Annotated in this window: 34 protein-coding genes (2 of these 34 only partly in view); 9 read left to right on the plus strand and 25 right to left on the minus strand. The window is 40.4% G+C overall.

The genetic code is table 11. From position 1 onward, the window contains the following. Positions 1-461 carry the 3' portion of a sugar phosphate isomerase/epimerase family protein gene (locus H4O18_RS06650; protein ID WP_187582673.1) on the plus strand. It extends 412 nt beyond the left edge of the window, so the window shows 461 of its 873 coding nt (coding positions 413-873); its start codon lies beyond the left edge, outside the window; it ends in the stop codon at positions 459-461. A gap of 176 nt (positions 462-637) precedes the next feature. Here the strand turns inward: H4O18_RS06650 and H4O18_RS06655 are convergent, their stop codons facing one another. The 25 genes from H4O18_RS06655 to H4O18_RS06770 form a co-directional block, all read right to left on the minus strand. Then, a complete protein-coding gene (locus tag H4O18_RS06655) occupies positions 638-1,525 on the minus strand; it encodes a carbohydrate kinase family protein (protein WP_187582675.1) in 888 nt (295 codons plus the stop codon). Between the two features lie 78 nt (positions 1,526-1,603). Continuing rightward, a complete protein-coding gene (locus H4O18_RS06660; protein ID WP_187582677.1) occupies positions 1,604-3,346 on the minus strand; it encodes a RagB/SusD family nutrient uptake outer membrane protein in 1,743 nt (580 codons plus the stop codon). Between the two features lie 12 nt (positions 3,347-3,358). Continuing rightward, the gene (locus tag H4O18_RS06665) at positions 3,359-6,511 is read right to left on the minus strand and encodes a SusC/RagA family TonB-linked outer membrane protein (protein ID WP_187582679.1); all 3,153 of its coding nucleotides are present in this window, start codon (positions 6,509-6,511) and stop codon (positions 3,359-3,361) included. Positions 6,512-6,524: 13 nt separating this feature from the next. After that, on the minus strand, positions 6,525-8,150 hold the full coding sequence (locus H4O18_RS06670; protein ID WP_187582681.1) for a glycoside hydrolase family 32 protein: 1,626 nt from the start codon (positions 8,148-8,150) through the stop codon (positions 6,525-6,527). Positions 8,151-8,179: 29 nt separating this feature from the next. Continuing rightward, positions 8,180-9,541 (minus strand): sugar porter family MFS transporter, encoded by a 1,362-nt coding sequence (locus tag H4O18_RS06675; RefSeq protein WP_187582683.1) that lies wholly within the window; start codon positions 9,539-9,541, stop codon positions 8,180-8,182. A gap of 231 nt (positions 9,542-9,772) precedes the next feature. Beyond that, entirely contained in the window at positions 9,773-12,517 is a 2,745-nt protein-coding gene (locus H4O18_RS06680) for a substrate-binding domain-containing protein (RefSeq protein WP_187582685.1), read from the minus strand. Positions 12,518-12,562: 45 nt separating this feature from the next. Then, positions 12,563-12,688, minus strand: coding sequence for a hypothetical protein (locus H4O18_RS22350; protein ID WP_281387284.1), 126 nt, complete (start codon positions 12,686-12,688; stop codon positions 12,563-12,565). Positions 12,689-12,726: 38 nt separating this feature from the next. Further along, complete coding sequence (locus H4O18_RS06685) at positions 12,727-14,799, minus strand: sulfatase-like hydrolase/transferase (RefSeq protein WP_187582687.1); 2,073 nt, start codon at positions 14,797-14,799, stop codon at positions 12,727-12,729. Positions 14,800-14,871: 72 nt separating this feature from the next. After that, entirely contained in the window at positions 14,872-16,788 is a 1,917-nt protein-coding gene (locus H4O18_RS06690; protein WP_246474065.1) for a right-handed parallel beta-helix repeat-containing protein, read from the minus strand. A gap of 211 nt (positions 16,789-16,999) precedes the next feature. Next, positions 17,000-18,466 (minus strand): sulfatase family protein, encoded by a 1,467-nt coding sequence (locus H4O18_RS06695; RefSeq protein WP_187582689.1) that lies wholly within the window; start codon positions 18,464-18,466, stop codon positions 17,000-17,002. Positions 18,467-18,637: 171 nt separating this feature from the next. Next, positions 18,638-20,164, minus strand: a complete 1,527-nt coding sequence (locus tag H4O18_RS06700) for a sulfatase family protein (protein WP_187582691.1) — start codon at positions 20,162-20,164, stop codon at positions 18,638-18,640. 48 nt (positions 20,165-20,212) lie between these two features. Continuing rightward, entirely contained in the window at positions 20,213-21,775 is a 1,563-nt protein-coding gene (locus H4O18_RS06705; protein WP_187582693.1) for a sulfatase family protein, read from the minus strand. A 102-nt stretch (positions 21,776-21,877) separates the two neighbouring features. Next, the gene (locus H4O18_RS06710) at positions 21,878-24,403 is read right to left on the minus strand and encodes an alkaline phosphatase D family protein (RefSeq protein WP_187582695.1); all 2,526 of its coding nucleotides are present in this window, start codon (positions 24,401-24,403) and stop codon (positions 21,878-21,880) included. Positions 24,404-24,416: 13 nt separating this feature from the next. Then, the gene (locus H4O18_RS06715) at positions 24,417-26,087 is read right to left on the minus strand and encodes a RagB/SusD family nutrient uptake outer membrane protein (protein WP_187582697.1); all 1,671 of its coding nucleotides are present in this window, start codon (positions 26,085-26,087) and stop codon (positions 24,417-24,419) included. A gap of 4 nt (positions 26,088-26,091) precedes the next feature. Continuing rightward, entirely contained in the window at positions 26,092-29,421 is a 3,330-nt protein-coding gene (locus H4O18_RS06720; RefSeq protein ID WP_187582707.1) for a TonB-dependent receptor, read from the minus strand. 205 nt (positions 29,422-29,626) lie between these two features. Next, positions 29,627-30,760: a FecR family protein gene (locus tag H4O18_RS06725; protein ID WP_187582709.1), complete on the minus strand. Its 1,134-nt coding sequence runs from the start codon at positions 30,758-30,760 to the stop codon at positions 29,627-29,629. Between the two features lie 73 nt (positions 30,761-30,833). After that, positions 30,834-31,439 (minus strand): RNA polymerase sigma-70 factor, encoded by a 606-nt coding sequence (locus H4O18_RS06730; RefSeq protein WP_187582711.1) that lies wholly within the window; start codon positions 31,437-31,439, stop codon positions 30,834-30,836. A 165-nt stretch (positions 31,440-31,604) separates the two neighbouring features. Further along, entirely contained in the window at positions 31,605-33,131 is a 1,527-nt protein-coding gene (locus tag H4O18_RS06735) for a sulfatase family protein (RefSeq protein WP_187582713.1), read from the minus strand. Between the two features lie 18 nt (positions 33,132-33,149). Then, positions 33,150-34,298, minus strand: a complete 1,149-nt coding sequence (locus tag H4O18_RS06740) for a lactonase family protein (protein ID WP_187582714.1) — start codon at positions 34,296-34,298, stop codon at positions 33,150-33,152. Positions 34,299-34,340: 42 nt separating this feature from the next. After that, positions 34,341-34,982, minus strand: a complete 642-nt coding sequence (locus H4O18_RS06745; RefSeq protein ID WP_187582716.1) for a bifunctional 4-hydroxy-2-oxoglutarate aldolase/2-dehydro-3-deoxy-phosphogluconate aldolase — start codon at positions 34,980-34,982, stop codon at positions 34,341-34,343. Then, positions 34,972-35,925 carry a 2-dehydro-3-deoxygalactonokinase gene (locus tag H4O18_RS06750; protein ID WP_187582718.1) on the minus strand — a complete coding sequence of 318 codons (954 nt, stop codon included), beginning with the start codon at positions 35,923-35,925 and terminating at the stop codon, positions 34,972-34,974. The genes H4O18_RS06745 and H4O18_RS06750 overlap by 11 nt, the downstream gene beginning before the upstream one ends. A gap of 452 nt (positions 35,926-36,377) precedes the next feature. Next, positions 36,378-37,784 (minus strand): purine-cytosine permease family protein, encoded by a 1,407-nt coding sequence (locus H4O18_RS06755; protein ID WP_187582721.1) that lies wholly within the window; start codon positions 37,782-37,784, stop codon positions 36,378-36,380. A 115-nt stretch (positions 37,785-37,899) separates the two neighbouring features. Next, on the minus strand, positions 37,900-39,273 hold the full coding sequence (locus tag H4O18_RS06760; protein WP_187582723.1) for an FGGY-family carbohydrate kinase: 1,374 nt from the start codon (positions 39,271-39,273) through the stop codon (positions 37,900-37,902). A 9-nt stretch (positions 39,274-39,282) separates the two neighbouring features. Continuing rightward, positions 39,283-40,563 carry a sugar isomerase gene (locus H4O18_RS06765; protein ID WP_187582725.1) on the minus strand — a complete coding sequence of 427 codons (1,281 nt, stop codon included), beginning with the start codon at positions 40,561-40,563 and terminating at the stop codon, positions 39,283-39,285. Between the two features lie 88 nt (positions 40,564-40,651). Further along, complete coding sequence (locus H4O18_RS06770; protein WP_187582727.1) at positions 40,652-42,757, minus strand: bifunctional aldolase/short-chain dehydrogenase; 2,106 nt, start codon at positions 42,755-42,757, stop codon at positions 40,652-40,654. Between the two features lie 226 nt (positions 42,758-42,983). On the opposite strand from H4O18_RS06770, the gene H4O18_RS06775 reads away from it, so the two are divergent. The 8 genes from H4O18_RS06775 to H4O18_RS06810 all read left to right on the plus strand — a co-directional run. After that, positions 42,984-44,024, plus strand: a complete 1,041-nt coding sequence (locus H4O18_RS06775; RefSeq protein ID WP_187582729.1) for a GntR family transcriptional regulator — start codon at positions 42,984-42,986, stop codon at positions 44,022-44,024. A 306-nt stretch (positions 44,025-44,330) separates the two neighbouring features. Further along, a complete protein-coding gene (locus H4O18_RS06780) occupies positions 44,331-46,031 on the plus strand; it encodes a sulfatase (protein ID WP_222942352.1) in 1,701 nt (566 codons plus the stop codon). 858 nt (positions 46,032-46,889) lie between these two features. Beyond that, positions 46,890-49,985 carry a SusC/RagA family TonB-linked outer membrane protein gene (locus tag H4O18_RS06785; protein WP_187582731.1) on the plus strand — a complete coding sequence of 1,032 codons (3,096 nt, stop codon included), beginning with the start codon at positions 46,890-46,892 and terminating at the stop codon, positions 49,983-49,985. Positions 49,986-50,043: 58 nt separating this feature from the next. After that, positions 50,044-51,537 (plus strand): RagB/SusD family nutrient uptake outer membrane protein, encoded by a 1,494-nt coding sequence (locus tag H4O18_RS06790; protein ID WP_187582733.1) that lies wholly within the window; start codon positions 50,044-50,046, stop codon positions 51,535-51,537. A 33-nt stretch (positions 51,538-51,570) separates the two neighbouring features. Beyond that, positions 51,571-54,252, plus strand: coding sequence for a c-type cytochrome (locus H4O18_RS06795; RefSeq protein WP_187582735.1), 2,682 nt, complete (start codon positions 51,571-51,573; stop codon positions 54,250-54,252). Positions 54,253-54,254: 2 nt separating this feature from the next. Next, positions 54,255-55,484, plus strand: a complete 1,230-nt coding sequence (locus H4O18_RS06800; RefSeq protein ID WP_222942353.1) for an FG-GAP repeat domain-containing protein — start codon at positions 54,255-54,257, stop codon at positions 55,482-55,484. A gap of 3 nt (positions 55,485-55,487) precedes the next feature. Next, entirely contained in the window at positions 55,488-56,291 is an 804-nt protein-coding gene (locus H4O18_RS06805) for a 3-keto-disaccharide hydrolase (RefSeq protein WP_187582737.1), read from the plus strand. A gap of 402 nt (positions 56,292-56,693) precedes the next feature. Continuing rightward, positions 56,694-57,671: the start of a sulfatase-like hydrolase/transferase gene (locus H4O18_RS06810; protein ID WP_187582739.1), read on the plus strand. Its footprint extends 2,544 nt past the window's final position; the window shows 978 of its 3,522 coding nt (coding positions 1-978); the start codon lies at positions 56,694-56,696; its stop codon lies off the right edge, out of view.

The raw sequence follows: 57,671 nt of genomic DNA on the forward strand, positions 1-57,671 counted from the left end.
TATTGGCTTTCTTTCACAATGGAGACCTTAAGAATGATATAAAAGGTACAAAAGAAACTATCCGCAGGTTAAAAAAAGTAAGCAAAAAAGCCGAAGACAATGGGATTATTCTAGGTATAGAATCTTGGTTGAGCGCCGAAGAACATTTGGAAATCATAAATGCCGTTGGTTCGCCAAACGTACAAGTGTATTACGACGTGGCCAATTCGAACAAAATGGGTTACAATATTTATGACGAAATCCGGTGGCTGGGTAAAAAGCATATCTGTGAATTCCACGCCAAGGAGAACGGGTATTTATTAGGGCAAGGCAGAATAGATTTTGAAGAGGTAAAAAAAGCGATAAATGATATAGACTATGAAGGATGGATACAGATAGAAGGTGCTGTTCCCGAAAATGCGGAAATGTTCGACAGTTATGTTCTGAACAATAAATATATTCGGTCCGTTTTTAAAACATAGACTTTTATTCTAAGATTATATTAAAATCAACTTTTTACTATTCCGAATATAGCGTCCAAAACACCTACCTGCTATGGCACTATAGACAAAGAAATAGTAGCAGTGCTGAGAATCAAATAATGATATTGTCAGTTAGATTTTTCCAGTGACCCTTTATTTGGGAGAAAACAAAAACTTTAAGGATTCATAAACTTGTTTATTCTTTGCTTGGTAAAAATTGGGTTGGCGCCTTCACTTTTCGCTACCATAGCTCCTACGGCGCAACCAAAATCGATAGCCGCTTGTGGTCCTTCCCCATTAAACAATTTATAAATTACGGAAGCCAAAAATGAATCTCCCGAGCCCACCGTATCAAGAACCTTAATCCTATAGCCACTATTATAATAAAAGATATTTTGGTGATACAATACAGCACCATAAGCCCCTTTGGTGACACAAATGGTTTCTGTTTGGGTCTGTTGGGCTACAAATACTATAGTCTGCTCCATAGAGTTGTATTTGGAACCTAGGTATTCCGCTACCTCGTACAATTCGTCATCATTGAATTTCACAAAATTAGCGTGCTGCATTAATTCCAGGATCAATTTCTTGGTATAATGCGGTGCTCTTAAATTAACGTCAAACACCTTGTATTTAGCAATTTCCAATAATTGTTTCAAGGTGGTACTAGATGTATTATCCCTACAGGCAAGACTACCATATATAAAAATATCCGTTTCTTTAAGCTGATTTTCGTAGATATTTATCGGCAAAATTTTATCCCAAGCAACTGGATAGGCAATATCGTAGGATGCCACTCCCTTATCGTTTAAGACAACGTTTACCTGCCCAGTCCCATAATTGGAACTCACTTGTATCCCATCGGTATTGACGCCGCAACTATTTAGATATTTAATTATTTTTTTTCCATCCACATCATCGCCAACACTACTAATCGTACTAACGTCTACACCATAAGACTGTAGGCGCAAAGAAACATTCAAGGGAGCTCCCCCAATCTTTGAGTGTGTTGGGAAATTATCGAATAAAACCTCTCCGAAACAAATCACTTTTAATTTTTTCATAATCAAACTTTAAATAAAAGGCACGAAGAAACCACTCTCCGTGCCTAAAAAACTAACTCAAACTAACGCGGTCTTAAATTAATATCCAGGGTTTTGCTTATAAAGTCCTCCTGTAAAATCTATTTCACGTTGTGGAATTGGATAGTACTCATCCCTTCCTGCCGTAAAAACTGCACTGGATAAGAAATCCCTTTTTGTTTTTTCCTCGGTCAAATAGGCGTTCAACACTTCTGCTGCCTCACCCCATCTTACCAAATCAAAGAATCGAGGACCTTCCATCCCAAATTCCAATCTCCTCTCGAATTTTAAAGCTTTCCACGCGTAGTCTTTATCAGTAAAGGTCGTGTACTCCTGAATATTGTAAATATCGATTGCACCTGCATCAATCTGACGTTGTGTGCTAACGGCAGCACGAGCCCTAACCTGATTGATCAGCGGTAAAGCTTCATCCCAACGATCCAATTGTATCAAGGCCTCTGCCTTGAACAGCAAAATATCCGCGTACCTTATAAAATCAACATTCTTTGAAGTACCGACAAACGGTCCTTCCTTTACATAACAAGAGCAATCCGGCGCTTGTTGTTCCTTCATATTTCCGAAATAACCATAAACCCCTGGATCTCTGGCCCAACTAAAGTTATAAACCATATCACCCGTAGCATTAACTGTATTCCTATATTTAAAAGGTCTTCCTGGAACTCCCACGGTATGATCCAACCTAGGATCCACCGTTAATCCCACAGCTGGTGTTACGGTTCCATCTTCATTGACCGTAGTGAATATATCCGTATCATTAAAACTATCCAATAAAGGCAATCCAGCTGCATCGGTCTTAAATGCGTTGACCATATTTTGACTGGCCAAATGAAACCCACAACACCCGTATAGTGCAGATCCATGAGGAGAATTAAGTCCCGTTACAAAACTTACCCTACTTACCTTGGTACCATCGTTAATAGAAAATTGGGCAGCCCAAATTGATTCAGGACCGTTATCGAAACCGTCCAAAAAGTTGTTTCCGTAATCCCCTTCCAAACTAGCAGTTACCTCGTCAGCGTAATCAATAACCTCTTGAAGTCGGGCCGGATTGATAGCAGTGACCTGATGCTGGTCATTCTGTTCGTACGCCTGGAAGAGCCTAAGTTTGGCCATATAGGCCGCAGCTGCATTTCTATCTGCCCTGCCAACCTCATCTTGTGATTGGGGAAGATTGTTGTAAGCAAAAATAAAATCCTCCGCAATTGTATTCCACAATTCATCGTTGGGCACATCATTTGTGACAGCAGCAGTTTCCTCTTGGGTCAGCCCTTCTTTGATGTAAGGAATTTTTTTAAACAAAAGTTTCATCATAAAGTGGGAATGTGCCCTCAAAAATCTAAGTTCCGCCTGTCTCAAAGTCTTATTTGGATATTCCGCGTCAGGTATGTCGTTAATTACGGTCAACGCAAAATTAGCTCTAGAAATGGCCTTGTAATAATTGGTCCAAGTTCTCGGGGCCATCCAATCCCCAAAATCTGGAATTGTTAGATTGTATTGCTCATAGCGGTCAATTACATCCACATCGCCACGGCCTCCACCACCTTTATAAGCATCATCCGAACGTACACTGCCATACACCCATTGATGGGTCAAGGGTCCGATCATTTCATCATTGGCAATCCCCGCGTAGGCAGCTACTACCAAGGCTTCGGCATTATCAGCCGTCGCCACATTATCATTGGACAGAACTCCCTCCGGTTCATAATCCAAAAAGTCCTTGTCACAGGAGGCTAGGAAAAACGAAACCAGCACTCCCATTATAAATATTATATTTCTTTTCATGATTTTCATTTTTTAAAAGTTCAAATTAAGTCCCAATGATAGCACTGTAGGAACGGGAATATTGGCAACAGTTGTACGCTCCGGATCCGATCCGATATAATCTTTTGGAGTAAACCAAAATAGATTCTCACCTTGAAAATAGACCCTTAATCCAGTCATTCCCCAAAATTTACTGATCATCTCCTCAGGTAAAGAATACCCTATTTGTAGATTTCTAATTTTGAAATAAGAATTCTTCCTAAATAAATAATCTGAAGTTCTTAGATCATTGAAAGCCAAAGACAAGGATGGAATATCGGTATTGGTATTGGTTGGAGTCCAGGCATTAAGAACACCTAGTCCGGCATTCTCTCTTCCTTGCGTAAAATTGTTCCATAATATGTAAGGATCCTGACCAATTCTTCCAGCTACTCCAGATCCAAAAACGGAAAAATCAAAGTTCTTATACCCAAGATCAACTCGGATACCATACTCTAGGTCTGGCAATGTATTCCCTATAAAATCACGGTCATCGGAATCTATTACATTATCCCCGTTAAGATCCTGGAATTTTATCCCTCCGGACCTTGAACCAACTTGAGTTGGACTAGCATCGATATCTGCCTGACTTTGGAACAAGCCATCAGTTTTATAGCCAAAAATTGAAAATTGAGACTGACCTAAAATGGAATTGGCAGCGGTTCCAGGAAAGCCTGCCCTAACCTCTTCCGGAAGAAAGGTAATCTCATCCTTAAATGCTCCAAAATTTGTAGATATCCCCATCGTAAAACCACTATCCCAAGTTTTGGAATAGGCTACGGATAGTTCCCATCCTTTGGTCTGTGTCGTAGCTCCATTCAATACCCGTTGTTGCCCTTCACCAATAACCGAGGCAATAGGCGGTGTGATCAAGATATCACTGGTTTTTCTGGTAAAGTAATCGAACGTACCTACTACAGCATTATTAAAAAGACCAAAATCCACACCATAATTAAATTCTTTGGTTGTTTCCCACTTCAATGCCGGGTTTGCCGCTTGAATGGAAACAAAACCTGATGGTAAGGTTCCCCCATTATTGCCACCTAGATCATAAGCTGTTCCAACATTGTAATATTGGTTGAAAAAATCAGGAATAAATTGATCTTGGTTTGGACCATATCTGGATTCGTATAGGCCAAATCTTGCGAGGTCACCGATAGACTGGTTACCCACTTCGCCATATCCTGCCCGAAATTTTAAATCTGACACTACACCTTCATCATTGAAAAAATCCTCCCTACTAATTCTCCAACCCAAAGTTGCCGCAGGAAAAACACCATACCTATTTTCATCACCAAATCGTGACGAGCCATCCCTACGTACTGTAACGGAAGCCAAATACCTATCTGCAAATGCGTAGTTTAATTTTCCAAATTGGGACAATAGGCTACTTCCACTGGAGCGCCCAGTATTGGTTCTAGCTCCGGTTGAGGCATCCAAAACGAAATACGATTCTGTTTCTACCGCAAAACCATCGGCAATAGCGGTAACTGAATCAAAATCATTTTTAATGGATTCTGCTCCCAACAAGAGACCAAAGCGATGATCTCCCAGTTCCTTAGTATAATTCAATGTATTGGTAAAGACAACGCTGGTAAATTTATTTGTGTCCAAAATCAACCTATTGTTGCTTCTGTTAACAAATCCATTGGTTACCTTGGGCTCAATATCCTTACGTTTGTAGTCACCATAATCGAGACCAATACTAGTCCTGAAGGTTAAATTGTCCATGATTTGAAGTTCGGCAAATACATTTCCAAAAATATTGGTCCTTTCCGTATTGTCCCACCTATTTAAATATTGCATCAAAACAGGATTGTTACGATCAGAATAACCAGCACCCAATGGCCCACCATAATTACCGTTATTATCGAATAAAGGTATGGTCGGCGCCATACTTATTGCTAATCCGGGAGTTGGGGCACTACCAATATCGGTAGAGGCCAAAGTTTCATCCGAGGTAGTAAAAGCGGTATTTACACCAATCTTCAATTTGTCATTGAATAATTTAAAATTGGAATTTAATTTCCCAGAAAATCTTTCGTAACCTGTATGTTTTAAAATACCAGTATTCTTAAGATGTCCTAAATTAATGAGATGAAAGGACTTGTCCGTTCCTCCAGAAATAGAAACTTCGTTATTGTAAACATAACCAGTTTCATAGGATTCTTCCTGCCAATCAGTATCGCCAGCCGGCACATTGGTATCACCGCCAACATAAGGCTGAAGCGTTACACCGTTGAGCACAGGATTATTAAAATCACCGTTCCAATCAAAATTATAGATTTCACCATAACCTCCTGTTGGATCTGCGCCATCATTAACGGAAGCCCTCCACAAAGCCTCTCCGCGTTGTATGGAGTTCAACATATCATACCGTTGTTTTTTCTCTGACTGTACGGATAGGTTGGAATTGACACTAACCCTATATTTTTCATCCCCTCCTGCTTTGGTGCTGTTCTTCGTGGTAACTATAATGACACCATTACCTGCCCTAGAACCGTAAATGGAAGAGGCGGATGCATCTTTCAATACTTGAACAGATTCTATTGAACTTGGGTTAAGGCCTGAAAAGACTTCTTGCCGAACTGTTGGTACCCCGTCAATTACATATAGTGGATCATTATTTCCCAATGTTGTTACCCCTCGAATTAAAATTCGGCTACTGGTACCGTTCGGGTTTCCTGATTTTTCAACAAAGAGTCCTGGGACCCTTCCTTGCAAAGCCTGCATGGCATTACCTGAACTTAAACTTTGACCTTCAACAGGACCAAGTTCCACAACGGTAATAGCTCCAGTTAAATCGGCCTTTCTTTCCGTGGTATACCCGGTTAAAACTACCTCGTCCAACATTTGCGCATCTGGCTGTAATACAATGGTGAAGGTTGTCTGTCCATTTACCGGAATCTCCATTGTTAAAAAACCAACATAACTTACCGAAAGTGTCGCATCAGTAGGCACATCACCAAGTGTAAAATTACCGTCAAAATCTGTCGTTGTACCATTGGTAGTACCCGCCACTACAACTGAGGCACCTGGCAATGGCATCCCATCATCCTGGGAGGTCACCGTACCTTGTATTTGTTCTTGGGCCATTAGCCCCAAGGGAACAAACATCATTAGTAATAAAAAAAGTTTTAGTTTCATAATTGAGTTGTATTTAGTTAATATTAAGTTCATTTACTTCTAATAAATCAAGATTAAAGTCTTGATTGACCGTCTCTATTGAAAGCGTCTCGAACGGTGCATTGGGAAAGAAGATTTCCGTCATTACCGTAGACCCTTCATCAAAAAATAATTCTATGGATGTCTTATCCAAAAGGATAGTCCCGGACAGCATCGTACTGCCGGAGATTCGTTTCGCAATACTATTCTTATTCGAGAACGTATCGGAAAATCCTGTTTTACCTGATTTATTGCGATCGATGAAAAAAGTATCATCGATGCCGTTGTATCCAAAGGACAATTCGTCCCCTTGCTTGTTGGAAAGCTTAAAAGTGAAACTATCTTTTTTTATATCTGAAATATTGAAGTTAATGGCTGCCCGAGAAAAATTTATCTTTTCTGAATTGATGAGTGCCAATTCCCCATTCACTGCAATATTTTCTTTCTTATACTTTACACCTTTATAGGCGTCAATTTCATCAACTGGCTTAAAAGCCAACCTATAGGAATCTGCATCCTTAAGCAATTTTATTTCCCTTGCTACGGTCATGGCACTACGCCAGGTTTCGGTAGGTACTTCGTTGGCATATTCCCAATTCGACATCCAACCCATATAAAATTTCCCGCCGTTCTTGGAGGTGACATTGGAAAAAGTAACCCCGGCATAATTGTCCTTCCCAAAATCGATCCAAAAGTTCTGACCCTTGTTTAGGACTGTTTCAAAATCCCTATCCATGGTAAATTTTGTCCCATCAAAGTCCCCAATAAAATATTGTGTAGCACTACCCCCATTTGGACCCCCAGGATTTACACTTACATAGAGGACCCATTTGGTTTCATCAGTACCCTCTACAGGAATAGGAAAAAGATCTGGACATTCCCAAACACCACCATGTGTTCCAATCTCCCTATTCAAATCCATACCGAAATCCGACAACAGCTCCCAGCTTTTAAGATCCTTTGAACCATAGAACATCACTTTGTCCTGGGCAGCCAGGACCATAACCCATTTCTTATGCTCCTCGTTCCAGGATACTTTAGGATCCCTAAAGTCCCTTATTCCTGGATTTTTTATGACCGGGTTTCCTGAATATTTGGTCCAAGTAAGCCCTTCATCCAAGGAATATGCAATGGCCTGTGACTCAACATCGATTCCCTTGGCCTTTTCAATTTCCATATTATGATATGTAAACATGGCAATTATCGGCACTTGTCCCCCTGTCCCAAAGCCAGATGTATTTTGCAGATCCACCACTGCACTTCCAGAAAAAATATATCCCAGATCATCCGGATATAATGCAATGGGCTGCTCCTTCCATTCTACCATATCGGTGCTTATAGCATGCCCCCAATGCATGGGACCCCATTTATTACCGTCTGGATAATGTTGAAAATACAAATGATAATATCCGTTGTAATGGAACATCCCATTGGGATCGTTCATCCATCCAACCTTAGGTGTAAAATGGTAATTTGGACGATACAATTCCTCTTCGGCATCCACAGAACTTTCCTGCTGGACAATAATGTCCGTGTTCTCTTTCTGCCCTTGTTCCTTGCATGCGTAAACTATGCACAGACCTGCAATGACAACAACTAATTTTAATCTATGTTTTTTCATACTTTCAAAAAATTGGGTTTAAATTTTATCTATTTATTCTTTTTAACTACCTCTACCTTCTTAGTATTTCCGCCATTGGACTTACTCAAGGATTTACTTAAAGCTTCCAAGGAAACCCCCTTCGTTTCTGGCATAATGAAAGCCACAAAGAGCAATTGTAAAAACATCATAAAAGCAAAGAAGGCAAATACTGTTCCTGCTCCAATAGAGGAAAACAAGACCGGAATCAAGGAAGGGATTACTGCCGCCAAGACCCAGTGGACCGAACTTCCAAAGGATTGTCCCGAACCTCTTAAATGATTTGGGAAAATTTCAGATATAAACACCCAGATTACGGTACCCTGGCCTACGGCATGCGCGGCAATGAACAGGAACAGGAATATTGCTACAGACATTCCTTCCCATTCAAGAAAAAAAGCACAGGACACCAAGGTCAGTGATACGATATACCCGATGGACCCTAGGTACATTAATTGTTTTCGACCAAGCCTATCGATCAGAAAAATACCCAAGAGGGTAAAAAGCAGGTTAGTGACCCCAATTCCAATACTGCTCAATAAGGCAGTACTTTCTCCCAGACCGGCCTCTTCCAAAATTCTAGGGGCATAGTATAGAAAGGCATTAATACCGGAAGCCTGATTAAAAAAGGCCATACAAAAGGCAAGAATTAATGGGAAGCGGTACTTCTTTATAAAAATATTTTCACCTGGTACCTTGTTTTCATTTTCCTGATTTATTTCCAACATCAATTTTTCTACATCCTGACCTGGATTTATTACTTTTAGTACATTTAGCGCTTCTTCGGTACGAAGCTTGGTCAGAAGCCACCTTGGACTCTGTGGAACAGTCATGACAAACAGGGTATATATTACTGCGGGAATGGCCTCTACCCCAACCATCCATCGCCAGGCATTTTCACCTATACCACTTAACAGGTAATTGGAAAAAAAGGCTACCAATATTCCAAAGACGATATTAAATTGGTACAAGCCTACTAATTTACCCCTATCCTTGGCCGGGGCTATTTCAGAAATATATGCAGGAGCTGCTATAGTGGATGCGCCCACTCCCAATCCACCTAAAAATCTAAAGAAGGCAAAAGTAATAGGGTCGTTTGAGAATGCAGAACCCAATGCGGATACGGTATAAAAAATCCCAATCCAGAACAGCGTTTTCTTTCTCCCCAACCTATTGGTAGGTATTCCGCCCAATAATGCTCCAACAACTGTTCCCCACAAAGCCATGGCCATTACTATAGTACCATGGAATACATCGGAAGAACCCCATAGCAACTGTAATTTTTTGTCCGCTCCGGAAATCACCACCGTGTCAAAACCAAATAGAAATCCCGCCAAAGCTGCAGTAATAGACCAAACCAATATTTTCTTCATATCGCAATTATTAAATATGAAGACTATATTATTACAATTTATTTGGCAATTATTTAGTCAATGTTACAATCTATTGTGATTTCGTTAACATTTTTTAAAATAAACACAAAACTCTGATAACCAATATGTTAACAAATTTATTTTAACAAAGAAGGATTGAACTAGTTATACTGATGTAACACAAAAGTTTAAAATTGATACATGGAATTAAGGTAATAAGCTTAAATTACCTTAAAGTGATTTTTTATAGGCCCCTGGAGTAACACCGTATTTACTTTTAAAGGCTGTAGAAAAGTAATTTGGGGAGGAAAATCCTGTACTATACCCTATTTCCGACATGGAAAGATCTGTGTTTTCTAGCATAGTTTTTGCATTTTCCAATCTATAATTGGAAATATAATCGCTGACGCTTATTCCCAACATTGCCTTTACCTTTCTATACAATTGAACCCTAGAAATATTCAACCCATCGGCTAAATTTTCAACGGAAAAATTAGCATTATCCAGGTTCACCTTTATTTGTTGGTTTAGTTCCCGTACAAATAATTGTTCAGGGCTCCCAAACGCTTGCCCCTGTTCAATTTTATGAATGTTATTGGTATAATAATACCTTAACTTTTCCCTATTGTAAAGGAGCGACTTTATAGATTGCGTTAAGATGGAATAGCTAAATGGCTTTGTCAAATAAAGATCGGCTCCGCTTTTAAGGCCTTGTAGAAAAGAATCCCTATTGCCCAGTGCTGTTAATATTATAACTGGAATATGCGATGTTCGCAAATCGTTCTTCAAGATTTCACAAATTTCAAATCCATTTTTATCGGGCAAGTTTATATCACATATGATAACATCAGGAATATTCTCAAATGCCAATTCTATACCATCGGTACCATCGGATAATATCATATCATACTCGACACCTAGTTTATTCTTTAGGAAAAAACTTAAATCCCGATTGTCCTCTATTAAAAGAATGGAATAGCTATCATCCCTAATTTTGGTATCCAGTTCCAAAAAGTTATCATCCGAGGTAATATCCCCGGAAAAATCACTGAGCGTTGTATCCGCCAAATCTGGGTCAATTACAATTTGATCTTCATTAAAATGGGTATTTCCTTTAAATAGGGTGATAATAAATTCTGTTCCGTGATAGGATTTAACTTCAATTTTACCAAGATGAAGTTCCACAAATTGTTTACTAAGATGTAAACCTACCCCTGAACTATTTTTCCTATTATTGGAACCCTTAAAAAATGGAGTGAATACATTTTTTAATTCGTTTTCCGGAATTCCTATTCCGTTGTCCTTAAAGTGAATATCAACAGTACTTTCGTCTAAATTATCGTTAATTTCAATATCGATTCTTCCATTATCAGGAGTAAATTTAAAGGCATTGGACAATAGGTTAAAATAGACTTTATCCATTAAATTTCGGTCGATAAACAAGTCCAAATCTTCATTATTTGTGGTAATATTGAATTTGATTCCCCTCTTTTTTGCCTCCCCTATAAATTCTTTAAATATATTGTTGGAGAACCTAAAAATATTTGTTTCTGAAGCCCTAACATTGAAATTTTGGTCCTCCACTTTTCTAAAATCCAATAAATTATTGATCAGCCTAAGTAAGCGATTGGAGTTGTTCTGAATCAATTCCACCTCAAATCCAGTTTTATAGCCCTTTTGTTTGTCCCATTCCCGTAGCGATTCTATAGAACTCATAATTAGCGTGATAGGAGTTTTAAACTCATGGGATAACCCTGTAAAAAAGTTCAATTTGGCCTCATTACTTTCCTTTACTTCATTGGCTATTTTCTCGATTTGATTTCTTTGTACAGTAATCTTTTTATTGATCAACTCCAGCTGTCTATTTTTCTTGGATATAGCTATTTTGGAATATATGCTATAAACAGCTAGGCCAAATATTATTACCGAAAATATAATAATGATTTTCAGAATATTATTTTGTGAATAGTAGAGTTGTTCTTGTCTTTTAATGGCGGAAATCTGAGATTCAATGAGACCTTGCTGCTCATTTATTTTACTGAATTGATTCTGCATTATATCAGCATTAAACTGATCAATAACAGTGGTACTCAGAATATTATTTGTAGGCACCACCTCAGCGTTTAAAATTTTCAAGGCGATCTTAATTGCTTCAGCACCACCTGTAGGATACAATATCGTCGCATTTAGAACCCCATCTTTTACTAATTGTATGCCTCCGTTAGGTCCATTAAGTCCGTCAACACCAATGATTTTTATTTGGCCTTCCATGCCCAAATTCCTAGCTATTTCCCAGGCACCCTTGGCCATTCTGTCGTTATGGGCAAAAATATAATCTACCGGTCCGGTTCTTGACAATAATTCTCGTAAACTTTCCGTGATGGATTCCTTCTCCCAATCCCCTTCTATGGTTCCAGCAAATTTTATTTTGGGAAATTTATCCAAAATCTGATGAAAGCCTAGGCTCCTTTCGTCAGCAGGGGAAGATCCAGCTAGACCCCTTATTTCAATAACCCTTAATGAATCCTGAACATTGGAAACAATGATTTTTGCAGCATTACGGCCAACTTCAATATTGTCTGCACCTACATATGCCGTGTATTTTTGATTGTCCGTTTTCCTATCCACTACCAGTACCGGAATCCCGGCATTCATTGCCTCTTCCACAATGGGAGTAATGGGTTTGGATTGAATAGGGGAAACAATAATAATATCAACAGTGTCCGATATGAATTCCTTTAACTGTGCTATTTGCTGTTGAACATTGTAGTTTGCGTTAGAAATGCTCAAAGTAACATTGGAATACAAAGAGGCTTGTACTTCCATGGCATTATTCATAGATTGCCTCCATTCGTCATTTAACATGGCCTGCGAGAAACCTATCCGAACTTCCTCTTTTTCAGTTTGTTTTGCACACGAGAAAAAAAGAAAAATCAGAAATAACAACAATAAAAAGTTGATTCTTTTGGGACTCATAAAAATTGAGTTTATCACGTAAACTTAGGAAGTTATAAAACTCCATTAGCAACTTACGAAAAATACCCATTCAATTCCCTGAAATTCACGCCAAATAATATTAGGCCGATATTGCACAACCAAGGAAAAGGCAAACAACAATAGGGCGAACAACACTAATCTATTTTTCATAGGTAATGACTTTTTGGTTGTTTATTGCCTATCTTATTTTACTTGGTGAAAAAAGCATTTTCCGGGACTTTGGTTCTCGAAAAAGATGGACCTTCCCAGCTTAATTCCAATGAGCTGGCACTCTTAGGGTTTCTGCCACAGTAAATCTTAATGGGGTGATAACCTGCTTCAAGGGTAATGCTCCCTTCTCTTATTGTGCCAGCTTCATATCCATAATCGGCATCAATAACACTTGCCCCATGAATTTTTAAAAAGCTCTTAGTTTCGGACTTCATAGAGAAAGTATATTCCCCATCCACTGGAATATTAATATATCCCTCAAAAAGTAACAACTCACCTTTATTCAACTTTATTCCTCCTGGATCAAGGGAAGTAACCTTACCCATTGCAGTAGCCGGCAACAAATTTAATTGCGGTAACCAAGGAGCCGAATTTTGATAGGCCGTCCAACTAAGGCCGTTGATTAGCCCGTCCACGGAACTTGCGGTAATGGCCGCATTGTCATATGGTCTTTGGGCGGCAGCATCAGGCATACGCACCTGCAGTACCCGTTCTTTAAAAGTTTGTTGCAACTCCTTCATATAATCATTACCCGCCAAATTATTAGCCTGTTGGGTATCGCTAATAACATTGTATATTTCAAAATCATCATCGGCATTTTTAATATCATATCGGAGTCCGACCAGGTCCCCAATCCGCATCATCTGCATTTCCTTCCTCAATCTACCGCGATTATTCGGTGCAAATTCGTCATAATTTGGAGTGTGCTGACCTTGGGTATATTCCACATAAATAAGACTCTGTTGTTGGTCACCTTGTCCGGTCAATGATGGCAACAAGGAAACCCCGTCGGAATTTACGGGAGCTGGAGTACCCGCAGCAGCAGTGAACGTTGGCAACCAGTCATAGGATATAGAAGGCGATTTAACCACGTGTCCAGCCTTAATTTGTGCCGGCCATTTGGCAATAGTAGGCAACCGCTCTCCCCCTTCCAAGACATCCCTTTTAATTCCATCAAACGGACCAAAACTGTTGAAGAAATTTGCTTCATAGGGCTCATTGTCCAGGTATGATTCAATGGAGGGCCCATTGTCAGAACTAAATACGACCAAAGTGTTTTGATCGATATTAAGATCGGATAATAGCTTTAAAATATCACCTACCTGATCATCGATTCTTCGAGTAGTCGTGGCATATCGCTTATAGACATTAGGCCAGGCCACTTCGGGCGTAGTTTCATTGTTATCATGATCATAGGTAGCGTCGCTATAATCTGGATGTACCCAGGAATCTATGGTTCCCGAAGCAGTGTTTATCATTTGACCAGGCTTCCCTGTCCATTGTAAGCCACCATTTAAACCTCCCCCATCGGGATAGGCCTGGGTGGGCAATTCCAAAACGGCATGTGGAGTATCAAAGGCCAAATACATAAAGAAGGGTTGTTTTCCCCCTTTACCTTTTGTTTGTTCTACAATCCATTTTTTGGCCACGGCGGTCCATAGGTCACCAGTATAACACTTGTCCAGATCCTTACTTACTTCTGTTTTATTTTCATAGACTTCCTTTGCTCCCCTATAAAGGCCTTCCTTGGGATAATGCTCGTGGCCGTCCCTGTGCCACATATAGCCGTAATAGTAGTCGAACCCACGATCAATGGGGTGAGCAGGCCAACTATCTCCACCCTCGGACCATTTATTGGAACCCATTAGTCCCCATTTTCCAATGGCGGCAGTGGTATAGCCCAATTTCTGAAGTACGTTGCCCATAGTGTGGTTATCCGCCAAGGCCTTGTCGAACTGATTATTCCTAACATTGGCGTGTCCTTGACTTAAACCGGACAATAAGGAAGCCCTCGAAGGTGCACAAACCGGTGCAGCGGCATAGTGATGGGGCAACAAAGCGCCCTCAGAGGCCATTTTATCCAGATTGGGTGTCAAGACCCAAGGTTCACTACGGTCGTTGATCTTCTGTCTTTGATTTTGAAAAAATACCCCCACATCGCCATATCCCAAATCATCGGTAAGGACAAATATAATGTTTGGTTTTTGATCATTGCCCATAGTCCCTGCCTCTTGGGCATAAGCTATTTTTACGCCTAATCCCATTATCATTAAAACAACAATTGGTAACAAGTAGCGATTTCCTATTTTAAAGTATGACATTGTCTATAAATTATTTGGTTGTTATTTAAATTTAAGGCTGGGAAGCAATTCGTCTTTCATTAGTATTTGTTTTGCCTTGCCCATATATTTGTTTTTCTTGAACACGATATTTTTTGATGCATTTACCGTAATGGCGGGATTATCGGGGTACAGTATAGGGAAGCTGCCAGAATTGGTTATCGTATTCCCTTGAAACAACAATCCATCAACATTTGAAATCTCCAAAATAAGATTGTCGAATTGATGAAACTTATTATTAGTTATTTCAATATTTTTAAAGGCAATATTGTGGTTTTCATCATCCGTAACAAACCGAATTACCCCCCTATTAAATCCGCTATGCTGATTATCCTGAAAAGTATTGTTTCTAATTATTAAGTTAGCCGCATTACCAGATTCAAACCAATGACTGCTTTCCACAGGAATAAGAATAGCTTCCATTTCCGTACTAAAATAATTATTTTCAATAATTGTTTTCTTTGGATTGGAAATTAGAAGTCCCCTAGCCCGATTACGGCTAATATTACAATTTTGCACCAATAGTTCTGGATAGCCCTCTACATTTTCAATTAAATCGCCAACCTTTAGCCCCGCTGGTAGGTCTTCGTTAAAGCTTATTATCTGGTACCTACCGTTTATATATTCTGTACTTTTTAGGGTAAGATAATCATACGGAAAAAAGGAAGTCGCCAATCTCACCAGTCCAATAGTATCGTTGGCACGCCCTATAGTAAATCCTTGTTGCTGGGCATGTCCCATACGGACACCGATGCTTTTTTTGCCAATAATGTCCATCACTTCCTGATAAGTACCATGAACATTTGTTGCATCGTCCAACTGATTGTTAAACGTGCAATTTTTTAGTACCACTTTGCCCCTACAACCAACAAAATGGGTTGCATCGGCTGTGGTAGAGACCATTCTTCCCTGGGAAGGAGTAACATTAAAGCTGTCCAAAATGAGGTCTGATGAATTCTCTGCAATCAATCCCATTCCTCCTGCATGATGAACATTCACATTTTTTGCATTAAAGCCTTCTGTTCCTGTAATCCGAAAGGCAGGTGCCAGACGGTTTAGACTCTGATCGCCCTTGCAGACCAAAACCATTCCTACGGGGGGCAATTTCTGTTTGTGGTTAAAGACACGTACCGTACCCGGCTTAACTTCCTCGACCTTTAAATTATCCTCTTTTCCACGTACTTTCTCCACCTTGGAACGGGGGTCGGTCTTATACTTATACTTTATTTTATCAAGATTGTGCTGAAAAGTAGAGTTCCGTGTGGCGGTAATTGGAGTATAAACTTCGGCATTAAAGGCGATGGCATTCCGGGTGGGATCAAAAAGAATAGACTGTCCCAAGTTATGCTCGTAATACTCCTTGACAAAAATTAACTGTCCATTCCTAATCTCATAAGGATACTCCTTTGAAAGCTCCATGTCAAAAGAATTGTTCTTCTCGTCATTGGCCACTATTAATCCCTCACTATGGAAAGGCTCTGCCCAGTCGACAATAACATTCGTAATGGTAATATTTTTTGAATCCTCAATTAGAAAAGGAATCATTCTCCCGTGAAAGATAAAAGTAGAACCTTGGCCATTAATGGTCAAGTCCGCCATCCCAAATATTGGCATGGCAGTCTTCGCCAACACATCGTCATGATTGGAAATACGGGTAAATTTTTCGAATGCCTTGTCCGGATAGAAATGATAGGTTCCCTTTTCAAATTTAATTTCAGAGATAGGATATTTCTTTGCCTGACGAATTCTGGCCAAAACAGCTGGGGTAGCGTCCTCGGCTATTTCAGTTGTAAACACTACATTTTCCGAAAGTAGCCCCTCCGATTGTGAAAAACCAGACCCACACAAAAGGGAAATGACAAGTAGCATCACAATTTTATAATTTTTTGGACTTCTATTTAATAGTTGAAATTTTCTCATTTCCTTAAAACCTTTGTTTCTCCTTAATTTCTGTTTCTTTTATAATGCACTATTCAGTAATGTTCCCTAAGGCTTAACTAACAATCTAATTATTGCCTTTGTGCTCAGGTTAAATAGTCATAAGCCTTTGCCAGTGCACTTCTAGGAAAAAGATTAAGACTACATGTGAGAAGCTTATAGTTATTAATTGCGATTTGAACTTATTGTTACTCTATAAATTTACCCCTGTGCCCTGGAGAGAGTTATCATGATCCCAAGTAATTAGCCAGGGATCACGGGTTTTAATTTGAAAGGCTTTCATTTTTTTTATCATTTCATCCATTACTTCCTTATAATTGGGGTCGTTGGCCAGGTTCACTATTTCATCGGGATCTTTTTCCAAATTGAATAATTCAAATTCAGGGCGAAACAGGTAATCTTGTACCTTTCTTTTACCGAAATACTCTTTTTTGTTTCTATATACCTCCTGCCATGTAGAAGCCGCCCATAAGTCCGATGCAAAGGGATATTCCGACCGCCATGCTATGTTCCTTATAAGCTTGTAATTTTTGTCTCGCACCACGCGCATGGGGTAATACATGGTGATTTCATGAAAGGTGTGGGAGGCGTATATTTCATCCCAGCCTTCAGGTTCCTTAGCATTCAATACATCTTGAAAAGAACGCCCATGAAACGAGTATCCTTTTGTTTCCACTTGCGCCATGTCCAAAATGGTAGGCGTAAGGTCTACCCAAGAAATCATAGCATCCGAAGTGGTATTCTTTAATTTAGAAAAAGGGTCCTTAATAATACAGGGCAGTTTCATCCCTGGCTCATATAAGGTGGTTTTGGCACCAGGAAATGCCATGCCATTATCAGATATATAAATAACTATAGTGTTGTCTGCCTTGCCCGACTCCTGAAGCATCTGCATCAACCTACCAAAACCCTGATCTATTCTGGAAACACTTTGGTAGTATTGGGCAATTTCTTCCCTACTTTCATTAGTATCCGGCAAAAAATCCGGAACCACAACCTCAGTCGGATCGTAAACAATAGTCTCTACCCCTGGATAGCCTTCCAACTTGTTCCCAAAACTGTTTGGGGCATCCCATTGTTCGGGATCTGTAGAATTTGCCCTATGCGGATCATCCGTACAGAAATACAAAAAAAATGGTTTGTCGGATGTCAAAACATCTTTGCATTCTTCTGCCATGGCCACGGTACTTCTAGGGTCGGCCTTCAACTCTTGTTCAAAATGGTACACGGATTCCGGAGCCACGTGATATTTTCCTATCCTAGCCGTGGTATACCCTTCTTTTTCAAGCAGCACGGGCAGAGATTTTACGATGTCATAGGTGCTAAAATGATGATAGTCGTGTACATGACCATAAGAACCGGTGGCATGGCCATAGAGCCCGGTAAGAATTACCGATCTACTGGCAGCACAACTAGCAGTGGTACAATAGGCGTTATTGAAACGTACACCTTCAGAGGCCAATTTATCCAGATTCGGGGTTTTTATCACCTTATTCCCGTATGCCCCGAGGGCATCCGTTCCATGGTCATCAGCAACAAAGAGTATTATATTGGGCCTCTCTACCTGCTTCTGTAAAGCTATCTGTGTTTCCTTTTTTTCACTACAGCCTGTCAACATTAAACCCAAATAAGCGGAAATAATAATTAGCCTATAATTCATAAATTATCGTTTTAAATAGAATAAACAAGAGTCATAATTTCTTCCGCTCGCTATCCGGTTGTAAATCAAAACCACATTGGGTTCTTGCAATAGTAGGTTCTGACCTAATTCAGGGAGAACCAGCAGTATTGGTGCGAATAGGGACAAAACAATATCTTTCAATGTGCTAAATTATTCATCCTGCTTCACATAATTCAAAGGAGATATACGCTCCCCTGTTTTATAATCCAACCGCTTTCCGTAGTAGATATAATTATCAAAAATATCGCCATTGCCTAAGGTTCGTGGGTCTCCCTGAGCCATAAGCTCTGTTTCCATTTGAGTGCGAAGTGTTTTTATTTGCACAGCATATTCGGGAAGATCGGCTAAATTATTGATACAATGTGGATCTTCTTGAATGTTATAGAGCTCATGCTCCGGCCTTTTATCAAAATTCATTTCAAAAAAGAAGTATTCCTTATCCCCTGGTTTTAAATCTGTAAGATAAGTTTTGGTTGGGGATCCATCGCAGTTTAAAAACCCGTATTCAGGATTTCCAACAGGCCATCTTTTTGGTTTTATATTATGAACGTAGAGTAACGAATCATTCCGAATGGCACGGACCGGGTAGGACAAATCTGTCCCGTCCTGATCGGAACGACCAACATCATGACGTTCCTTGCCCAATAATACATGGTCACGGGCTTGGTCTATTTGCCCAGATTTTGGAGAGAACAACTGTTTTATAAGACTTCCTCCTGTCATTTGCCGATGTGGTTTAGCCCCCACTACCGCCATAAATGTTGGTGCCAAATCGGAAAAACTCACAAAATCGTTCACGGTACGACCAGGGTAGATTTTACCCTTCCAATAAACGATCAATGGAATATGAAAGCCTTCCTCATATATTTGTCCTTTTACCCTAGGGAATGGCATCCCATGATCTGAGGTAACCACTATCATTGTATTTTCCAACAAACCTTTTTCCCTCAATATTTGTATGGCCTTACCCACTTGGGTATCGTACCATTCCACCTCATTGGCATAATCCAATAGGTCTCCACGAACTATGTCGTTATCCGGATAAAAGGGGGGCACAACTGCTTCTTTCAATTCGCGCCCTGCCTTTTTCCAAGAATCCAGTTCATAGGCCCTATGGGGCTCCTTGGCCCCCAACCAAAAACAGAAAGGTTTTTCCTCTCCCTTTTCGTTCAAAAATGCACCAAAGTTGGCGGCATAATCTATATTACTTATACTCTCATACGGGGGTGTTATTTTTATACTGTTGTATTCCGGTCCGGCCGGATTATCGGCAGTATCATACACCCCGGGACCCCATCCTTTACCAGAAAAACCTACATTATACCCCTCATTTGCCAATAATTCCGGATAGGTCTTAAACTCTGAAGGAAAACGGCCATTGTGATCCGCCGCCTCCTTGAGTTGCCAACTGTATTTTCCTGTAAGAATACAGGCCCGTGCCGGGGAACATTTTGGATTGCCGTTATACGCATTATTAAAAACAACCCCTTCTTTAGCCAGGCCGTCAATAGTTGGAGTGTTCACAAAAGTATCCCCATATGCTCCAAAACTCTTCATGGATGCATCATCTGCAATGCAAAACAGGATATTGGGCCTTTCCTTACTTTTTTGAGCGTTCGCTATTAGAGTTAGAAACAAGCATCCGATTAACAAGGTATGTAAGGCAGATTTTTTCATATATCAAGATTCAATTCTCTCTTCTTGGTTATGTGTAATTAACACACCTTATTTGAGTTCCAAGTCTTGGATTCCGTCATTTGAATTGCCTCTAATTTTCTCAAAGTCAGCAATTAATTCCTGAAGTTTTTCAGGATTGGATTTAGCCAGATTTTCCTTTTGACTAGGATCGTTTTCCAGATTATATAATTGATACTCTTCTGCATTACCCAACTCAATTTTCACCATTTTGTTTATCGCTGGTCCTTTATATGGAGGAATCATAGCCCAATTACCTTTTCTAAAGGCTGTTCTGGAGGTTGCTTCCAATACCAACTCTTCCCTTCCGTCCTTTGATTTACCCATAAATGCATCCAAAAGATTCTCACTATCCTCACCTGTCTTATCACTTCCCACCAAGGCGGCCATAGAAGTAAGCAAGTCTAACTGGCATACTAAGGCATCAGATTTACCTGGTGCAATTGTACCTTTCCAATAGGTAATAAATGGAACTCTTGTACCTGCATCGAACAAACTATATTTACCTCCTCTTAAAATTCCTGCAGGGGTATGATTGCCCAATTTTTCTTCGGAGTCGTCATAATAACCATCGTTGACTACTGGGCCGTTATCACTTGAAAAGACAATTAATGTATTCTCAAGGATTCCCTCATTCTCCAAGGTTTTCATGAACTCCCCTATCATCCAATCGGCCTCCAAAATAACATCCCCTCTTGGACCCATTCCAGATTTTCCGGCAAAACGCGGGTGCGGTGTACGTGGTACATGTGGCTGTTGCAAGGCATAGTACAAAAAGAAAGGTTTGTTTTTATGCTCTTTTACATACTGTTGGGCTTTGGCCAGAAAATGGTCCGCCATATCAACATCGCTCCATTTAGCAGACTCCCCACCCTTCATAAAGCCAATTCTTGGAACTCCATTCACTATACTGTTGTTATGACCGTGATGCCATTTCATAGTAGTCAGTTCGGGATTGTCCAATCCCGTGGGTTCCCCTTCAAAATTTTTCTCGTAGCTCACTTCAATGGGGTCATTGGGATCCAATCCGTCTACGTGACCGTCGGCAATATACACCGTTGGCACCCTATCCTGGGTTGCAGCAAGAATATAGGAATAATCAAAACCAACTTCATTGGGGCCAGGTGACACCCTTTCATTCCAATTCACATTTCCGCTACCAAGTCCCAAATGCCATTTACCCACAATACCGGTGGCATAACCTTCTCCCTGCAACATTTTGGGCACTGTCATTTGTGCCGTATCAATTATCAAAGGAGCTGTTCCTGGTAATATTTTGGCATCTTTGTTGCGCCATGGATACCTACCTGTTAATATGGCATACCTACTTGGCGTACAAGTAGCTGAGGAGGCATAACCATTGGTAAATTGTACACCGCCCGTTGCCAATGCATCCATATTAGGGGTACTGATCTCCGTTGCCCCATAGGCACTCATATCGCCATACCCAAGATCATCCATATAAATAAATACAATATTGGGCTTTTTCGCACTTTCATCAGTAGCGACTACTTTCTCTTCCTTGGATTTACATCCTGCCAAAAGCAACACAATAATGGCAGTCTGGAACAAATTCCTTTTAATAATTTTCATTTTTCTATTTAGTTAATTTTAATGATTTTGGCTTTAGAAGCTAGTAAGGTACAACCCATATATTTTTGATATGCACCTTTCCTCATATTTTATTCAATTGCCCTAGACCTCCATAACCTCCTTTGGGTCGGTACTTATTGCAACCGATTTAATGACTTTTTCATTTTGTCCTTCCCCTATGATCAAGGTATATTTGGCCAAAGAGTATACTTCTGGCACTAATTCCTTTCCTTTGATCCTCAACGATTTTACCATTTCATTGGTCTCTTCATTAATAATCTTAACAACTTGGTTAGATTCCTTAAAATGCAATCTAGGCAGGTAGCCCAAGGCCCTTCTGCCATCGTTGTCATCTTGGGCTATGGTCAATGGCCATCCCGGGTAGGTATTGTCTTCGGAATCCACATCAAGGTCTGCCAAAAATCGAATTGCTTCCATTTTTATAGTCCTAGCCGAGGTATCAAAAGTAACTATCCCAAAACCGGATGCCTTTTTCTGTGCTTTCAAATATCTGTTTTTCTCTAGGTCAAAATCATCGGTCGGATTCCCAACGGCATAGATATAATTAGTGTTCCCAAATCCATCTCGATAGCTACCTGTATTAGGCAGCCCATGTGCTGGTCTATCCGTAAAAGGTACATTGACAGAATCTGGTTGTCCCCATCTTGGGTAACCCGTTGAAATTGCCGGGGTACAGAAGGTCCAGCCCCCATCCCTTACTTCATCAACACTATATTGTACCATAAAAGGCAAATGTTGATCTCCGTTGATATGAAAAACAGAAGCTTTTCTAATGGTCCGTATTACCTCATCCCTTTTGGATTTGGGCCAACCTCCCGAGTCCAAATCGCCAAATAAGAATTGCTTTTTGGGACCATGATGGGTACCTACATTGGAAAATAAAGTCTGACTTAACAGCACCTTCATATCCGCTCCTTGCCAATCACCGACCCAGCCATTCAAAAACTCCATTTGACGATTTCCAAAGAAATCCAGGTCATTTGAATCAAGTTCTTCCGGTTTGGCCGGGGCGGTAAGATGATCTATCCTACCTTCCCCACTCCTAAGCATCTCTGGACCGGATTTAAATAATCTATCACTCACAATAGCGAAACTAACCTTCCCGTAAACCATTTGGGTAAACCAATTTGTAATGCCTGATGGTAAAGGTGATGGGTCATATGGATCTGGAAGGTGACCACATTGGGTGCGAAAAACCACATTGACCATATTGGGTGTCTGCACAAGTCCGCCATGGGCATCCCTTACCTTTTCCCAAGCTTCAAAAGAAATGCCTTCACCTCCTTCTCCCCAAAGATTACCTTGATAAACATCGTGGTCATCGGGCGTGCAGATTGTAGGCCGGTCGCGCATAATATTTCCAAAAGCCCAACCGAACATATACCATTTTCCCAAATAGTTTAGAATTGCACTGTCTTCTGGCTGTCTTTTTATAGGATACCCTCCATTGCCCTCGTACAACTGATCCCCCGAAAAATAAAGCATATCCGGGTTGGATTTTTCAAGATTCTCCACCAAGGGACGATATGGATATCCTGCCCATTCCTGACAGGTTAAACCACCAAATCGCAATGGCCGGTCATTTGGCTCTTGTCTTATAGCGCCTTTATAATAATGCTTTTCCTTGTCAATGGAATAGACCAAACGATAAGGTGTATCTTGGGCTGAATCCCAATTTTCTATTGAAAAAATAGTACTATATGATACAGGATCAATTTCGCCCTTTTCTTCCTTGACCCATTTACCCTTCTTAAAAAATTGAAGCTCCACCTTTTGTGAATCTCTGTTGCCTACCGGAGGTAGTTGTGCCGTTAATTTAAGTTTCCCTTTTGAAAGTGTGTACATGGCCCAAAGGATAGGCCCAAAACTGTTATCGGGAACATATTCAACCTTAGTACCATCAAGGGCAATTGACCGAGACCAAAAGGTACTCCCCTCCTTTTCGTTCATGTTCTGTTCCAAAGCCACCAGGCCTTCGATTTCTCCGGTGTGGCGATATGACAATTCCGCTTTACGATCATCCTTGTCCACAACGATCAAGGTACATTCGTAATCGCCATTTTTTGATGACACCCCCAATTCCAGAGTAAAATCGCTAAAATCAAAATTTTCCGGAAGCTTAGCTTCTTTGTCGGCTACAAATAATTTGCCTTCCAAGGAAATGCCTGTAGACAATCCTTCACCAAAATAACAGGCCGCTTTTACACTCTTTGGGTCGGTAGCATCCTTTATTCCGATAGAAAAACCAACGCTCCCTTTGTCATTGTTATTTTTTAACAGCCCAATTCTACTTTTAATGCACAAATCTCCCTTATCCTTTTTAAGCACATAAGTCAATAGATGAAGACGGGCATTCCGCATAGTCCCTTTAAACTCCAGTCTATTATTTCCAATTTCCCAATCTTCCATGGGAATACTCCAAAAATCCTTTCCAATCCAAACCCTCTCATTTAAATTTTCAAAATTAAAGGCAATGGATTTTCCAGAACTACTATTTAGCTCATTATCCAACACACCACTTTGGGAGAATATATTGGAGAAAGGGTTGGCAATTATTGGAATTGCCAACCCTACTTTTTGAATAAAATTTCTTCTCTTTAAAACCATTTTAGCAATAGGATTAATTTCCCAACTTTGGATTTACATTGATCTCCGATTCTGGAATCGGCCATACATCGTCTACACCTTCCCGGAAATTCTTGGTGGTAACATACCACCTAGACTCTGGATCAATTTTTTTGGATGTGGTTGGATATAAGGTGGAGTTTGGGAATGGTGCACCCCAGAAATCTCCCACTAACACCTCATCACCAATTCCCCATCTAAAGATATCCCACAAACGTTGCCCTTCCAAAGCCAACTCAATTCTTCGCTCGTTTCTTAATAATGGTCTAAGAGCATCCGCATTGGTTTCCGTAATAGCCGGCAACCCTACAGACTCCCTACCCCTAACGGCATTGATGGTTTCATCCAACAATTGCTGTGTAATGGCATTACCCGCTTCGAGTTCGGCCTCCAAATAACTCAACAATACTTCGGCATATCTGATAATAGGGATATTGCCACCATAATCGGACCTTAGATTACCGCTAAAGGATTCATCAAAGAATTTTCTTAAACCATATCCTGTTCTGGTAGCCTGCTTGGAATAGGTCAATTGATCTACCGATCCAGTTGAATCCGGATTACAATCATAGGTCCGGCCAGCAAACGTAGCACCATCCCATATAAAATTATACCTGAATCTAGGATCTCTGTTTGCCCCCATATCGCTATAGTCAAATCTCGGGTCATCATAGGACAAAGGAGTACCGTCATCAAAGCCATAAGCATCCGCCAAGCTGCCCAATGGGTTTACAATATGCCAACCTGAGGCAACTGCAGGATAGGCGTGCTGGGGCAACGCATTACCTGCCTGACCCCCGAAATATTGGGAACTAAAAATGTTTTCACTGCTATTTTCATTGGAAGGAATAAAAAGTGAGCTATAATCTGGATCAATAATATTATCGCCCATATCTATAATCTGTTTGTATGCTACAGAAGCTTCAGGAAATCTCTTCTCCCCGAGATACAATCTCCCTAAAAAAGCCAATGCTGCTTGTTTACTGGCCCTACCAGCCTCCCCTGCTTTCAATTCGCCAAATGCCGGAAGTGCAGCTGCAGCAGCCTTAAGCTCATTCTCTACAAAGGTCACCAATTCCGTTTTCGAGGCCTTATCCACGTTATTGGCCTCATCAGGTGTTAAGGTAGCCGTAACTAATGGAGCACTGCCCCAAAACTGTGATAGATAAAAATACTGTGTAGCCCTTAGAAACTGTACTTCGGCCTTCATTCTATCAATTTTAGCCTGTTCCATATCTACTTTTTCAATATTTTCCAGAAAATCATTGCAAATGGCGATACGCTTATAAGACCCTTGCCAATATCCATTAACAACGTTGTTATTTGGTAGCAAAGTACCATTTGTCAATCGGTTCTGGGTGGAATTATCACCTCTTCGATCATAGGCGTTATCCGTAGCAAATTCCATAAACACAATGCCACAATAGGTCCACCAATCCGAAGGCACAACCTGTGTACTATATTCCACGGCCCCTCTATATGCTCCCGTCAGCGCAATGTTGGCATTGGACTCCGAAGTCCAGAAATTATCGGCTGCAAAGGCGTTACTGGGAAATTGTTCCAATTCCTTATCGCAGGAAATTACTGTTCCCAAGGAGACAATTCCTAATAGAAGTAATCCCAGAACCCTTGATTTAGATGAATGTTTGTTATATATTTTGATCATGATCTTAAAATTTTAGGTTTATACCAAAAGTGTAGGTAGTTAATATGGGATAATATGCTCCGCCCCCGGTTATTTCTGGGTCCCATCCCTTTCTATAGGAATTAAAAGAATGCAAATTCTCTGCGCCCAAATAACATCTTAAATTATCTATCCCTAGAATTTCATTGACCGCATCAGGAAAATTATATCCAAGCTGAATATTCTTGATACGCAAATACCCAGAATTGATGACCCAAAAGTCCGAGTCTTCCGTGTTGGCCGATCCGCTGTTGGTCAATACTTCGAGCCTAGGATAATCAGGATAACGAACAGGGTTGTTGGGATCGAACCTACCATCCATTTGCCAAGTTTGAATATTCCCTAGATTAAAGAAAGCATAACCGGCATAACCATCCAATTGACCCTTTACCTCTGCGGTTCCTTGTAATAAAACCGATAGGTCGAAGTTCTTATAGTTAAAACCTAGATTGGCGCCAAAAGTATATTTAGGTATCCGGCTTCCCAAATAGGTCCGGTCATAAGTAGGATCTACCTTACCGTCTGGAACACCGTCTGGTCCACTAATATCCTTATATCTAAAATCACCTGCCTGTGCAGTAGGATTCACTGCAGTCATATCTGGCCAGCTATCTACCTCACCATCATTTAAAAACACTCCATCGGCTTTATAGCCGTAGTACATTTGCATGGGATAGCCTATGAACAAGTCGGAACCATTTCCTACAAAACCATTGGGCTGCTCAACATTACCAAGTCCCAAGGTAACAACCTCATTATTGATGATCGAAAAGTTAGCGTTTATGGAATATCCAAAATCTCCAGCTTTTCCACGATGACCCAAGTCAAATTCCCATCCCGTATTTTTTACCTCTCCGGTATTGGTCTCACTTATACCAACTCCTAAGACAGAGGATACACTTGCGGAAGGCTTAAATAGTACATCTGTTGTGTTTCTATTGAAATAGGTAGCGTTAAAAGTTAGCTGTCCGTCAAAAAAGCCGGATTCGATTCCTATATCAATAGTTTCAGTAGATTCCCATTTAATATTGGCATCCTTGTAATTGGCATATGCTGCCCCAGTTGCAAGTCCGCCCCCCAAGGAATAATCCCTTCCTGAGGCCAAAACTGTTTGATAAGGATAATTACCTATATTTTGGTTTCCTAATATACCCCATGAAGCCTTTGCTTTTAAATTGGACATCCAAGATACCCCTTGCATAAAGTCTTCTTGGGAAATACGCCATCCCACAGCAGCAGAAGGGAAAAATGCATACTTATTATTCTCCGGAAAACGCGATGATCCATCATACCGCATAGTAGCCTCAAAAAGATATTTTTGGTCTATACTGTATTTAAGACGAGAGAAAAAGGATTGTAAGGCCCATTCCGCGTCAAAGCCCCCAGATTGCTGATTTTCAGCACTTCCAAGATCCATTACGGTATAGTCATTGCTTGCAAAATCCTGACGGTAACCATTGAAAAGGGATAGCTCTTCATTTTCAAAAGAATATCCAGCCAATAAGCTAAAATCGTGCGACCCAAATTCCTTGGAATACTCCCCGGTAAACTGCATGGTCTTAAAAATAGTTTTGTTGCTCTGTTGATTCAAATACGATTGACCTAAAAACACATCCTCATTAAGTCTTTGGGAACCCAGATAGGAGCGCTCCTCATAAAGTGTAAAATTATAACCTCCAATAGCGGAAAAGACTAAATCATCATTAGGCTTCCAGTCCAATTTTACATTAACCCCGACCCTGGTTGTAGGATTGGTCAAATAGGATTTGGAATCTAACCACGCAACTGGAGTTCCACCACTTTCAGGTCCTATACCGTAATTGCCCTGGGAATCCCGGCCCAAGAAAGTCGCTGGATAACGCACCGCATTCTGAACAAGTTGATCTAAAAATCCGCCTCCTTTATTTGCTGTGGCCTGGGGTTCTTTTCGCTCTTCCAATGCTCCAAAAAACCTCGAGTTCAATTCAAATTTTTCGCCCAACTTATTACTGAGATTCATACGAAAGTTGTAGCGGTTAAAGCTATTCTTAGGTACTATCCCCTGTTGATCCAAAATACCTGCAGATACATAGTACTTATTGTTTTCGTCACCACCATTTACGGTAAGGGTGTGGGAGGTCTGTATTCCATTTCTAGAAAACAGATCTTCCAAGAATCTTGTATTCGGATAATTGTCAGGATCGTTTTGTGCCCTGTATCTTTCAATGTCATCGGCAGTAAAACTAGTGCTCCCTGAAGCTATATTGTACATTTCCGCATACTCCCAAGAGTTGGCAAATTCAGGAAGTTCAGTGGCCTCATTAACACCAATATAGCTATTATAGCTAACTGAAAATTTCTTGTTACTGCCGCTTTTAGTGGTAATTAAAATTACCCCATTGGCAGATCTGGCCCCATAGATAGCTGCCGAAGAAGCGTCCTTAAGAACGGAGATGGAAGCAATGTCGTCTGGATTAATATCATTCATGGTACCTGCTATACCATCTATCAAAACAAGGGCATTGGCGTCAGCTCCAAATGAACCAACTCCCCTAACGCGGATCTCCCCTCCACTTTGTCCGGGTCTTCCCGATCTTTGAATTATAGTAACCCCGGGCATCTGTCCCGTTATTGCTTGGGACGCCTGTGTTACAGGTCTATTTTCAATGTCCTTGGAAGATACTTGTGATATGGAGCCAATTACGTTGATTTTCTTCTGGGTTCCATAACCCACCACGACAACCTCATCCAATCCTGCCGCACTTTCTTGAAGGGTAATACTAAGGCTGGTTTGCCCATCCAAAGGTACTTCAATAGTGGAAAAACCAATATAGGAAACTACCAGAATGGCGTTGACATCTGCTACCTCAATAGAAAAATTACCGTCAAAATCGGCTGTTACCCCATTCGTGGTTCCTTTTTCCACAATATTTGCCCCTGGCAATGGCGTCCCGGTATCGTCCACAACAGTACCTGAAATGGTAGGTTGCTGCAATCCCATTTCCTGCGTGCTACTTTGGTCAACATTATCTTCTTTGACTCCAGGCTTTAACGCTATTTGTTTGTCCAAAACCTTATAAACAATATTGGTTCCTTTAAACACTTTCTCCAATATCTTGGAAATCGTTTCCCTTTTCACTTTTATGGAAACCATTCTTTCCAAATCAACTTCTTTGGTGTCCACAAAGAACTTAAATTCCGTCTGGGATTCAATTTCATTGAGAACATCAAACACCTTAACATTGTTAAGATTCAAGTCTATTTTTGTACTTTGGGAATAAGTACTTGCATTAACTTGAAAAAGTGCAACTAATAAAAATAGGGTTGTTAATTTCATTTTTAAATCGAATCGCCATGGACAACCATTACGATTCCGTGGTTTGTTAAATTTTTTCATAATTTAGTAATACGTTTGGTGGTTAATAAAAATTTTTAATCACTTTAATCTGCCAGAAAATGTCGCAAGCATTTTCTGGTTTTTTTTATAAAGTAGATTGTGTCCTAGCCTCTAGAAATTCACTTCATATTTAATTATTTTAAGTTTAATTAATTACTATTTCATTTTGATCAATGATGTACTCAATAGAATAAATCTCATTTAAAGTTCGCAACACCTGCTCTATACTTTCAACATCGAAAACCGCATTATAGGTCTTCTCTTCCAAAATTTCATTATTGTTTTTAATGGAGATATTATAGTGCCTTTCCAGTTTTTTTCTAATGATTTTAAATGGAGTATTTCGGAAGATCAATCTTCCTTCCACCCAGCTGGTGTACATTTTGGTATCCACCTGTGTTATGAATGTTTCTTTTGAGTGTTGATTCCATTCCCCTTTATATCCAGGCTCCAATAAAACGGTATTTGCAGAATTAAAGTCGCTGTCTTCCCCATGCAGGGCCACAGATCCCTCAACAAGGACGGTGTTGACATTTTCCTCCTCGGGATAGGAAGAAACATTGAATTTTGTTCCCAAAACCCTAACATTTAAATCATTTACATTTACTACAAAAGGATGGTTTGCGTCTTTGGTGACATCAAAAAACGCTTCCCCGTTAAGGAATACTTCCCTTTTTGTACCTTCAATAAATTTTACGGGATATTTTATGGAACTACCGGCATTTAAATGAACTGTTGTGCCATCGGAAAGAATCAACTTAAAAGTTTTTCCATGGGGTATGTTCAATTCGTTATAAATAGGTGCTTTAGAAACAACCTGATTGGCAACGTCTTGATAGGATAAAACGCCTCCCTGTTGCTTTCCTACCACCTTTCCGTTCTTGTCTAGTATTGCACTTTCCTCTTTCTCGGTTATAACCTGAATATTTCCGTTGCCCAATTCCAAGGTAATGGCGTTCTTATCAATGACCGGCAGATCAGAATTTGATTTTTGTTGGATAAAGTAAGACCCTATGCCCACAAGAAGTACTAAGATAGCGGCATACTTTATGAATCCTGAAAATCTAGATTTCGGCTTATTGTTGTCCAGTTTTGATTCCAGTTCCTGCCAAGCCATTTCGCAATCTTCATCGCTCTTTGCTTTTAAGGCCCAGGTTTTTTTGAATTTTATAAAAGCCTTTTTATTCGCGGGGGAATCATCTATCCATTGAAAGATCGATGAGACCTCCTCTTCCGTGGCATTTCCTGAAAGGTACTTCGAAATTAAATCGTAATCCATTAACTGGAATTTTGTGTTCCAATTAAGTACACCTTAGAAGTACTTTACCCTACATTGATTTTTGATTTTTTTATCAAAAATGCAAAAAAGCATAGAAAAATGTAATGATTACGTAGTTTGCAATTCTCAATTTAAGGAATTTCGTAGCCCGTGTTATGTTGGCTTCAACGGCTTTGATAGTAATACCCAATTCTTGAGCAATCTCTTTATTCTTCTTATTTTCAAATCGCTTTTTTAAAAATACCTGTTTGCATTTGTCAGGTAATTCCTCAATTGACTTTTCAATAAGATTTTCCAATTCCGAAAAGGTAACAGAATCAAAATTCAAGGAGTTCAAAATTTCAGTGTGCAAGTTGCTCTCCCTTTCCTGCAATTGCCGAGAGTTGTACTTCCGTACAACCTTATGGTGCCTAATTAGGTTTAAACAATCCGTTTTTACAGACCGGTACAAAAAGGATGGGATTCCATTAATTTTTTGCACTTTTTCCCGGTTCTCCCATAGCTTGATAAAAGCGTCCTGCGCAACGCTTCTTGCTTTGTCCTTATCCCCTATAAACTGAGTTCCAAACCCAACAATACTATTGTAATATTCTTTAAAATAATATTCGAAAGCACGGCGATCTCCTTCCCTAAATTGTAGGAAGCGAAAATCTGTCAAACTTAAATGCTCTTTCTCCATTATGAATTAAGAATTACATAAACTTAAACATGTTTAATTACCAATATAGCAGCTAAATATACAAAATTTTATTAAATGTAAAATTTACATGTAAAATTTATTTTAAACGCAAGGTTTATGGATTAGGAGATGCTGACATATTTAATTGCCGATTATAGCATTAATTCATTCCTTTTTATTGGGCTGAGCTGTTTCCAAAATAATTTTTTCCATTTCCTTTTTGGAAGGGCGTGGACGTCGCCTAAATGAATTTGATTTACCTGTTTCCCTATCAAATTCATCCGGAGTCCTAAAAGCTGGCAAACTATCGTGGGTGAGTAATCTAATTTCTTTCATTTCTGAACGCATTGCCTCCAAACTTTCCTGATAATCGGCGTTTCCAGCCAAATTATTGAGTTCGTATGGATCCTTGACCATATCATACAACTCTTCGCTTGGACGTGGAATAATAAAGCAGGCCAATTGTGCTTCAGTGAGCTCTCCATTTTCCTTCATTTTTAGCATATCGGTAAATGTGCCGCTGACAAAGGCATCAGCCGAAGGTGTATTTGGAAGGTCAGTATAAAAATTACGTATGTATTTTAACTTTTTTGTTCTTATGGCCCTTGTGTAATCCTCATAGTCATGCCAATGATCTTCAGCATAGACCATATCCCTTATTTTTGCTTCCGGATTGGTCAACAAATCAGAAAAATCATGTCCTTCAAAGGAGGGAAGGCTTTCCAGCCCAGCCAACTGTAGAAATGTAGGGGCAATATCCACAGCACTTACCAGGTTATCACAGACCGACTTAGGTTTTACTTTTTTGGGCCATTTTACTATCCATGGCGTTTTTATACCACCGTCGTAAAGGGTTGTCTTGTCTCTTGGAAAAGGCCTCCCATTATCGCTAATAAAAAGAATCAAGGTATTTTCGGAAATTCCTTGTCTATCCAACTCCTCCACTACTTTACCGACATAGTCATCCAACCTTAAAATTTCATTGTAATAGTACACAAAGTCTCTTCGCACATTTTCTGTATCCGGCATATATGGAGGTACAATTACATCTTCAATGGTCTGTGGGTTCTTTACAATACTATCAGTATAGGGTCGGTGTGGATCAACAGCGGCTAACCAAAGAAAAAATGGCTTATCCTTTGGCCGTGCCTGCAGCACGGGAACCCAATTTTCACAACCACTGCCGTCACCTTTTTGTTTGGCCTTAGTACCATCAGGTGCCAATTGAAAGCCAGAGGTACCTACATCATAAACCTCATCAAATCGATCCTTAATGGCGTCCCCCATATGCCACTTGCCGGCCTGGGCTGTCCAGTAGCCAGAGGCTTTGAGCTTTTCCACGAAAGTTATCTTATCCGGGGTCAGGGGCCAATGTAATTGTTCTGCATTGGTATTATGGGGATAAAGCCCGGTAATGATACTTGTCCTACTGGGACTGCATGAATTGGCCGTAAGATAGGCCTGATCAAAACGCATTCCATCCTCAGCGAGTTTATCGATATTTGGGGTACGTATATTTGGATGCCCATAGGCCCCGCTATCGTCCCAGGCCATATCGTCAGCAATGATAAATACAATATTTGGGCGCTCACCTTCTTCATTTTTGGTTTCTTTTTTTGAGGAGCAGGATAATGTAAATATTGATAATAGAAGGATAAAAAAGTTGGTCGCTTTTGGTTTGTGGTTGGTCATAATGGGTGGATTATTTCTCTAGAACTTTAAACATACAGGTTGTGAAATGGATATTTCATTTCCCGTAAATTCAAGGAGACCTGTTTGCCCATCTACTTTAAAAACAGTTATGTTATTCGATTTTTGATTGGCCACCAATAAAAATTTCCCATCTGGAGATAGGGTGAAATTTCGCGGCCAATCCCCTTGCACAGGTTCGATGGTCAGAAGTTTTAAATCTCCGCTGTCAGATATCGAATAAACAGCTATACTATTATGCCCCCTGTTGGAAGCATATAGGAATCTCCCATTGTTGCTAATATGTATATCGGCACAGGCATTAGGTTCTTGGTAATCATCCGGGAGTGTACTCTTTTTATCGATATTTGTAAAAATTCCAGTCTCTTCATCCACGGTGGCCGACACAACAGTACTGGACAGTTCATTGATAATAAACACCTTGTTTTCCGTTGGGTGGAAAATAAGATGTCTGGGACCATCCCCGGGATCCATGTGTAGCCCGACTTCCGCCTTACCCAATTTCCTTTCCGAATTTATTGGATAGGTCAAAATCTGATCTATCCCCAGATCTACGGCATATAAAAATTTTCCGTTTTGGGAAAATTGTACACAGTGTGCATGGGCCGAATTTTGGTTGAGATGCGGACCACTTCCTAAATGTTGTATCTCTTGTGGAGCATCTACCATATCTCCCTTTTCATCCAAGGGGTACAGAACAATACCTCCCGAACTATAATTGGCTGCAGCAAGAAGATTTTCATCGGGACTTACCCCAACATAACAGGCTCCATCCCCTTTACTAGGGTGGTTGGCCACTCTAGCCAGGGCAGTTTTATTTTTGTTCCATTTGAATGCCGATACGCTCCCCGGTTTTGTTCCGTTTGAAGAATAGACTCTCTCCCCATCTTTCGAGAGGTATAAATAGCCTGGCTTGTTCTCTTTGGCTACATGTTGACTGTTGGTAAGCTCCCCCGTTTCCGTATTAAAATCGAGTTGATAAATGCCTTGATCATTCCCCTCGGCAAAAGTACCGACCAAGAGTTTTAGACCTTCTTTCTGAATTTGTTGTGGTCCGCTCGCCAAATTGGCTTTTTTGGGCTGATCTTTACACCCGACCACTAGCACCAATAGAATAATAAACATTAAATAATTTGAAGGTCGTTTCATGATAAAAATGGAATTGATTTTGTTAAATATATTTATTTGAATTTAAAAGCCTTTTACTTCCGCTTTTACTTTGGCAAAATGATCCGAAAGGCCTTCAAAATTTCCCTCCTTTATCAACTTTTTGTTGAAGAGCGAACTGCCCATACCTACACCAACGGCACCAGCCTCAAAAAAGGATCTGATATTCTCCAAAGAAACTCCGCCCGTCGGCAAAAGTTTGATGTTGTTAAGCGGGGCCGAGATGTCCTTTATAAATTGGACCCCAAGCTGCGTGGCAGGAAAAATCTTTACCGCAGATGCCCCTAAGCTCCAAGCTTTATAGATTTCGGTTGGCGAATAGGCCCCAGGAAAAATCGGTATCCCTTGGGCTACAGCAGTCTTGATTACTGTTTCATCCAAGATCGGAGTCACAATAAACTGGGCACCTGCCGCTACGGCCCTTTCGTAATCTTCCATATTACAGACCGTACCCGCACCCACATTGAGGTCATTGAATTCGCTCCTTAGTTTGGAAATTATTTCGGTGGCCCCGGCGGTATTCATGGTTATTTCAATGGTGTGCAGACCCGCCTTGAGATATGCATTGGCAATATCACGCATAACACCCATGGATACTCCTCTTACAATACCCACAATGGGTGCCCTATTGTAAAGTTTCCAGGAAAATGATTTTTTATTTGACATGTTGTTCTAAAATTTTTAGCTGTCCGACCAACAGGGCCGTTTCTATAAATTGTGGATCAAAACAAACGATGCGGTCCATGGGCAGAAAGGATTTCAAAGCCAATTGGTACAATTCGTTCTGTATTCCGGTAACTGCAAGGTACACGGTTTCGCTCTTTTCTTTCAAATGGCCCAGCTCCGCCCCTATTAACAATCCCGATAAATAATAATAGTTTTCCTTAGCGGAGGTTTTATGTATCAGACTATTTGCCCTAATGGAAAAAAGCGATGCCATCTGTTGGTTCGCAACACCTTTTTTAACACCTTCCACAAAAATATCCTCATAGGAAGGGTTCCATCCTGCTTCTTCCACTGAAGCCGACAAAATAGTGTGCTTACTTATAACCTCAAATAATTCACCCGTCATATAGGTGGTGAAATCTATAAATCTCCCGGTATCAAAATAGATATGTTTACTGTGGGTCCCTGGCAACAATAGAACCCCTTTTTCCTTCTTGGGCAGGTAATCCGAAAGTCCAATGGCCTGGATCTCCTCCCCCCGCATTACATCCTTATTTGTTCTAGCCCCGGAAATTAAAAGAAGGTCCAATTTGCCATCAAGGGAAAGCCAATTACTAATTAGGTCTTCGCCACTAAAGGCAATGGGCAATTGGCAGTACTCCAATTCCTGCATCCCTATGGAAGAGGACAGCATTCCAGAAGCCACTAAAAGGTAGTTTTCGACTCCGTTTAAATCCAAGTTTTCCAGCTGCGCCAACAAATAATCTGCAAAATAGGATTCTTGGGACCGTTCACTTTGCTGTTTATATAACTGATAGCACTTTTTGATCCCCAGATCGGTCCTGATTTCGGAAAGCACCTTTAAGGAATGGGAATCCACCAAACGGAGTCTAAAATTGGAGGTCCCCCAATCGCAGCTAATAAATTTATCCGGTAGCCCCATATTTTCTAAAACGCTTTAGTTACTCTTTTTATATTGGGATAATTCTCAAGTGCACAGGTTGAACGAACCATTCCAATTCCAATACTTTTTATTGGACCATCGGGAAGGCAAATATCAAATTTAAATCCGTACTGGACCATTTTGCCAAATTCCAATTTTTCCGAAAAATACGCTAATTTTTTTTTTCATCCTTGGAATATAAATAAGAAGCAAATCTAACATTGGTATTGTTGGCCAAACCAGTGAAAAGCAAAAATTATGAAGTAGTCTAAAGTTATGTAAAAATAAAATTGAGCCTTAAATCAGCAATTGGAGAGAACAAACAAGGCTTTCAAGAAATTGAAAGCCTTGTTTGTTTTGTTATATGTTTGAAAAATGCCTAAGCTCTACCTTACCATCCGACATATCTAGTCTACGATCGCCTAGTTTATGGGAATGCTAATAGGGTTAATTCAACTCTTTTGAATCCATTTGCTAAAGACCAGGAATAAGACGCCACAGAGTAACCAAGCCGGTAAGGTGACAAAGGACAGGAATACATCATATTGAATGGATATAAAATAGAACAGTCCAAAGCTGATCGCCCAAGCGAAAAATACGGCCCTATTGAATTTTAGGTTGGCCACTTCGGCATAATTCTTAACGATTCCCGCCTGCTTATGGAAAAAATGTTCGAAAACGATAACGGCACCGAAAGGCGCTAAGATAAACCCGTACAGGGCAACAAATCCCAACAATTTCATAGCGAAGGCTGGAAAAAGACCGGCTATGGTGGCCAATGTACCGGCAATTATGGTAACCCAAAAAGTAGACAACTTGGGTACAATAGCCTGAAAGGCCAATCCCGCCCTATAAATAGTAGGATTCGCGGTAGTCCAACCAGCTAAAACCACAGCAATAATTCCAAAAATACCGATGGCATTATAGGCCAAGGGTCCAGGAGCTACCGTGGGTGCCTCTCCATTAGCAAGGAGTCCCTGAGCCTCTGGTGATTTTAAATAAACGGCATACAGTAAAGCTGCCGCTATCCAAGCCATATAATGTCCTACGTACATTCCGGCCGCCGTGGTCCATCCACTACTTGCCTTTTTTGCAAAACGGAATACCGATAGATCGGACATCCCCACGTGCATGGCCGCATTGGCGAACCAGGACCAAATAACAACATGCCAGAAGGTATATTTGATCTGCCCTGGAAAAGGTTCAGAACCTTCGCCCCATATATTCCAAAATTCCGATAGACTGCCTACCCCTAATTGATTTAAAGCTACAATACCACAAGCCAGAAAGGCCAATACTATCACAGGGGACATCCAGTTTGCGGCTTTGGATACCGTTTCGTAACCTTTGGAGGCAACCAATGAGATAACCGCACCAAGAACTAAAACAATAATGACCCACGTCATGCCATTGGGCATAGTATCAGTGAGTTTGGGCATTTCCATATTAAAGGGAATCCCCACCGCTGTGGCCGAAACTGTTATCATGGAACCTGCCAGGAAACAGAAAAGCACCCCGTTGGCCAAATTATAGCCAGTAACCAGATTTTTGCCACAAATCTTTTCTAGTTGGTAGTACAAGGTCAATCTATATTTCACGGCAATTTCGGCAGTCAGGAAACGCCAGCTGAGCACAGCCAATAGATTCCCTAAAAGAAGTCCAATAATAAGATCAAAGGCACTTACCCCCGTTGTCAGGAACAAAGGCCCAATTACAAATTCAGTTCCTGCTGCATGTTCCCCTGCATACATTCCAAGAAAACTCTTCCAACTTTTCAGTTTGGAGGTGGGTACTGGAACGCGCTCAAATTCTCCGCCCGCGATATCCTCTATTTCTTCTTCTATGTTAAATTGGCTCATATTGGTTGGTTATTATTTTTGGTTAAAGTGTCCGGTTAATGTTCATTTTCCACTTCTCTTCTTAAGGTCTAAAACTCATTAGGTTCATAATTGTTTGAATTACTTAGTTTTCCGACTATTGTATTATAACTGGCACATGTTTCTTTAATGCATAATTCTTTCTAAGGAATTTGGAGTTCAACCTTACGTCGGATATGCACAGTGCTGCACCCAGAGCCGATCCCAAGGACGAATCTGTAGTGCTTAGCTTCATATTTCTAAGGTAGTGCGATATAAGCTGAATGTACACTTCATTATCCGAAAACCCGCCATCTATATATAACTTCTCAATATTATCCTTCCCACTTACTGTTTTAATACTTTCAACCTGTAACAACACGAGCTCCACCATTAATTGGTGATAGGCATGTTCAAATTGGTCGTAAGGAATTCTTGTTAATTTCGGCATCCTATCATCACTAAAACTTATCCATCGGTACATATATTCGAAATCCTTTACAATCTCTAAATAGATATCATGGTCAAAACGGATAGTTTTATGGTACTCAGGAGGGACTTGAAAATGATCGGTTAATTTTTTTACCTGTTCCTTATATTCATTGCCAAGGAACAAACTTGAGGCTTTAACAGCCTTTCCATTGATCCTCATATAATTGATACAGCTTGATTCTATGTCCGAAGCCTTCAAAGCTTCTTCCGAAAATGGATTCATGGCTATACTCCAAGTACCTGTGGAAACAAGTATAAACTTTTTTCTCACACTGCGAATGTAAGGCAGTAGTGCGGCAGAGCTGTCATGTATCCCTACACCTATCTTAATACGTTTGCCATTATAATTCATATTGATACTGGTCTCGGTAGAAACGATCTTGGGCAATATTTTGTTTATTCCCTCTTTATAAACCCAATCGTGATAATCTTTATTGGTATAATCCCACAGCGCTGTATGGCAACCAATGCTGGTATGTTCACTTACAGGGATACCAGTGAAAATAAAACTTATATATTGGGGCAAGTGCAACGAATATTTAATTCTTTTAAAGATTTCGGGTTTTGTATGCTTTAGCCAATAAAGTTGAATTCCCGAATTCAGCAGTCCGGAAACCGGCGAACCTGTGGTTACCGCAAAATCCAGTTCCGGACCATATTTCTCATTAAATGAATCGATAACATCTTTTGAAATCTCCTTGGTATAATTATAAAGAGGGGTCAGAACCTCATCATTTTCATCTAAATGCACTAAGCTGGCACCATAGGTTGAAAAGTTGATGGACGTAATATTGTATTTCTTGGCATCCAAAATCCTATCAAAAACCTCTTTCAGCCATATTTTTAGTCGCTCCAAATCCTCAGTAGGGTATCCATCCTCATCATTAATATTCTCAAAACGCGTATATTCCCTATACACTTCCTGAAAATTCTTATCGAATAGAAAGAATTTTTTATTGGTCTTTCCAATGTCGAATACTGCCGTTACTTTCTCTCTCATTGGGTTGTATTATAATCCTGAAGCTATGCTGTTTTTGCCCCTTGCATTGATCAAATTTTCCCTCACCTTAAGTGAGCGATAGGCATTTAAGGGAGAAAGTGCACCACCACTCTTCCGCCTAGCTTCTTGCAATAAAGGTCTTACATCTGTACGGTAGGCATTCTGAAGTATCTCCTGACAGCGAACTACATCGTTTTCCATTTGTGCCGTTCTCAATTGTTCTTGATCTATCAAAAGCGCCTTGGCATATGCTTCCTGAATAGCTTCCAAAGATTGGATCAAATCCTCCAATGGGTCTTTTATATTATGGCTGGCATCGATCATCCATGCAGGGTATGGATTTTGGGGATTATTGTTCATCCCGTAGACCAATTCATTAAAAATTAAAAAGAGGGCATATGGTTTAATACTCCCTACGGTAATATCATCATCCCCGTATTTACTATCATTAAAGTGAAAACCACCCAATTTGCCCTTCATCATCAAAGTGGCAACAATCTGCTCAATATTGGTATTGGGTAAATGATGTCCCAGATCGACCAAGGTATATGCCTTATCGCCACATTCGTTGGCCAACATAAATGAAGTTCCCCAATCCTGGATTACCGTACTGTAAAAATTTGGCTCATAGGGCTTGTATTCAATGAACAACTTCCAATCCTCCGGTAAGGCCCTGTAGATATCCTTAAGACTGTCCTGGGTATTTTGCAAAGTGTTTTGAAAATTGTTCTGTCCGGGAAAATTAGACCCATCGGCCAACCATACCGTTAAACTTTTTGAACCCAATTTGTTGCCTATATCAATAACATCTAAATTGTGCTGAACCGCCTGATCCCTTATCGCTTTTTCCCTATTGCTCAATGAGCCGAACTTATAGCTTTCTTTTGCGTTTTTTTGATCTTGAAAGGTATTGGAGTTTACTGCATCAAAAACAATGTTGTGCGAAGTTGCCAACTGTTTTATGGCTTCATAATCTTGTGGTATGTCCCAAGGAATATGCAGGGAAATGGCCCCGGCGGTTTGGGTGAGGGCATGTAAAATACCCACGTCATCTATTTTTTGTTCCAATGTGGACGGTTCCCCTTGAAAAGAGAATCTACCAAATCTGGTTCCACCTGCACCTAATGCCCAACTGGGAATTGCTACTTGAAATTCGGCTAATTTATTAATAATATCAAGGACATTACAACCATCCTTTACTAGGGTGTTCGACAAAAAATCGAATTTTTCCTGGTGCGATTTTATATCCTTTTGGTTCTTTTCCTGTATTTTTTCTTTATCTATTCTCATTATATTCCCAATTAGAATTAGACCTGTCAGGAACTGGTACTCTACCCTGACAGGTCCTAAAAAAAACTAACTCAAACTAACTCACTATCTATCTTACAAATGCATTGGCCATACCGCCATCCACATTTATAATATTGCCCGTAGTCTTATCCAGGATGGCAACACAGGCAAAAACACCGTTGGCAATATCCTCTGGATAAATAATCTCGTTCAATAAATTTCTCTTGGCGTAATGTGCCGGCAATTCGTCCACGGTAATTCCGTAGGCTTTGGCACGACCTTCGGCCCAATCGCCTTCCCAAATCTTACTGCCCACGATGACCCCATCTGGATTCACTGTGTTGACACGAATTTTATCTCCGCCCAATTCAGCTGCCAATAAGCGGGCCATATGTTGTTGTGCTGCCTTGGCTGTCCCATAGCCCACATTGTTTGGACCAGAAACAAGGCCATTTTTACTGGCTATACTTATGAAATCGCCACCAAGAGCTTGCTTACGCAATATGGCAACTGCCTGTTTGGCAAGTTCAAACTGTCCTTTCACCAAAACATTCTGTAAAATGTCCCAATCCTTTTCGGTGGTCTCTTCCAATGGCTTGGAAATGGCCAGTCCTGCGCTATGCACCACAATATCCACACCACCAAACTCCAAACATGCTTTTTTATAAGCCTCTGCAATAGATTCACTTTTAGTAACATCACAAACCGCATAACTTGCTGTATCCGGCTTAAAGGTACCCACAGCCTCCTTCAATCGATCTTCGGCTATATCTGTTAATACTACGTTGGCTCCTTCCTTTGCCAATTTATCAGCAATAGCCTTTCCTATACCGCCACCTGCTCCGGTTACTAACGCTACTTTTCTGGAAAGGGGCTGCTCTTTCGGCATACGTTGCAATTTGGCCTCTTCAAGTAACCAATATTCAATATCAAAAGCTTCTTGTCTTGGCAAAGAGGTGTATTCCGTTATGGCCTCCGCACCCCTCATTACATTAATGGCATTGATGTAAAATTCACTGGCCACCCTGGTGGTCTGCTTGTTCTTTGCAAAACTGAACATTCCAATACCTGGATAGATAATGATTACCGGGTTCGGGTCGCGCACCGCTGGGCTATTGTCCTTCTTACAGGTCTCATAGTAGTCTTTGTACCCTTGTCTATAAGCTTCAAAGGCCGGTTCCAATTTTTTCAGTATGGCTTTAGAATCGCTTAGATCCTCATTGGCACTAAGATCTAGTACCAAGGGCTGTATTTTGGTCCTAAGAAAATGATCCGGACAGGAGGTACCCATCGGAGCAAGACGTGAAAGGTCATTACTATTTATAAATTCCATTACCACATCACTATCCGTGAAATGCCCTATCATCCTATTTTCCGAAGAACAAAGTCCCCTTAGCAAGGGTATCAGTTGGGAAGCCTTGTCCAAACGCTCCTCTTTAAATAGCGATTGCACCTTTTGACCTCCAAAAACACTACCCTTTTCCTCTATTTTTTCAGCAATATACGCGGAAGCCATTTCTATAACCTCCAAGCTGTTCATATAACATTCGTAAGAGGTGTCTCCCCAGGTGAAAAGTCCGTGGCTTCCTAAAACGATTCCCCTTATACCAGGGTTGTCGTTCAAACATTTTTCCAATTGCAGCCCTAGATCAAAACCTGGCCTTTGCCATGGCACCCAGCCCATGGTATCTCCCCAAATCTCTTTGGTAACTTTTTCGCTATCCTTGGCCGCAGCTACCGCTATCAAGGCATCTGGATGCAAATGGTCTATATGTTTAAAAGGGAGCAGACCGTGCAAGGGTGTATCTATTGATGGAGCCTTACTTTCAAGATCATAGATACAATGGTTAAAAAGACCTACCATCCGATCTTCATCCGCAAGACCACCATAAACGTTTTTTAAGTTTCTTAATCTTTCGGTATATAGTCCGGCGATACCGGCCTTGTTTAAAGTACCTATATCCCCTCCGGAACCCTTAATCCACATAACCTCCACGTCTTCATTGGTCAAAGGATCTTTTTCAATGGTCTTACAACTGGTATTACCTCCACCATAATTGGTGATTCTAAGATCGGCCCCCAAAATATTGGACCTATAAAGAAATAGCTCTACCTGGTCGTCACCCAGCGCCTCCGCCTTACTCTCTTCCCAGAGATAATTAACATACTTAAAATTCTTTACGGAATGATTCATATTCAATAGCTTGATAATTTTTATATTCGCAAAGTTATGTTAGTGTTCCGCTGATTCCATCCTGCACTGTACTGCAATAAGTACTTTTTTTTTAATTTTTGTGATAGTGTACTTACTGAAGGACATCAAGTTGACCAATAAAATTCACTATATATATGATCTAAAATTATTTAAGTTGAATTAAAAACGGTAAACTCATTAATCTAATTTACTCATTATTATAGCCATGTACCAATATCTCAAAATCGATGAAAATTCAAGGATCCCTAAATATAGGCAGATAGTAGATTCCGTAATCAATAATATTTCCAATGGGAATCTAAAGATCGATGACAAAATCCCTTCTATCAATAGCTTTAGCGAAGAATACAACCTCTCGCGCGATACTGTTGAAAAGGCTTATCAGATTTTAAAGGAACGAAATGTAATTACATCCATTAGGGGAAAAGGATATTACATAACCCGAACAAAACTCATATCCAAAGTCAACATTCTTTTCCTTATCAATAAGTTAAGCGCGTATAAAATGCGCATTTATAATTCGTTTATAAATACCATAGGAGGCAACTCCCATACGGATCTTCATATTTACCACTGTGACAACTCACTTTTTTTAAATATTCTTGAGAAGAATATCAATGCATATGATTATTACATCATTATGCCGCATTTCAAGACAGATGACCTTAAACATATAAGCTATACCGATGAAGCTATTAAAGCCATCAATAGAATCCCTAAGAATAAACTTCTTTTGATGGACAATAATAATCTTGAAATTGAAGGGAATATTATTGAAATCTATCAAGATTTCGAAAATGATATCTATAACGCCCTTAAGGAAGGATTGGCAAAGATATCGAGATATGGAAAATTGATTTTGGTCTATCCCGAAAAAGCGGTTTACCCCTATCCTAAAAGAATTTTACATGGCTTTCGTAAATTTTGCGTTGAGCACAAAATAGAGTTCGAGTTCATAGACGAGATTTACGATGACATCATCCTTAAAAAGGGCGATCTTTTTATCACCATTGAAGAAACCGACTTGGTAAGTTTGGTGAATCAGATCCGGGACAAGGAGTTTATATTGGGTGTCGAAATAGGAGTTATATCCTATAACGACACGCCCTTAAAAGAACTGCTCGGAATTACTGTTATCTCAACAGATTTCAAGGTTATGGGCGAAACTGCTTCCCGCATGATTCTAAATAAGGAGAAGGGCAAGATTAAGAATCCCTTTAATTTTATAGATAGAAATTCCATTTAAGACCTTAAAGGAAACTCCCTTATCAAAATCAACAACTAAACTTTCCAATGGACACCAATTGTCTTGAACCACAATTGGCCCACCTATGCTATGCAGTTATTTCCTATTGCCTTTTTAACAGTATACAACAGGATAGTTCCTTAAAATAACCAACGTAAGTTTAACCTTTAATTAGAACTGACCAACAAAGAGTACGTTTCTTATGGGTATTCAGTTTTTTTTTGACGGGTCCGGTAAGGCTGGCCATAGTAAGGCAAAAAGTAAACGTAGTATATATATTTTTAAAACTATTCCAAATCAACCAATATGACATATTTCAAAAACTTGGTCATTTGCTTTTTAATGATTCTTATAACGGGATGCAAATCCAAAATGGAAGAAAAGTCTAAGCTAAAAGCGACTTCTACGAGACCCAACATAATTTTAATATTGGCCGATGATTATGGCATTATGGACAATCAGGCCTACGCCCATAAATTTTCTGGAGAAGACACCTCCAAAATGTATTATGAAACACCCAACATTGACCGATTGGTCCAAGAAGGCACCGCCTTTTCCCAGGCCTATGCCAACCAGTTATGTTCTCCGACCCGGGCAAGTATCATGACGGGGAAATACGCAGGTAGACTTGGTTTTACAACCGCCATGCCCCCGCGTGAAACCTATTACAATCAAAATTTACCGGTCCCTGCCGGATATTACGCCCATGATGTATTGGAACATAAAGATAATATTTTAATAGAGCAGGCATTGGACAATGGCACCTCCAACTCCGCTGTACCTACCGGAAATTCTTATGATAAAGGTAAGGACGAACTTTCAATAGCAGAGGCATTAAAGGACTATCACTCTGCCTTTATTGGCAAATGGCACATAGGTGGTTTCGGCGCACAGGGATACCAGCCTTCGGACCAAGGGTTTGAACCCTTGGCCTGGTTTGACGCCGGTGGTTCGGTATATTATGATTGGAAAAAAAGCTGGGATAATAAGGAAAAGACCCGTTTTCCAAAAATGCCACAGGAACATTCGGAAATAGGCGATTCCGGTCAGGAGACCAATGAAGATTACCTTACGGACGACTTGACGGTTCAGGCCTTGAATTACATAGACAAAAGATCAAAACTTAAAGAACAGCCTTTTTTCCTTTATTTTTCACATTTTGCTATCCACTCCCCCTATCAGGGGAAAGAAAACGAAATTGCTTATTTTGAGAACAAATCCACCAAAGGATGGAACGGCCATAAAGATCCGGTCTACGCTTCCATGATAAAGAGTTTAGATCGATCAGTAGGTGAAATTTTAAAAAAACTTGAAGAAACCGGTCTTGACGAAAATACTTTGGTCATATTCATGTCGGATAACGGAGGTATAGATTCCAAAATCACCCCAAAAGGTGAAGGCACCGACAACAGTCCGTTTTTAGGGGGAAAGGCCTGCGTAACCGAAGGTGGTATCCGGGTGCCCCTTGTCTTTAGATGGAAAGGAAAGATCAAAAAAGGGCAATGGGTAGATGTACCAGTAGATTGCACAGATATTTATCCCACAATTTTAGAAGCTACAGGCTATGATGCCAAAACTATTGCCACAACCAACAAGCTTGACGGAGAAAGTGTCTTGCCCCTACTTTCAGACCCTGAAAACAATAAGAAAAGTTATAGCAAGGAAACACATTACTGGCACTACCCATTTAATGTAATTTACAATAGCCCTTATGAACCTTTTGCTTTAACACCACATTCTGCTATTCGGGATGGAGATTATAAATTAATATTTGATTGGTATGGACGATTTCACCTGTACAATATTGCGAAAGACCCTTTTGAAAAAAATGATTTGGCATCTGAAATGACAGATAGACGGGATGCCTTGTTCAAAAAGATGATGGATTGGCTAATAACCAATGTCGACAAAAGATACTGGCCAACAGTTAATCCAGATTATGACCCCAGCAATGAAGTTAGACAGGAACCTTTCCATAATTTGTTTTCAGAATATAAAGAACAATAAATTCTTACCAGGAATAAGCCAAGAAATAAGACAAACATCTTTAATAAGGCCAAGAAAATTTTTAGCAAACTTCAGAGGCCGAGACCTATAATTGTATCATGGGATCTCAGTTTCAACGTACCATTCATGTACAGGTGCCAATCAATATATCCCTTCTTGCTCAGAGGTTAAGGTGAATTTGCTAACCACTGGCCAGTATACCTATACAATCCGGAATTAAGAAGAAGGCTGAATACATTAAAAAAATCGTAGAAGTCAGACCTTTGGATGTCCCAAGAAAATTATTCCCTGAAAATACGATGACGCTATATAATGCACTATTACCGGATTTATCATTGCTATTCCTTATTTAAACTATTGGAAGGAAAAAAGAGACAAGGACTTCCTAGAATATATTGTTTTTTCATCTACTGACCAGCCTTTGTGGCTAAAATCAAGGATTGCAAAGGGTTTAACTATGTATAGTACTCCAGATATATAAAAAAGGAATTGTTAATTCACATTATTGCCCTTCTACAGATAACCAATATATCGGTCTTAAATCAGAGTCATTCTATTATTAAAGCTCTAATTTTGGAACACTGCAAATGGTCCAAGAATTATGTCTTCCACATCCTTCACAAACCCCAAGATTTACTAATTTATATTCCTGGGGCACACCCGGCATTATGAGAAAAAACACCCTTTCTGTATAAATTATACCTACTTGCGTATGTTATTTGCCGGACATAAAATTTACCTTGACAATGCAGTACAGTACAGGACAGTTAAACAGAACAACCCCTATATATTTGATAATTCCCTAATTATTCACTTAAATTTTTTAGGGATAACTAATTAACTAAATAATACGAGATTATGAAAAAAAGAATTTACAGGATTTCTCGGAAATTCCTTTTTATTTTAACTCTGCTGTATGGAATCACAATACAAGCACAAAATGTAACGGTTACCGGTAATGTGGTATCGGCAGACGATTCACAAGGCCTTCCAGGGGTCAATGTGGTTGTTAAGGGCACGACCACTGGAACGGTAACGGATTTTGATGGCAACTACAGTATTGTAGCCCCTAGCGCTAACAGTACTTTAGTATTCACTTACATTGGTTTTACCGCCCAGGAAATTCCGATCAACGGAAAAAGCCAATTGAATGTAACCATGGCCGAAGATGCTGCTGCTCTAGATGAAGTAGTTGTTGTGGGTTATGGTACACAAATTAAAAGACAGGTAACAGGTTCGGTATCTACTATTCAGGCCGAGGAACTTGCCGACATTCCGGTCTCCCAGATTACCCAAAAAATACAAGGTAGAATTCCAGGCGTTCAAATTAATCAGACTACAGGTAAACCAGGACAGGGTATGTCGGTACGTATTCGTGGGCAACTATCCGTTTCAGGGGGAAGCGACCCTTTATATGTAGTTGATGGCTTCCCTATTTCCGGTGGAATAAACAATATAAATCCGGATGAAATCCAGGACATTTCTATTTTGAAAGATGCTGCTTCCACTTCCCTTTATGGTTCAAGGGCAGCCAATGGTGTTGTTTTGATTACCACCAAAAGTGGAAAGCCAGGTGAAACAAGAGTAAGTCTAAATGTTACGACCAGCATGCAGAGTGTTCCTAACAGGGGACGAATTGAAATGATGAATGCTGTTGAATTTGCCCAATTTAAAAAGGAGTACTACGAAGATCAGGGGGATCCCGTGCCCGATATTTATCAGAACCCATCACAATACGAGGGGAAAAACAACGATTGGTACGATGCCATGCTTAGAACGGCCCCCATGACCAACTACAATCTCACCATTACTTCCAACAAAGAAAAATTGAAAACCGCATTGGTGCTGGGCTTCTTTGATCAGGAGGGTGTGGTCTTAAGTTCAGACTACAAGCGCTATTCGCTACGTGCAAATTTGGAATATAGCCTAACGGATAAGGTCCGCGTAGGGGTTAATATTGCTCCTAGTTACATCTTGGATAATGTACCAAGAACCGATGGTAGTAGGGGAACGGGACTATTATTTAACGCATTGCACACTTGGCCCATTATGCCGATCTACAATGATGATGGGACCAGAACGGAATTCAATCGCTTTCCTGCCAATACCGGAAACATCTTCTCTTATGCCAACTGGCTTAATTCTGCAGAAAGAATTCAGGACGGAACCAAGGAGGTTAACCTTATTTCCAATGCGTTTGTTGAATACCAACCAATTGAAGGCTTATTCATTAAATCCAGTTTAAACGCGGAATTGTACAATAGCCAATATGAGTTATTCAGTCCAACCAATGCCACCTATGCAATCAATCGTCCTATACCGACGAACAATGAAGCTATTTGGGACGATAGGACTACGTTTTCGTGGTTGAACGAAAATACGGCTAACTATACTAAAAGTATTGGGGAACATAATTTCTCTCTACTAGGAGGTTTTAGTTATCAAAAATATCGTTTGGACAGAAATAGGGTTGCGGCCAGTGATTTTGCAGATGATAGGTTGCCCAATATTCAAGGAGCGGCAAACATTAATAGAAATGGTACGTTCGATCAGGTGCAGGAATGGAGTTTGGTTTCTTTATTTTCTAGACTTACCTATAATTATCAAGGAAAGTATCTTTTAACAGGCTCAATTCGTAGTGACGGCTCTTCTAGATTCGGCTCTGAGAACAGGTGGGGTACCTTTCCCTCTGTATCTGCCGGTTGGATCGCTTCAGACGAAGCTTTTCTAGAAAATGTGGAATCCATTTCGCTTCTTAAACTTCGTGCCAGTTATGGTGTTACCGGTAACAACAATATTGGTAACTATACCCAATACGCTTTGATCGACAATACGGTGAATGCCGTATTTGGTAACGATTTTGCACCAGGCTCGGCTGTAAATTCACTCTCCAATTCCAATTTGGGATGGGAAACCACAAAGCAGTTCGATATTGGATTGGATTTGAGCCTCTTTAACGATAGAGTGTCCTTGGTTTATGATTATTATACCAAAAACACGACCAATCTACTGTACAATGTACAAGTTCCAAGGGAGTCCGGATTTACCAATTTCAGTGACAACATTGGTGAAATAAAGTTCTGGGGTCATGAGTTTGGTATTAATACCGTTAATACTACAGGTAAATTTAGATGGACTACCAATGCCAATATCTCCTTCAATAGAAATGAGGTAGTTGCATTGGCCGACGGTATTGACAGGGTTTATGGCCCAGGTGGATGGCACATTACGCAAGTAGGAAAACCCTTTGGTCAATTTTACGGACACCTGTCAGATGGGGTTTATCTAAACCAACAAGACTTGGACAGCTCTCCCCAAGTTCCGGGACGTTCTACCGTAGGTAGTATTAAATTATTGGATGTCAATGGTGATGGGATAATTACTCGCGGAGGAGATTTTGATGACCGTGCCATTATGGGTAGTCCTTTTCCCGATTTCACCTATGGTATCACAAACACCATTAACTACAATAACTTTGACTTTTCTGTAGTGGGTACCGGTTCTCAAGGCAATGAATTGCTTGTTAGACACTTGTATAGTACCACAAACCTGGATGGGGTATTTAATCTTCTAAAAGATGTAAAATATAGGTTCCGATCCGTTGAAAATCCAGGAAGGGGCTTTTACGGAACTACAGTTGGCGGTGGTAATGTTACCGGTATTGAAAGGGACTGGATCAATGACCGCTTTGTAGCAGATGCGTCCTATTTCAATATTAGAAATATAACTTTAGGGTATACAATTCCTGGAGTGGACAAATATTTCAAGTCTGCCCGCGTATACGGCTCAGTTCAAAATGTTCACATATTCACCAAATACTGGGGTGGACCAAACCCTGAAATTAGTGTGCAGAACAATGGAGAGGGAGATGGCGGCAACCTCGCCTCCGGGGTAGATATTTCAGGATATCCGGTTCCACGTATATTTAGTTTAGGTTTAAATTTAAACTTTTAAATTGAAAACTTTTATGTCTAAACATATTTCACTTTCGACAAATTTTAAAACTGAAAAAATGAAAAAAATATTCTATTTTATCGCAGCAATGTTAGGTTTTCTAGCAAGCGGTTGTGACGAGGAATTAACGATTTTCCCAGAAGACTCGTTAAGTGTACCTACCTTCTTTAAAACAGAAGAGGATTTTACCCAAGCCATCAATGGGGCTTATGTACCCCTACGTGGGATTAACAATCAATCCAAGCCCTTTTTGGCGGAGATGCACTCGGACAATACCTATTTTGCACGTAACACTGCTTTCGGAGCTACGGACAACCAAGAGGATATTGCCGACCACTCCATACCAAGTGATGGAGGTATTACGGCAAACTCACATGTAGAGAATGTATATGTTCAATATTTTGAGATTATTGCTAGAACCAATCAGATTTTGGCAACAATAGACGACGCTGATTTTGATGCAGCTGCGAAAGCGAACGTAAAAGGACAAGCACTTTTTTTAAGGGCCTATTCTTACTTTGACCTAGCGCAATTATTTGGTAGCGTACCCATGCATCTTGAGCCTGTAGTAGACCGCGAAGGAGCGGCTTTGCCTTTAGCCACCGAAGAAGTTCTTTACGGACAGATTATTGACGATGCCAAAGCGGCCATTACTTTATTGCCCCTTAAATCTCAACAACAGCCTGGAAGGGTAACCTCCGGTGCGGCACAAACACTTTTGGGTAATGTTTATGTAGTGCGCAAGCAATGGCTAGAAGCCGAAACGGTCTTGCAAGCAGTTGTAGACAGCGAGGAATATATGTTGATGCCCAACTATGAAGATGCCTTTTCCGGGAATAGCGACAACAAGAATAATATGGAGTCGGTTTTTGAAATCCAATATAGGGAAGGAGCTGAAGGACTGAATGGCAGTTTTTTATACAACTTTCTTCCAAGGCCAATTACCGCCGAAGAAGTTGGTTCTATAACCGGCACTTCCAATCCCCAACCAGTTAATGGAGAAGGGAACAATATCCCTACGCCGGATATTATTGAGGCCTATGAGGATGGTGACCTAAGGGAAGATGCCTCTATTATGTACGTAACCTTAAGTGAAAGTTTTTGGGAAGATGGGAATTATCCGATCATCAAAAAATATGTTGAGCCTCATGCGTTACATGGAAACCATGGTATGAACTGGCCAATTTACCGGTATTCCGAAGTGCTTTTGTTTTTGGCAGAAGCTCTTGAAGAACAAGGTAAGGCCGGTGCTGATACACTTCTAAATTTAGTACGTGACCGTGCAGGATTAGGGGTGTATTCCGGAGATTTGGGAGAAGCTATCTTTAACGAAAGAAGGGTAGAGCTTGCTTTTGAGAACAAAAGATGGTTCGATTTGGTAAGAACTGGTAGAGCCATAGACGTGATAACTGCTCATGGCAATAAAATTAAGGCCAATCCAGTAGACTATTACTACCCTGCAGGCGTAGAACCAAGAGGAAATGTCTTTACGAACATTTCTGAACGGTACGCACTTCCAGCCTCAGAATCGTCGCTAAATCCTAATTTCTAATTATATTAGTGCACCTAATAAAGAAAATAAATAATGAATAGAATACTTGCTACACTAATTTTTACGATGCTTTTATCCGTTTCTTGTGAAGATACCAAGAAAATGGAAACTGCAAGTGGCCAAGAGCTCGATCCAAAATTGGCGAAGCTAAAGTTACAGCCGGGCTTTGAGGCCGAACACCTTTATAGTCCGGGTGATAATGATCAGGGCTCATGGGTAGCCATGGCCTTCGATGACAAGGATCGACTGATCACTGCTGATCAATACGGTGCCTTATATCGTCTTGAGCTTCCTGCCATTGGATCTGATGTACTAACGCCCAAGATTGAAAAGCTAAAGATACAAACCGGAGAAGCCGTGGCCGATTCTATAATTCAAATGGGTTATGCCCAAGGATTGCTGTACGCTTTCAATAGTCTGTATGTAATGGTGAATCATCGCGGTAGTGATGAATTCGAGAAGAGCAGTGGGCTCTATCGTTTGCAGGATACGGATAACGATGACCAATATGACAAGATCACCCAGTTAAAGGCATTGAACGGCGCAGGTGAGCATGGCCCACATAGTATTGTTTTGAGTCCGGACGGAGAGTCTCTTTACATTATTGCTGGAAATCATACCGATCTCCCAGAAATGGATGCTTATCGTTTGCCCAAGGTTTGGAAGGACGACAATCTTTTTCCCCAGGTAAAGGATCCCCGCGGTCACGCCAATGACCGTGGAGCCCCAGGGGGCTGGGTGGCTAAAATAGACCCTGAAGGAAAGCATTGGGAATTGGTCAGTGCCGGTTTTCGAAATCCATTTGACCTGGATTTTAACGATGAAGGAGACATGTTTGTTTACGATTCGGATATGGAATGGGATTTGGGCATGCCATGGTACCGTCCTACCCGTATCTGCCATGTTACCAGCGGTAGTGAATTTGGTTGGAGAACGGGGAACGGAAAATGGTCCCCCGCATATCCCGACAACCTTCCTCCGATCGTAAATATTGGCCAGGGATCTCCCACCAATGTAGTTTACGGAAGGGGAGCTAAATTTCCGGAAAAATACCAAAAGAGCATTTATGCCTTCGACTGGAGTTTCGGTATCATATATGCCATACACCTTAAGGCCAATGGATCTTCCTATGATGGGGAGAGGGAGGAATTTTTATCAGGGATTCCACTTCCTTTGACGGATGGGGTTATAGGTCCTGATGGTGCCATGTATTTCATGACCGGAGGGCGTAGATTGGATTCCGATCTTTATAGGGTACACTATACCGGAAACGAAGCTGTATCAGCTGCCAACAAGGCATCCGAACTTACCGAAGGGAATAAGATAAGAAGACAGTTGGAAGAATATCATACAGGCCCAAAAAGTGGGGCTGTTGAATTTGCCTGGCCTTATTTAAACAACGAGGACCGGTTTATCCAATATGCGGCACGTATTGCCGTAGAGCACCAACCTGTTAATGAATGGCAGAGCAAAGTGCTTTCTGAAAAAGATCCAATTACTTTGGCGCAGGGAATTATTGCCCTATCCAGACATGGTAACAAATCCCAGCAGAACCAAATGCTAAATGCCCTTTTAGGGGTAGATTTTTCAAAGCTTTCCCCTCAACAACAAGTGGCCCAACTAAGGGCATTTGAACTGACGCTGTCACGTTTTGGGGTTCCCGGTTCATCCATTAAGAACAAGGTCATCGATTATCTATCGCCACATTATCCGGCAACGACAGATGTATTGAACCAAATGCTTAGTAAAACCCTTGCTTATTTGGACGACCCAACGGTGGCAAGTAAAACATTGGCACTGTTGGAATCCAATACAGGTGAGAATGTTGACGTAATGGCTAACACAGCTACAGAGGCTTCGGACCTTATTTTGAGAAATCCACAATATGGAATGGATATAGCCCTTACTCTGAAAAATATGCCTCCCGCTCAGCACACCTACTACGGTATGGTTCTGGAGGATGTTGATAAGGGATGGACTCCTGAACTCCGTGAAAAATATTTTAAATGGTTCAATAAGGCCTTTTCCTTCAAGGCGGGAAGAAGCTATATCGGTTTCATAGACAAGGCTAGAAAAAAAGCATTGACTCATGTACCTAAAAATCAATTTGATTTTTACGATAAATTGTCTGGTGCAGATCTGTTATCCAGTTCCGGCAACGATTTGGCAGTATCCACTGTGCAACCTAAAGGCCCACGCCACAATTGGCAAGTAGAGGAAATAGAAGCCTTGGTGGCCGATGGACTGAAGGGTAGGGATTTCGAGTACGGCAAAAGCATGTTCGCTGCTACAACCTGTATCACTTGTCATTCCATGCAGGGAGAAGGAGAGAATATTGGCCCGGACCTAACACAATTGGGTACTCGTTTTTCACCCCAAGATATACTTAAGGCCATTATAGATCCAAGCGATGTAATTTCGGATCAATATAATACTACAGTGTATACCTTAAAGGATGGAAAATCGATTGTTGGACGATTGATGAACGAAACCGAGCAAAATTATATCGTTTCGCAAAACCCTTATGCTCCCGATCAAACTCGTGAGATACCTAAGGACCAGGTGGTGGACACCAAGCTTTCTTCCGTTTCATTGATGCCTCCGGGAACTATCAATAGACTTAATGAAGAAGAAGTCAAAGACCTTTTGGCCTATTTGATTGCAGGAGGAAATCCAGAAAATCCGATATATTCAGAAACAGAGGCCAACAACTAACAATGGCTAATTTAATTGCATTAACCGGTCTATTCAGGTTAAAAAGACCTGCACTGTCTAAGTTTAATTTTATAAACTTAAACGGTGCAGCGTTTTTTATAAACCCTGTCTTTTTATTGATGGGTTCTTTCATATTTGCACAATCGAAACCTTTAAAGTTTACCAAACAACAGATTGCTTCAGAAAGCTATGAAACTGTAGGTGTGTTCGATGTGGACAACGACAACGCCCTCGACCTGGTCTCCGGGGCCTATTGGTATAAGGGACCTGACTTCCAAACCCGTCACTATATTGGTTCGGCAAAAAGATACGGGGAATACTATGACGATTTTTCCACAATTCCTTTAGACATTAATGGGGATGGACATATGGATTTTATTACGGGCGGATGGTTTGGAAAACAATTGCTGTGGAAGCTAAATCCTGGTGATGGTGGTGAATGGCAGGAGCATTTAATAGCTGAAGCAGGAAACATTGAAAGTACCCGTTCTTGGGATTTGGATGGCGATGGCACCATCGAAATAATTCCTAATACTCCCAATGATTCTTTGGTGATTTATAGATTGCAATTGGATAACAACAAAAAAGGTGCAGAAAAGTTCAGTAAGCACGCCATTTCTGGTGCACAAGGACATGGGTTGGGCTTTGGTGATATAAATGGTGATGGATTGGACGACATTATTGTACCAAAGGGTTGGCTCCAAGCCCCTAACGACACCTATGCGGGGAAATGGAAATTTCATCAGGATTTTGAATTGGGCACGGCAAGCGTACCAATAATTGTAACCGACGTAAATAAGGATGGACTTTCAGATCTTATTGTTGGTCAAGGCCATGATTACGGCTTATTTTGGTTTGAACAAAAAACTGCTACCAAGAAACAGAAATCCCAATGGATAAAACACGCCATTGACCCCTATAATTCACAGTACCACAGTATGGAATGGACCGATATTGATCAGGATGGGGAAAATGAGCTGGTAACAGGTAAGCGTTACCGTGCCCATAATGGAAAAGACCCCGGCGGTAACGATGACCTTGGACTTTATTATTTCAAGTGGAACGGAGAGAATTTTAGTAAACAAGTTATTGATTATGGCCCCTATGGTCAGGGAAAAGGAACCGGAGTCTATTTTAGTGTTTCCGATGTAAACAATAACGGAATGAAAGATATTATCGTGGCCGGAAAAGATGGCCTTAACATTTATTACAACGAACCTATAAAACAATAAATCATGAATTTGAAAAGAACTTTTAAGCCACATATATTAGTGCTGCTTGCAATTGTTGGCCTACAGTCCTGCAAGGAAAAAAATGAAAATAAACCACAGCCGGAAGTGGCAGCGGCCACAACGGAACAGGATGGCTTTGTACAGATATTCGATGGCAAGACACTTGATAACTGGGAAGGAGATCCCAATTATTGGAGGGTAGAGAGCGGAAATCTTGTGGGTGAAGTAACCCCCACTACTTTGTTGAAGAATAATACCTTTATTATTTATCAAGGAGGACAACCGGCAGATTTTGAACTGAAGCTCGAATTCCGAATAGCGGAAGCAGGGAACAGTGGTATAAATTACCGCAGTGAAAAAGTGGATACCATTCCTTTTGCGTTACGTGGTTATCAAGCCGATATAGATGGAAAAATCAGGTATACCGGGCAGAACTATGAAGAGAAAAAGCGTACTACTTTGGCCTATAGAGGCGAAAAGGCAAGAATAACGTCTCAGGAAAATCCAGATACTCCAGGTTCTTTACGAGCCAATGTAGCAAAGAATGCCTGGCAGAGTAGGGAGATTTTGGAATCACTTGGAGATTCGGACGAATTAAAGACTGAAATTAAAAGTGAAGATTGGAACGAAGCCCACCTTATCATTAAAGGAAACAAATTACAACATTACATTAATGGCATCCTAATGAGCGAGGTAATCGACGATGATACGGTTAATAGGACTTCCTCAGGGTTTTTAGGTGTTCAGGTACATGTAGGGCCGCCTATGAAAGTAGAATATAGAAATATAAGATTGAAGAATTTATAGTGATAACAATTTCTTCCATTCAAGAAGAATAGAGTTCAACCATTAATTCTTGGCTTCTGTTATAACTTGAAAAATTTAACTATCGGAAAAGGGATGAAAATTAAATTTTCATCCCTTTTTTTTACTTTCCAAAGCATGTCAAATCCCCTACTCCAACTATATAATTAATATATATTTCATGACGGCACAGGACAGCACAGGATAGGTTATGATGATATAAAGCTTAAGTTTGATCAAGTCTATTTCAATCGCAATAATACTTTGTTTTTTTGAACAATAGTAGAAGTTCCAGTCTCATGGAAAACAACTTATTTTTGAAATTGATATTGATAACTCTTAATTTATGGATCAATAACGATAGGCAAATTACAACTGCCAATTAAAAACAAAAAACACCAATAGATGAAAATAAGAATTATTGTTGTAATACTCCTTTTTGTTTGCGCTATCCCTTTAAAAGCACAAAAAGCAACACAAGAACAGCAAACGAAAAAACCCAACATCATCTTTATATTGACTGATGATCAGCGTTTCGATGCCTTGGGTTATGCTGGCAACAAACTCATTTCCACCCCAGAAATGGACAAATTGGCCAAAGAAGGCACCTATTTTAAAAATGCTATGGTTACCACTCCGATCTGCGCAGCAAGTAGAGCAAGCATATTGACCGGGCTTTACGAACGCACCCATAACTTCAATTTCCAGACGGGAAATATTCGAGATTCCTATATGGCCGACTCCTATCCGACCATACTTAAGAACAACGGATACCACACTGGTTTTTTTGGAAAATATGGAGTACGATATGATCAGCTGGACCAGCAGTTCGATGTTTATGAATCCTATGACCGGAATGGGGCCTATCCTGATAGAAGAGGATATTATTATAAGACCTTGGGCAAAGATACGGTGCACCTTACACGATATACGGGGCAACAGGCAATAGATTTTATTGCCGATGCCAATACTGCCAAACCATTTTGCCTCTCGTTGAGCTTTAGTGCGCCCCATGCCCATGACAATGCTGTAGATCAATATTTTTGGCAACCTGAATCCGATGCGTTACTTCAGAACATGGATATGCCCGGACCTGATTTGGGAGAAGACAAATACTTTGAAGCACAGCCAAAATTTGTGCGAGATGGCTTTAACAGATTACGCTGGACTTGGCGTTATGACACTCCCGAAAAATACCAACATAGTGTTAAGGGCTATTACCGGATGATTTCGGGAATAGATCGAGAAATAGCCAAAATCAGGGAAGAGCTGAAGAAAAAGGGATTTGATAAAAACACCGTCATAATTTTGATGGGAGATAATGGTTATTTCTTAGGTGAGCGTCAGCTTGCCGGTAAATGGTTATTATATGATAATTCGGTT

The sequence above is a fragment of the Arenibacter arenosicollis genome (genome assembly GCF_014397245.1).
GTDB classification, from domain to species: Bacteria; Bacteroidota; Bacteroidia; order Flavobacteriales; family Flavobacteriaceae; genus Arenibacter; species Arenibacter arenosicollis.

What these genes read in the sequence shown, in the direction of transcription:
- H4O18_RS06655 (WP_187582675.1), bottom strand. Translation starts at nt 1,525, where the DNA reads ATGAAAAAATTAAAAGTGATTTGTTTCGGAGAGGTTTTATTCGATAAT.
- H4O18_RS06660 (WP_187582677.1), bottom strand. Translation starts at nt 3,346, where the DNA reads ATGAAAAGAAATATAATATTTATAATGGGAGTGCTGGTTTCGTTTTTC.
- H4O18_RS06665 (WP_187582679.1), bottom strand. Translation starts at nt 6,511, where the DNA reads ATGAAACTAAAACTTTTTTTATTACTAATGATGTTTGTTCCCTTGGGG.
- H4O18_RS06670 (WP_187582681.1), bottom strand. Translation starts at nt 8,150, where the DNA reads ATGAAAAAACATAGATTAAAATTAGTTGTTGTCATTGCAGGTCTGTGC.
- H4O18_RS06675 (WP_187582683.1), bottom strand. Translation starts at nt 9,541, where the DNA reads ATGAAGAAAATATTGGTTTGGTCTATTACTGCAGCTTTGGCGGGATTT.
- H4O18_RS06680 (WP_187582685.1), bottom strand. Translation starts at nt 12,517, where the DNA reads ATGAGTCCCAAAAGAATCAACTTTTTATTGTTGTTATTTCTGATTTTT.
- H4O18_RS22350 (WP_281387284.1), bottom strand. Translation starts at nt 12,688, where the DNA reads ATGAAAAATAGATTAGTGTTGTTCGCCCTATTGTTGTTTGCCTTTTCC.
- H4O18_RS06685 (WP_187582687.1), bottom strand. Translation starts at nt 14,799, where the DNA reads ATGATAATGGGATTAGGCGTAAAAATAGCTTATGCCCAAGAGGCAGGG.
- H4O18_RS06690 (WP_246474065.1), bottom strand. Translation starts at nt 16,788, where the DNA reads ATGAGAAAATTTCAACTATTAAATAGAAGTCCAAAAAATTATAAAATT.
- H4O18_RS06695 (WP_187582689.1), bottom strand. Translation starts at nt 18,466, where the DNA reads ATGAATTATAGGCTAATTATTATTTCCGCTTATTTGGGTTTAATGTTG.
- H4O18_RS06700 (WP_187582691.1), bottom strand. Translation starts at nt 20,164, where the DNA reads ATGAAAAAATCTGCCTTACATACCTTGTTAATCGGATGCTTGTTTCTA.
- H4O18_RS06705 (WP_187582693.1), bottom strand. Translation starts at nt 21,775, where the DNA reads ATGAAAATTATTAAAAGGAATTTGTTCCAGACTGCCATTATTGTGTTG.
- H4O18_RS06710 (WP_187582695.1), bottom strand. Translation starts at nt 24,403, where the DNA reads ATGGTTTTAAAGAGAAGAAATTTTATTCAAAAAGTAGGGTTGGCAATT.
- H4O18_RS06715 (WP_187582697.1), bottom strand. Translation starts at nt 26,087, where the DNA reads ATGATCAAAATATATAACAAACATTCATCTAAATCAAGGGTTCTGGGA.
- H4O18_RS06720 (WP_187582707.1), bottom strand. Translation starts at nt 29,421, where the DNA reads ATGAAATTAACAACCCTATTTTTATTAGTTGCACTTTTTCAAGTTAAT.
- H4O18_RS06725 (WP_187582709.1), bottom strand. Translation starts at nt 30,760, where the DNA reads ATGGATTACGATTTAATTTCGAAGTACCTTTCAGGAAATGCCACGGAA.
- H4O18_RS06730 (WP_187582711.1), bottom strand. Translation starts at nt 31,439, where the DNA reads ATGGAGAAAGAGCATTTAAGTTTGACAGATTTTCGCTTCCTACAATTT.
- H4O18_RS06735 (WP_187582713.1), bottom strand. Translation starts at nt 33,131, where the DNA reads ATGACCAACCACAAACCAAAAGCGACCAACTTTTTTATCCTTCTATTA.
- H4O18_RS06740 (WP_187582714.1), bottom strand. Translation starts at nt 34,298, where the DNA reads ATGAAACGACCTTCAAATTATTTAATGTTTATTATTCTATTGGTGCTA.
- H4O18_RS06745 (WP_187582716.1), bottom strand. Translation starts at nt 34,982, where the DNA reads ATGTCAAATAAAAAATCATTTTCCTGGAAACTTTACAATAGGGCACCC.
- H4O18_RS06750 (WP_187582718.1), bottom strand. Translation starts at nt 35,925, where the DNA reads ATGGGGCTACCGGATAAATTTATTAGCTGCGATTGGGGGACCTCCAAT.
- H4O18_RS06755 (WP_187582721.1), bottom strand. Translation starts at nt 37,784, where the DNA reads ATGAGCCAATTTAACATAGAAGAAGAAATAGAGGATATCGCGGGCGGA.
- H4O18_RS06760 (WP_187582723.1), bottom strand. Translation starts at nt 39,273, where the DNA reads ATGAGAGAGAAAGTAACGGCAGTATTCGACATTGGAAAGACCAATAAA.
- H4O18_RS06765 (WP_187582725.1), bottom strand. Translation starts at nt 40,563, where the DNA reads ATGAGAATAGATAAAGAAAAAATACAGGAAAAGAACCAAAAGGATATA.
- H4O18_RS06770 (WP_187582727.1), bottom strand. Translation starts at nt 42,757, where the DNA reads ATGAATCATTCCGTAAAGAATTTTAAGTATGTTAATTATCTCTGGGAA.
- H4O18_RS06775 (WP_187582729.1), top strand. Translation starts at nt 42,984, where the DNA reads ATGTACCAATATCTCAAAATCGATGAAAATTCAAGGATCCCTAAATAT.
- H4O18_RS06780 (WP_222942352.1), top strand. Translation starts at nt 44,331, where the DNA reads ATGACATATTTCAAAAACTTGGTCATTTGCTTTTTAATGATTCTTATA.
- H4O18_RS06785 (WP_187582731.1), top strand. Translation starts at nt 46,890, where the DNA reads ATGAAAAAAAGAATTTACAGGATTTCTCGGAAATTCCTTTTTATTTTA.
- H4O18_RS06790 (WP_187582733.1), top strand. Translation starts at nt 50,044, where the DNA reads ATGAAAAAAATATTCTATTTTATCGCAGCAATGTTAGGTTTTCTAGCA.
- H4O18_RS06795 (WP_187582735.1), top strand. Translation starts at nt 51,571, where the DNA reads ATGAATAGAATACTTGCTACACTAATTTTTACGATGCTTTTATCCGTT.
- H4O18_RS06800 (WP_222942353.1), top strand. Translation starts at nt 54,255, where the DNA reads ATGGCTAATTTAATTGCATTAACCGGTCTATTCAGGTTAAAAAGACCT.
- H4O18_RS06805 (WP_187582737.1), top strand. Translation starts at nt 55,488, where the DNA reads ATGAATTTGAAAAGAACTTTTAAGCCACATATATTAGTGCTGCTTGCA.